Origin of the sequence: Paenibacillus sp. FSL H8-0034 (genome assembly GCF_038000305.1) — a bacterium.
Lineage (GTDB): Bacteria > Bacillota > Bacilli > Paenibacillales > NBRC-103111 > Paenibacillus_S.
Map to the genome: position 1 here is coordinate 5860889 of NZ_JBBOBS010000001.1, position 57671 is coordinate 5918559.

General features: G+C 45.1%; 58 protein-coding genes and 1 tRNA gene (1 of these 59 cut by a window edge). 20 read left to right on the plus strand and 39 right to left on the minus strand.

What is annotated here, in order from left to right:
• The first annotated feature begins 103 nt into the window (after window positions 1-103).
• Entirely contained in the window at window positions 104-1006 is a 903-nt protein-coding gene (locus tag NST47_RS26435) for a LysR family transcriptional regulator (protein WP_341157799.1), read from the plus strand.
• Window positions 1007-1018: 12 nt separating this feature from the next.
• Here NST47_RS26435 and NST47_RS26440 read toward each other — a convergent pair whose 3' ends face one another.
• From NST47_RS26440 to NST47_RS26465, 6 genes are all read right to left on the minus strand, one after another.
• Complete coding sequence (locus tag NST47_RS26440; RefSeq protein WP_341157800.1) at window positions 1019-1540, minus strand: AAA family ATPase; 522 nt, start codon at window positions 1538-1540, stop codon at window positions 1019-1021.
• Between the two features lie 133 nt (window positions 1541-1673).
• Window positions 1674-2351 carry an HAD family hydrolase gene (locus NST47_RS26445; protein ID WP_341157801.1) on the minus strand — a complete coding sequence of 226 codons (678 nt, stop codon included), beginning with the start codon at window positions 2349-2351 and terminating at the stop codon, window positions 1674-1676.
• Window positions 2352-2616: 265 nt separating this feature from the next.
• Window positions 2617-3018, minus strand: coding sequence for a nucleoside 2-deoxyribosyltransferase (locus tag NST47_RS26450; protein ID WP_341157802.1), 402 nt, complete (start codon window positions 3016-3018; stop codon window positions 2617-2619).
• 18 nt (window positions 3019-3036) lie between these two features.
• Entirely contained in the window at window positions 3037-3804 is a 768-nt protein-coding gene (locus tag NST47_RS26455) for an alpha/beta fold hydrolase (protein ID WP_341157803.1), read from the minus strand.
• A gap of 423 nt (window positions 3805-4227) precedes the next feature.
• Complete coding sequence (locus NST47_RS26460; protein ID WP_341157804.1) at window positions 4228-4350, minus strand: hypothetical protein; 123 nt, start codon at window positions 4348-4350, stop codon at window positions 4228-4230.
• 442 nt (window positions 4351-4792) lie between these two features.
• Window positions 4793-7450, minus strand: coding sequence for an adenosylcobalamin-dependent ribonucleoside-diphosphate reductase (locus NST47_RS26465; protein WP_341157805.1), 2658 nt, complete (start codon window positions 7448-7450; stop codon window positions 4793-4795).
• Between the two features lie 313 nt (window positions 7451-7763).
• Between NST47_RS26465 and dat the strand changes: the two genes are divergently transcribed.
• Window positions 7764-8597, plus strand: a complete 834-nt coding sequence (gene dat / locus NST47_RS26470; protein ID WP_341157806.1) for a D-amino-acid transaminase — start codon at window positions 7764-7766, stop codon at window positions 8595-8597.
• 94 nt (window positions 8598-8691) lie between these two features.
• On the opposite strand, the gene NST47_RS26475 is transcribed toward dat, so the two are convergent.
• The gene (locus tag NST47_RS26475; protein WP_076229247.1) at window positions 8692-9537 is read right to left on the minus strand and encodes a lipoate--protein ligase family protein; all 846 of its coding nucleotides are present in this window, start codon (window positions 9535-9537) and stop codon (window positions 8692-8694) included.
• Between the two features lie 155 nt (window positions 9538-9692).
• Between NST47_RS26475 and NST47_RS26480 the strand changes: the two genes are divergently transcribed.
• The 3 genes from NST47_RS26480 (at window position 9693) to NST47_RS26490 (ending at window position 13611) form a co-directional block, all read left to right on the plus strand.
• Entirely contained in the window at window positions 9693-11489 is a 1797-nt protein-coding gene (locus NST47_RS26480) for a DEAD/DEAH box helicase (protein ID WP_341157807.1), read from the plus strand.
• The gene (locus tag NST47_RS26485) at window positions 11486-12520 is read left to right on the plus strand and encodes a YqhG family protein (protein ID WP_341157808.1); all 1035 of its coding nucleotides are present in this window, start codon (window positions 11486-11488) and stop codon (window positions 12518-12520) included. Before NST47_RS26480 ends, NST47_RS26485 begins: the two co-directional genes overlap by 4 nt.
• A 158-nt stretch (window positions 12521-12678) precedes the next feature.
• Complete coding sequence (locus NST47_RS26490; RefSeq protein WP_341157809.1) at window positions 12679-13611, plus strand: hypothetical protein; 933 nt, start codon at window positions 12679-12681, stop codon at window positions 13609-13611.
• A 183-nt stretch (window positions 13612-13794) separates the two neighbouring features.
• Here the strand turns inward: NST47_RS26490 and NST47_RS26495 are convergent, their stop codons facing one another.
• The 5 genes from NST47_RS26495 to NST47_RS26515 all read right to left on the minus strand — a co-directional run bounded on the left by NST47_RS26495 (window position 13795) and on the right by NST47_RS26515 (window position 18144).
• Complete coding sequence (locus NST47_RS26495; RefSeq protein WP_341157810.1) at window positions 13795-13992, minus strand: YqzE family protein; 198 nt, start codon at window positions 13990-13992, stop codon at window positions 13795-13797.
• A gap of 234 nt (window positions 13993-14226) precedes the next feature.
• On the minus strand, window positions 14227-15948 hold the full coding sequence (gene argS / locus NST47_RS26500) for an arginine--tRNA ligase (RefSeq protein WP_341157811.1): 1722 nt from the start codon (window positions 15946-15948) through the stop codon (window positions 14227-14229).
• Window positions 15949-16133: 185 nt separating this feature from the next.
• Window positions 16134-17471 (minus strand): DRTGG domain-containing protein, encoded by a 1338-nt coding sequence (locus NST47_RS26505; protein WP_341157812.1) that lies wholly within the window; start codon window positions 17469-17471, stop codon window positions 16134-16136.
• A 127-nt stretch (window positions 17472-17598) separates the two neighbouring features.
• The gene (yhfH, locus tag NST47_RS26510) at window positions 17599-17790 is read right to left on the minus strand and encodes a protein YhfH (protein ID WP_341157813.1); all 192 of its coding nucleotides are present in this window, start codon (window positions 17788-17790) and stop codon (window positions 17599-17601) included.
• A gap of 269 nt (window positions 17791-18059) precedes the next feature.
• Window positions 18060-18144, minus strand: a tRNA-Leu gene (locus NST47_RS26515).
• Between the two features lie 328 nt (window positions 18145-18472).
• Here NST47_RS26515 and NST47_RS26520 point away from each other — a divergent pair.
• Window positions 18473-18694 (plus strand): hypothetical protein, encoded by a 222-nt coding sequence (locus tag NST47_RS26520; protein ID WP_076229239.1) that lies wholly within the window; start codon window positions 18473-18475, stop codon window positions 18692-18694.
• Between the two features lie 3 nt (window positions 18695-18697).
• Here NST47_RS26520 and NST47_RS26525 read toward each other — a convergent pair whose 3' ends face one another.
• Window positions 18698-18913: a hypothetical protein gene (locus NST47_RS26525; RefSeq protein ID WP_341157814.1), complete on the minus strand. Its 216-nt coding sequence runs from the start codon at window positions 18911-18913 to the stop codon at window positions 18698-18700.
• A 110-nt stretch (window positions 18914-19023) separates the two neighbouring features.
• Between NST47_RS26525 and NST47_RS26530 the strand changes: the two genes are divergently transcribed.
• Window positions 19024-19341: a hypothetical protein gene (locus NST47_RS26530; protein WP_076229237.1), complete on the plus strand. Its 318-nt coding sequence runs from the start codon at window positions 19024-19026 to the stop codon at window positions 19339-19341.
• Between the two features lie 79 nt (window positions 19342-19420).
• Here the strand turns inward: NST47_RS26530 and NST47_RS26535 are convergent, their stop codons facing one another.
• The gene (locus NST47_RS26535; RefSeq protein ID WP_076229236.1) at window positions 19421-19744 is read right to left on the minus strand and encodes a hypothetical protein; all 324 of its coding nucleotides are present in this window, start codon (window positions 19742-19744) and stop codon (window positions 19421-19423) included.
• Window positions 19745-19844: 100 nt separating this feature from the next.
• Window positions 19845-20417: a xanthine phosphoribosyltransferase gene (locus NST47_RS26540; RefSeq protein WP_341157815.1), complete on the minus strand. Its 573-nt coding sequence runs from the start codon at window positions 20415-20417 to the stop codon at window positions 19845-19847.
• Between the two features lie 257 nt (window positions 20418-20674).
• On the opposite strand from NST47_RS26540, the gene NST47_RS26545 reads away from it, so the two are divergent.
• On the plus strand, window positions 20675-21406 hold the full coding sequence (locus tag NST47_RS26545; protein WP_341157816.1) for a DUF4309 domain-containing protein: 732 nt from the start codon (window positions 20675-20677) through the stop codon (window positions 21404-21406).
• A gap of 52 nt (window positions 21407-21458) precedes the next feature.
• On the opposite strand, the gene NST47_RS26550 is transcribed toward NST47_RS26545, so the two are convergent.
• The gene (locus NST47_RS26550; RefSeq protein WP_341157817.1) at window positions 21459-22175 is read right to left on the minus strand and encodes a DedA family protein; all 717 of its coding nucleotides are present in this window, start codon (window positions 22173-22175) and stop codon (window positions 21459-21461) included.
• A gap of 77 nt (window positions 22176-22252) precedes the next feature.
• On the opposite strand from NST47_RS26550, the gene NST47_RS26555 reads away from it, so the two are divergent.
• The gene (locus NST47_RS26555; RefSeq protein ID WP_341157818.1) at window positions 22253-23299 is read left to right on the plus strand and encodes a YkvI family membrane protein; all 1047 of its coding nucleotides are present in this window, start codon (window positions 22253-22255) and stop codon (window positions 23297-23299) included.
• A gap of 743 nt (window positions 23300-24042) precedes the next feature.
• A complete protein-coding gene (locus tag NST47_RS26560; protein ID WP_341157819.1) occupies window positions 24043-24993 on the plus strand; it encodes a DMT family transporter in 951 nt (316 codons plus the stop codon).
• A gap of 107 nt (window positions 24994-25100) precedes the next feature.
• On the opposite strand, the gene NST47_RS26565 is transcribed toward NST47_RS26560, so the two are convergent.
• Complete coding sequence (locus NST47_RS26565) at window positions 25101-26231, minus strand: glycosyltransferase family 4 protein (protein WP_341157820.1); 1131 nt, start codon at window positions 26229-26231, stop codon at window positions 25101-25103.
• Between the two features lie 160 nt (window positions 26232-26391).
• Here NST47_RS26565 and NST47_RS26570 point away from each other — a divergent pair, with 160 nt between their 5' ends.
• Window positions 26392-27561: a GGDEF domain-containing protein gene (locus NST47_RS26570; protein WP_341157821.1), complete on the plus strand. Its 1170-nt coding sequence runs from the start codon at window positions 26392-26394 to the stop codon at window positions 27559-27561.
• Window positions 27562-27620: 59 nt separating this feature from the next.
• Here NST47_RS26570 and NST47_RS26575 read toward each other — a convergent pair whose 3' ends face one another.
• Together NST47_RS26575 and NST47_RS26580 are read right to left on the minus strand one after the other, a co-directional pair.
• On the minus strand, window positions 27621-28103 hold the full coding sequence (locus NST47_RS26575) for a hypothetical protein (RefSeq protein WP_341157822.1): 483 nt from the start codon (window positions 28101-28103) through the stop codon (window positions 27621-27623).
• A gap of 140 nt (window positions 28104-28243) precedes the next feature.
• Window positions 28244-28456, minus strand: a complete 213-nt coding sequence (locus NST47_RS26580) for a helix-turn-helix domain-containing protein (RefSeq protein ID WP_341157823.1) — start codon at window positions 28454-28456, stop codon at window positions 28244-28246.
• Window positions 28457-28632: 176 nt separating this feature from the next.
• Between NST47_RS26580 and NST47_RS26585 the strand changes: the two genes are divergently transcribed.
• A complete protein-coding gene (locus NST47_RS26585; RefSeq protein ID WP_076229226.1) occupies window positions 28633-29031 on the plus strand; it encodes a helix-turn-helix domain-containing protein in 399 nt (132 codons plus the stop codon).
• A gap of 108 nt (window positions 29032-29139) precedes the next feature.
• Here NST47_RS26585 and NST47_RS26590 read toward each other — a convergent pair whose 3' ends face one another.
• On the minus strand, window positions 29140-29925 hold the full coding sequence (locus NST47_RS26590; protein WP_341157824.1) for a hypothetical protein: 786 nt from the start codon (window positions 29923-29925) through the stop codon (window positions 29140-29142).
• A 252-nt stretch (window positions 29926-30177) separates the two neighbouring features.
• Between NST47_RS26590 and NST47_RS26595 the strand changes: the two genes are divergently transcribed.
• Complete coding sequence (locus tag NST47_RS26595) at window positions 30178-30270, plus strand: YjcZ family sporulation protein (RefSeq protein WP_341157825.1); 93 nt, start codon at window positions 30178-30180, stop codon at window positions 30268-30270.
• 57 nt (window positions 30271-30327) lie between these two features.
• Here the strand turns inward: NST47_RS26595 and NST47_RS26600 are convergent, their stop codons facing one another.
• The gene (locus NST47_RS26600) at window positions 30328-31071 is read right to left on the minus strand and encodes a pseudouridine synthase (RefSeq protein WP_341157826.1); all 744 of its coding nucleotides are present in this window, start codon (window positions 31069-31071) and stop codon (window positions 30328-30330) included.
• Window positions 31072-32643 carry an RsmF rRNA methyltransferase first C-terminal domain-containing protein gene (locus NST47_RS26605; protein WP_341157827.1) on the minus strand — a complete coding sequence of 524 codons (1572 nt, stop codon included), beginning with the start codon at window positions 32641-32643 and terminating at the stop codon, window positions 31072-31074.
• Window positions 32644-32835: 192 nt separating this feature from the next.
• Between NST47_RS26605 and NST47_RS26610 the strand changes: the two genes are divergently transcribed.
• Window positions 32836-33345 (plus strand): thioredoxin family protein, encoded by a 510-nt coding sequence (locus NST47_RS26610; RefSeq protein ID WP_341157828.1) that lies wholly within the window; start codon window positions 32836-32838, stop codon window positions 33343-33345.
• A gap of 38 nt (window positions 33346-33383) precedes the next feature.
• Here the strand turns inward: NST47_RS26610 and NST47_RS26615 are convergent, their stop codons facing one another.
• The 11 genes from NST47_RS26615 to NST47_RS26665 form a co-directional block, all read right to left on the minus strand.
• On the minus strand, window positions 33384-33821 hold the full coding sequence (locus NST47_RS26615) for a DUF309 domain-containing protein (RefSeq protein ID WP_341157829.1): 438 nt from the start codon (window positions 33819-33821) through the stop codon (window positions 33384-33386).
• A gap of 29 nt (window positions 33822-33850) precedes the next feature.
• Window positions 33851-34645 (minus strand): GTP pyrophosphokinase, encoded by a 795-nt coding sequence (locus NST47_RS26620; protein ID WP_076229221.1) that lies wholly within the window; start codon window positions 34643-34645, stop codon window positions 33851-33853.
• A gap of 15 nt (window positions 34646-34660) precedes the next feature.
• A complete protein-coding gene (locus NST47_RS26625; RefSeq protein WP_341157830.1) occupies window positions 34661-35764 on the minus strand; it encodes a quinone-dependent dihydroorotate dehydrogenase in 1104 nt (367 codons plus the stop codon).
• A gap of 325 nt (window positions 35765-36089) precedes the next feature.
• Entirely contained in the window at window positions 36090-37553 is a 1464-nt protein-coding gene (locus NST47_RS26630; RefSeq protein WP_341157831.1) for a L,D-transpeptidase, read from the minus strand.
• Window positions 37554-37691: 138 nt separating this feature from the next.
• A complete protein-coding gene (locus tag NST47_RS26635; protein WP_341157832.1) occupies window positions 37692-38423 on the minus strand; it encodes an HD-GYP domain-containing protein in 732 nt (243 codons plus the stop codon).
• Between the two features lie 109 nt (window positions 38424-38532).
• Complete coding sequence (locus NST47_RS26640) at window positions 38533-40152, minus strand: stalk domain-containing protein (protein WP_341157833.1); 1620 nt, start codon at window positions 40150-40152, stop codon at window positions 38533-38535.
• Between the two features lie 25 nt (window positions 40153-40177).
• The gene (locus tag NST47_RS26645) at window positions 40178-42337 is read right to left on the minus strand and encodes a FecR family protein (RefSeq protein ID WP_341157834.1); all 2160 of its coding nucleotides are present in this window, start codon (window positions 42335-42337) and stop codon (window positions 40178-40180) included.
• 128 nt (window positions 42338-42465) lie between these two features.
• Entirely contained in the window at window positions 42466-44298 is a 1833-nt protein-coding gene (locus NST47_RS26650; RefSeq protein WP_341157835.1) for a CHASE2 domain-containing protein, read from the minus strand.
• A 180-nt stretch (window positions 44299-44478) separates the two neighbouring features.
• Window positions 44479-44712 (minus strand): ferredoxin, encoded by a 234-nt coding sequence (locus tag NST47_RS26655; RefSeq protein ID WP_076229215.1) that lies wholly within the window; start codon window positions 44710-44712, stop codon window positions 44479-44481.
• 84 nt (window positions 44713-44796) lie between these two features.
• A complete protein-coding gene (gene mobB, locus NST47_RS26660) occupies window positions 44797-45291 on the minus strand; it encodes a molybdopterin-guanine dinucleotide biosynthesis protein B (protein ID WP_341157836.1) in 495 nt (164 codons plus the stop codon).
• 2 nt (window positions 45292-45293) lie between these two features.
• Window positions 45294-46589: a DNA polymerase IV gene (locus tag NST47_RS26665; RefSeq protein WP_341157837.1), complete on the minus strand. Its 1296-nt coding sequence runs from the start codon at window positions 46587-46589 to the stop codon at window positions 45294-45296.
• Window positions 46590-46875: 286 nt separating this feature from the next.
• Between NST47_RS26665 and cimA the strand changes: the two genes are divergently transcribed.
• Window positions 46876-48495 (plus strand): citramalate synthase, encoded by a 1620-nt coding sequence (cimA, locus tag NST47_RS26670; protein ID WP_341157838.1) that lies wholly within the window; start codon window positions 46876-46878, stop codon window positions 48493-48495.
• 48 nt (window positions 48496-48543) lie between these two features.
• Here the strand turns inward: cimA and NST47_RS26675 are convergent, their stop codons facing one another.
• Window positions 48544-49098 (minus strand): TlpA disulfide reductase family protein, encoded by a 555-nt coding sequence (locus tag NST47_RS26675; RefSeq protein ID WP_341157839.1) that lies wholly within the window; start codon window positions 49096-49098, stop codon window positions 48544-48546.
• A 121-nt stretch (window positions 49099-49219) separates the two neighbouring features.
• Between NST47_RS26675 and NST47_RS26680 the strand changes: the two genes are divergently transcribed.
• Window positions 49220-50485 (plus strand): MFS transporter, encoded by a 1266-nt coding sequence (locus tag NST47_RS26680; RefSeq protein ID WP_341157840.1) that lies wholly within the window; start codon window positions 49220-49222, stop codon window positions 50483-50485.
• Window positions 50486-50559: 74 nt separating this feature from the next.
• A complete protein-coding gene (locus tag NST47_RS26685; RefSeq protein WP_341157841.1) occupies window positions 50560-51039 on the plus strand; it encodes a M67 family metallopeptidase in 480 nt (159 codons plus the stop codon).
• Between the two features lie 63 nt (window positions 51040-51102).
• Here the strand turns inward: NST47_RS26685 and NST47_RS26690 are convergent, their stop codons facing one another.
• From NST47_RS26690 to NST47_RS26700, 3 genes are read right to left on the minus strand one after another with little or no spacing between them, the layout of a single operon-like run.
• On the minus strand, window positions 51103-51837 hold the full coding sequence (locus tag NST47_RS26690; RefSeq protein WP_341157842.1) for an exonuclease domain-containing protein: 735 nt from the start codon (window positions 51835-51837) through the stop codon (window positions 51103-51105).
• Between the two features lie 12 nt (window positions 51838-51849).
• Window positions 51850-52926 carry a DUF294 nucleotidyltransferase-like domain-containing protein gene (locus NST47_RS26695; RefSeq protein WP_341157843.1) on the minus strand — a complete coding sequence of 359 codons (1077 nt, stop codon included), beginning with the start codon at window positions 52924-52926 and terminating at the stop codon, window positions 51850-51852.
• Between the two features lie 54 nt (window positions 52927-52980).
• Entirely contained in the window at window positions 52981-54369 is a 1389-nt protein-coding gene (locus NST47_RS26700) for an ammonium transporter (protein WP_341157844.1), read from the minus strand.
• A 427-nt stretch (window positions 54370-54796) separates the two neighbouring features.
• On the opposite strand from NST47_RS26700, the gene NST47_RS26705 reads away from it, so the two are divergent.
• Window positions 54797-55228: a MerR family transcriptional regulator gene (locus NST47_RS26705; protein WP_076229302.1), complete on the plus strand. Its 432-nt coding sequence runs from the start codon at window positions 54797-54799 to the stop codon at window positions 55226-55228.
• Between the two features lie 21 nt (window positions 55229-55249).
• Complete coding sequence (locus NST47_RS26710) at window positions 55250-55933, plus strand: zinc metallopeptidase (RefSeq protein ID WP_076229206.1); 684 nt, start codon at window positions 55250-55252, stop codon at window positions 55931-55933.
• Window positions 55934-55989: 56 nt separating this feature from the next.
• Here NST47_RS26710 and NST47_RS26715 read toward each other — a convergent pair whose 3' ends face one another.
• Window positions 55990-56880: a LysR family transcriptional regulator gene (locus NST47_RS26715; RefSeq protein WP_341157845.1), complete on the minus strand. Its 891-nt coding sequence runs from the start codon at window positions 56878-56880 to the stop codon at window positions 55990-55992.
• Between the two features lie 105 nt (window positions 56881-56985).
• On the opposite strand from NST47_RS26715, the gene tpx reads away from it, so the two are divergent.
• On the plus strand, window positions 56986-57504 hold the full coding sequence (gene tpx, locus NST47_RS26720; protein ID WP_341157846.1) for a thiol peroxidase: 519 nt from the start codon (window positions 56986-56988) through the stop codon (window positions 57502-57504).
• A 133-nt stretch (window positions 57505-57637) separates the two neighbouring features.
• Here tpx and NST47_RS26725 read toward each other — a convergent pair whose 3' ends face one another.
• Window positions 57638-57671, minus strand: the 3' portion of a protein-coding gene (locus tag NST47_RS26725; protein ID WP_076229203.1) for a DUF1499 domain-containing protein. It continues 353 nt past the right edge of the window; the window shows 34 of its 387 coding nt (coding positions 354-387); its start codon lies off the right edge, out of view; it ends in the stop codon at window positions 57638-57640.

Sequence of the window (57671 nt, forward strand, 5' to 3'; positions counted from 1 at the left end):
CGTTAAGTATAAGTTAACGATTATTATTGACAGATAAAGAAGATGGAGTGACAATAATCATTGAACATGCATTCAGCGATGCTATTGAAAGCAGGTGTGAGCCATGGAGCTAAAACAACTACAGTATTTTATGGCGATTTGTGAAGAGCTTCACTTCACGAGAGCAGCAGAAAAAATGGGAGTCAGCGCACCCAACATCAGCCAGCAGATACGGAGATTGGAAGAAGAATTAGGGGTTCTGTTGTTTGATCGTGTGGGAAAAACAATTGTCCTTACAGATGCCGGAGCGATACTTCATCAACATGGAGCTGCCGTGTTCGGACATCTACAGCAAGCGAGCGACGCCATTGCTGACCTGAAGCAGATGCAAGGCGGATCGCTATCCATCGGCGTCTTGCCCGGTGATGCGGATCTCATGTTTAATGCCCTGCTATTGAATTTCCATCAGACTTATCCAACCATCTCGCTGTCCCTTCTGGAAACCATGAAAGTAACAGAACAAGTTCTGGACCGAAGCATTGATGTAGGCGTAACCATTGGACCTGTTATCGATGAACGTCTCACGTCAATCCCTCTGTTTCACGAGGAGTTCTCATTGGCGGTAAGTATGAAGGACCCCCTTGCTGCGGAGAACTTCATCCCCTTGAACAGGCTGCAAGCCTTGAAGATGGTGATGTTCCCACCCGACCATCAATGCCGCAAGCTGATCGACCGCTTTTGTATGGACAACGGATTTACCCTGCAGCCGCATATGGTGACGACAACATTATCCTCCCTCCTCCAGATGGTACAGAGCGGAGTTGGTAGCTGTGTTCTGCCGCGATTGCTGCTGGATAATCTTCACCATACAGATATCAAAGTTGTGCATCTGAGAAATCCTACGCCTTCTCAGGACATTTGTCTGATCTACCGCAGCGACAGATATGTCGGATACGCCATGCGCACGTTCATCAAAACTTTGAGAGCCTATATCGAGACCGCTATCAATCATGCGAAGTCTTCATAGATAGGGGAGAGTTCAAGCGTATTGAAGAACCCATTTTTTTATTTGAGCTGCTATATCAGTTACGTCGGCAACCGTAGTATCAACAATCGGCATTGAGGGGATATATTCCTTATCCGCATTTTCAAGCAACCATTTTGCAAATTTCTTGTAGTCTTGAATCATTTCATCTGGCCAATTTCTTTCACGTAATCGCTTTTCACGAGTCTCATCATCACAATGTAAATTCAGATAATATACATGTTTAAAATAAGGAAAATCAATACATTTTTCAATATCCCAAGTCATTGCTGTTCCACATATTATAGTCATCCGTCCACTTTCAGCTGTATTTCGCGCAACCCGAAGCCAAACATTTCGTATTTGTTGCTCGTCTGTAATGCCTAACTCACGGAGATTATCGATATCAAAGATATTAAAATTCGGTAATATTTTTCGCAATTCGTTAATAACGTAGGTTTTCCCCGATCCACTAGAACCTGTTACAATAAATAGGGGCACCTTTTGCTTTGATATTGAATTAACTTCACCAACCATTTAATGTTCCACCTTTTATGATAATATACATGCTTATTTTATTCTAAATACATTATCAAACTACAAAAAGAGCCTTTTTAATTATAACTAATTTTATAATTTACATTTATAGTAAATAAAGACCTAATCTTTTTTAGATTAGGTCTACAACATGCAAGGGTTCTGCAATTTGCTGAAATTCATCAGCTTTAGTTCCTCTATTTATAAACCAAGTCGCACGATAAGCCTTAATACCTGCGTTTGTTGCACCCACCAGTTCGTTTGCACCTCCATCACCAATAAATATAGATTCAGAAGGCTCTACTTTGAGTCGATCGCAAGCCAACGTGTAAATTTCTTTGTGTGGCTTAGAACATTTGACTTGGCAAGAAAGTACAAGCTCATCAATATAATTTACCAAAGCGCTATTAAAAAGACCATGAACTTCTTCAGGTGAGCAGTTACTAATTAATCCAATTTGGATATCTCTTCGCTTTAATTCTTCGAGCAGCTTAAGCACATTTGGTTCAATTTGACGATAGAGTAACAGCTTCGTGGATACTCGTTTTTTATTAAGTGAATGAAGGATTTCATCATCGACATCAATATTCAGCGTATCACAAATGTCTTTCAATACCATGAAATAATCTTCGAAGTATCCATTCATCCTTCCTGGTCTTCTGGCAACCCATTCCCGTTCAAATAATTCTTCACTAATCCCTAAAGACGGTCCAGGAGAAACGCTGTCTGGAGTACCAAACTCTATAGTCCTCCCATTTTCCCTTTCTGTTATGAGTGTCTCAAACAAATCAAAGAAAACAGCCTTTACCATCTAGACCCCACTCCCCATCAACTATGTGAATCTATTACTCTATGAAACTTTATCACATATAATAAATTAAATAAAAACAATTTTTCCAACAAAATGCTTTAAATTTGTCCGATGTACAATAAGTCAATATCAGGAGTATTTTCTTTCTTTACTCCTTGTTTGACCAATTCATCACAATGTATGTGTCCTATCTTTAGATCCTTTACCGACTTAAAAGTCGTCTAACTGTAATCCACTCCGAGGGAAAACCACCCAAACAAAATGTTCAGAACCTACTATTCTCATCTTTCTTAGAAATAGTCAATATCAGATCCTCCAACGAACCGATACACTGTTCGACTTCATCTAGATGATAAAATGTACTTGTCGTTCCAATATCGTTGATTTCATGTGTCGGGGAGTATAAGTATATTTTCTTTTTTGATCCTAGAGCTATTCCTAACTCCACATGGCTGCCTTTACCCGCAGGCATCATTACAATTACAACATCTGCATTCAAGACTCCTGCCATTTCCTCATTTCCAATCTCACGGAGTTTCGATATAGAATCCACCTTTGAGTGCGTAGTCCAATCGTAAGTCTGTGTAAACCCACGTGATTTCAAATCCTCTGCAACACCTCGAACATTATTGGCGTTTTTGAAACTGGATGCTATGTAAAATTTCATATGCTGTCCCCAATCAGTTTACTTGGAATTAACTAATATGGGATGCATCTTCAAAAATTGAAGAATCGCATCGTTTACCAATGTCGGATATTCTCTTATCATATGAGGTCTATGGCTTCCGCCCGAAACAACAAAATAGGTTGAACCTTTTACTAAGGAACTCAATAGTTTGATTCTTTCTTCACCAGCAAATTCGTCATATTCCCCTGAAATAAAAAATGCTGGACAAGATATATTGCTCAGTTGTTCTTTAGTAAGTTGGGGGTAAAGACGCCAATCCTTTGCACTTTGCCGCATAAACTCTTGCCAGTTACCTAGATGTGCTTCTTCATGTCGTTCAATCATTTGGTTTATCATATCATATCGCTCATATTTTATAAGACGTTCTGGTTCATAATCATCTGCTCCCTTCGAGTCCGCAAATCCGCTAGTCCCTATAGTCGTAAGTGTCGCTATTCTTTGGCGTTCTTTCACGGCACAGTACAGTGCAACATTTGAACCACAACTATAACCAATAAGATGTGCTTTGGGGATATCCAGAGCATCCATGAAGTGTAAAATATCATCTGCTAACTGAGGTGTACACCACTCAAGGCTTTCGCACCTAGTACGACCATGACCTCTGAAATCCGGAAAATAACAAGTGTAGTTCTTTTGAAAATCCAGCATTTGACTTGCAAAAGCTAAGATTCCCCTTGAAAAATGGCTATGCAAAAATATAATCGGGTCACCAACACCCATTTTTTCATAATACATCTCTAAATCTTTAAGCTGTAAGTATGGCATCCGGCTTAACCTCCCTTAAATGAACAAATTTTTAATTTATGGTAAGCTCATCCTTTCTACAATAAGATCGTATGTTCCTGTATTATAATACCATAATAATCCATCTAAATAATAAATTATTATAGAAAAGTGCCCATAACGTAGTAGTCAGACCATGCCCGCAAGCGCGTTCTGTTTGCTTATTAATCTAAACGTTATCCTGTATCCACGACCGTAACTTCTCCGCATAGAAAGGAGGATGTTCGTCTGGATCGGTCTGATAGCCTTTGGTCAGATAAAGCTGATAAGCTTTATCCCAATTCTTCATAGCTGGACACATCGATGCAAAAACGAGATCGTACGATTTATTTATTACAATTTCTTCAAAAGTTTTTCGGATTATCTCCACTTGTACTGAATAGTTTGCTGCGTTATTTTCTAGCATCATAGCCAAGTCAGGAGAGGTTCGATAGCTGTAATATGTGCTCCTTTCTCGGCAAAAGGAATGTTAGGATCATCATTCCATGCAGACTTCCAATCACCTTGATTAAATAAATTCTTTTTCATAAGACCCTACTTCTAAAATAATTTAATTGTTGATATTAAAGATATTTTATATCTTTATTAAAAGCACAAAAATCTGATGCAGAAGCATCCATACCCATTTTAACAAGCTTAATTAAGATTTTTGGATAAAAATGCAGTTGATAGCCTTTTCGGCAAGTATGTGTACACGAACAGGCTTGGTAGAATAAGAGCAGAATTTGTGGCTTTGAATACTTCAATGTGTCATTCACTTTCATCAATTAAAGATTTTAAGCATCTTTATTATATGCATTTTGCTTGAGGTGAATTAATTGAAAAATTATTTGAGTAATACAAAAAATACCTAGGCTGAGGATAAAAAGCCTAGGTACTTGTATATTTTCATTATTGGCCCATGTGCATAAAAACTTTCCAACGAATTTTGGAATTTCACCCATTCCTGTCACGTTACAAACCTATATATTCAATTACATCTCCCGTACCCGCAGTTGCTGCAATTTTTGCAGCCTTCACTATTAATGAGTGAGGCTGAGCCGCATGATGGACATAGATCCAGCGAGATTGCTGAGTTCCGATTGACTGCATATTGTGCAGTCGTCTCCATAATGACTTCCTGCGTTGCCGTTACATAAGCATCAGCTTCGTTCGGGGTACTTCCGTGCATCTCCAATGCCTGAGCCACTGCATCAGCAATAGATTCCACTCGATTAGGGCCAAAGCCGATTGCACCTGATCCACCTATACCCTTCAAATGCTTCGTTAACAGCTGGACTTTATTCCCATGGTCACCATAACGCAAGAATAGCGAGCAGACTCGTCCAAGAGCCTCCGACATCGCAAATACGTCGGACCCTGCCTTCCCAACGTTCAGGAATACTTCGCTCGGTGAGCCATTCATTTCGTTAATCGTAATGTAAGCCATACCGAATGGAGTGTTGTACTTATAGGTTGCGCCGCGCAGTACCTGCGGACGGCTTTTATACTGTTTATCCACAACCCCACTGCTTGTGGTTGGTGCGTATGCCGCATGGGACTTCTCAACCTCGATAGAACTTCCAGCCGCCACTTTGTCTTTCTCTTGCTGTTTTGATTGGTCTGGTTGCACTTTGTCCGGTTGCGCTTGTTCTACATTTGCTTGGTCTCCCTGCACAATCGCTTCCTTCTCACCTAAGGCCACCTTGCTCTCTTCCTTCTTATCCGTTGAAAGCACCTGCACGTCACGACTTCCATCGCGGTATATCGTTACACCCTTGCAGCCCAAATCAAAGGCAAGCTCATACAGGCGTTTCGTTTCCTCTAGTGTAAAGTCCGCCGGACAATTTGCTGTTTTGGAAATCGAGCTGTCCACCCATTTCTGTATCGCGGCCTGGACCCTGATATGGTCTTCAGCTGACAAATCCATGGAGGTTACAAAATAATCCGGAAGCTCCTCTTCGGTATGAGCATCCTTCCATTCCTGGGCTATCGGCACCAATTGCTTGTCAAACCCAAGCCGGCTTTGCCTGTAGTATTCGAATGCAAAATAAGGCTCAATTCCAGTCGAAGTACCAACCATTGTACCTGTACTTCCTGTTGGGGCCTGCGTAATTACAGTCACGTTGCGCATGCCTTTTTGTTGAATCGCCGTTCCCACCTCGGGATAAACGCTGGTCATCGTCTTCATGAACCCGCTTTGCAGAAAGGGCTCGGCCTCGAAGCGCTCGAAGCTGCCCTTTTCCGCAGCAATGTCGGCTGAAGCCAAATAGGCTTCCTTGGCCATAAAACCGTACAGCTGATCCAGAAACAGCAACGATTCCGGGCTTCCATAACGAATTTGCAGCTTGATCATCAATTCAGCTAATCCCATCGTACCCAGACCTACACGACGTTCTCCCTGCTGATTAATTCGATTTTCTTCAAAATGATAAGGGGTCTTATCGATGACATTGTCGAGGAATCGTGTGGAATGACGCACGACTTTACCCAGTTCAGCCCAATCGACATCCTGCTTCTGCTCATCATAAAACTTGGAAAGATTGATTGCTGACAGATTGCATACACCCCAGGCTGGCAGCCCTTGCTCACCGCATGGATTTGTACAAATGATCGGATTAAAATACCAGCTGTTCGACATCTGGTTGTAATATTCCATGAAAACAACACCTGGCTCTGCCGATTTCCAAGCAGATTCCATGATAGTGTGCCATATTTCACGCGCCTTGACCGTACGCTGCACATGAACCTGCTTACCGAGCTTTTTCCATTTATCCAGATCGCCATTCCAGACGGTATCGTAATCAGGGTCATTCGTGTCCGGGTAAACCAACTGCCAATCCAGATCCTCCTTAACGGCCTTCATAAAACCGTTGCTGACGCATACGGATAGATTGGCGTTCGTAATCTGTCCCATCGTCTGTTTTACCGTAATAAAATCGACTACATCTGGATGCCAATCATTCATCATCAGCATTAAAGCCCCTCTGCGACTGCCTCCCTGCTCGATGAGACCCGTAGCATAACTAAATAATCCTCCCCAGGAGACGGCTCCGCTCGATGATCCGTTGACACCTTTGACGATCGAACGCCGTGGACGCAATGACGACAAATTAATGCCGACACCCCCGCCTCGTGCCATGATTTCAGTCATCTCCGATAACGTAACCATAATGCCGCCCCGGCTGTCATGGGGAGAAGGTATGACATAGCAATTGAACAAGGTAAGCTCATCGCTGGCATCAGCGCCGGCAGCAATACGTCCACCGGGCACTAGCTTCCAATCGTCCAATAAGGCTCTGAATTTCTCGGTCCACTCTGTCTTTTTTTCGGGAGTTGCTTCTACAGAAGCCATTGCCGATGCGAGACGGTCCCACATTTGCTCCGGCGTTTTCTCGATAGTTAAGGTAAGCTTTTCTACAGTCGAATCGACCAGCTCTCCATTACGGAGCTTCACCTTTACCTGGTTGCCGTTCCTGCTAACCACCTCTCCAACTTCCTTAGCTGGAAATTTGGGATCATCCTTGGTCAGAACCAGCACGGTATCACCGACTTGAGTCAGGCTCGTATCCGCATTTTTCAAGGCATAGCGGTCAAGAAAGATTTTTTCACTTAAACCATGGAGTCTGGAGCTTTCGATTTTATTCAAAGTAATAACCTCCCGAGGAATTAGATGCAATTAAAACACAATATGTAGTATGTATGAATCATTATAGTTCACTATATGTAGTTTTTCTAATAGGGTGATGACGAAATACAGCAGTTAGGACAAGATGCGGCGGCTTTTGCTTAATTTTTCTCTTTCTATCGAGGTTTTTCATTCGTTGACTTCTGCCTATCTCCTTGATACCCTATTCATAAGGATAATTCCGGTTATTCCGTTGCGGGAAGCGTTATTTCTAATTTACCATATTACGCCCAGACAATCAAACACATGTTCCCATTTGCTAGGAGGCATTCAATTGTATTTATATCAAGATCAATTTGTACCAAAAACAGAAGTAGCCATCTCGCCCGATGATCGCGGATACTATTTTGGAGATGGAATCTATGAGGTATTCCGCGTCTATAACGGAGAGCTGTTTGAAGCCGAAGGGCATTACCGCAGACTGGAAAAAAGCGCAGCAGATGTCCGTATTTCCCTGCCATACAGCATCAAGGAGCTTCATGAAAAGCTGATCGAGCTCATTCAACTTAACCATCTGCAGGAAGGTACTGTCTACATACAAGTAACACGAGGCAGTGCCCTGCGCTCACATCCTTTTCCGAGTCAACCCGAGCCTGTCCTGATGGCGTTCACCACGGAGATGCAGCGCCCTATGCATAAGATGGATCAAGGGATAACCGCGGTAACTGCTGACGATATTCGCTGGCTTCGCTGTGATCTGAAGACATTGAATCTACTACCCAATGTAATGGCCAAGCAGGATGCTCTGGACCGTGGGGCTGAAGAAGTTATTTGGCATCGGAATGGAACCATTACGGAATGCAGCGCCTCCAACTTCATGCTCATTAAGAATGGAGAGCTGTGGACCCATCCGGCGAACAACCTGATTCTGCATGGAATTACCCGCGATGTCGTCCTGAAGCTGGCCCTACAGCTTCAACTGGTGGTACACGAAACTCCATTCCTATTAGATGAATTAAAGCTCGCAGAGGAAGCTTTTATAACCGGAACCACCGTTGAAATCACCCCTGTGATATCCATAGATAATGTCCATATTGCTCAAGGCTTGCCTGGACCGATCACGCGTCAACTGCAGCAAGCTTTCAGAAAGCACATCGGACTTGCTTAGGATTTTAATAACTTCTAATCTTGTATTTACCCTGAACCTTGTATATTTAAAACAGCTTTTGCTAGAAATAATACAAAAAAACCTCCGAAGCATATTATCTCCGGAGGTTCCATGTTTCATTAGCGTATTTGTCTGCCATTAGCTGCTCGGCCAATGCTATCTCGTAATCCGTTAACCCCTCTTCCACCAGCTCAACTCCCAAGCCTTCGGCCAAACCGATTCGAAAAGCATCCTCCACTTCAGGCAATGCTACAACAGCCCTTCCAAGATCGCGACACAGATCATTGATCGCTACCGCTTTATGTACAAATTGCTGCCGCAGCCGCTCCTGCAATCGCTCGCTTCTGAATAACAGCACCCGAAATAGCTGATCCACATCCATATCCAGCAAAATAGATCCATGCTGCAGCACTACCTGCTTTTGCCTCGTTTGCGCACTGCCTGCAATTTTACGTCCCTCGACAACCAGCTCGTACCAGGATGGAGAATCAAAACAAGCCGCTGACCCCATCGACTCATATTTGCGCTTATCGTCTTCACTTGCCAGCTGTACCATTTCGGCATCCAGCCCCAGCTTGCGAAAGCCAAGCACAAGCCCCTCACTCAGAACCCGGTAGGCCTCAGTCACACTTCGTGGAATTCCCGGATAATTCTCAGCCACAATTATACTATAGGTCAACTCCTGATCATGCAGCACCGCGCGCCCTCCCGTCGGACGTCGAACGAATCCCAAACCTTCCTGCTTTAATTGCTCGAAATTGATTTCCTCGGCTGCCCGTTGGAAATAACCAATCGACAGCGTAGCCGGATCCCAGCCATAGAATCGTACCGTTGGCGGCACCTTACCTTCACTATGAGCCGTCAATATTGCTTCATCCACTGCCATATTATAAGCAGGATGCTGCCTGCCTGATGAAAGAAACCGCCATTGCTTCGTCATATTCCTGCCTCCTCTTGAGCTTTATTTAGTGCTACCCACTATCATAATGCATCCGAACTAGTTATGAAAGTGCTTCTTTTCGTCCATACTACTACGTAATGCTAGCCTTCTACCAAGGTTCTTCCGAACGAGAAGCATGAAAGGAGACACTACCTGTGCAACCATCCGGCCCTAACGAATATATACGTCCCTTTAACGACCATGTCCAGCTGCATTTTGGACGTGACTGGTTTGAAGAACTGCACACGAAAGCGATGCGCAACGGGCCCTGGGATGATTGGACACTGTACCAGCTTGCCTATGAAGCTGAACAGGCCAGCCTGATTTCGAGCTTTGACGAGCTGCAATGCCTTGTGCATATTCAGAATGTGACTCCAATGAGCCATCAAATCGATACCGCCAAAAAAGTGCTGACCGAGATGCGCGGCCGTGCGATTCTTGCCGATGAGGTCGGATTGGGTAAAACCATCGAAGCTGGTCTCATTTTAAAAGAGTATATCATCAGAGGTCTCGTCAAAAAAGTGCTCATTCTGGTACCAGCCTCTCTTGTACTGCAATGGGTTCGTGAGCTGAACCAGAAATTTGCAATCCCTGCGGTTGCCCACAAAAAAGCCTACATGTGGGAGCAGGCCGACATTGTCGTCGCATCGATGGACACCGCCAAACGGGACCCGCATCGGGACATCGTACTCGGTCTCGAATACGACATGCTCATAATTGATGAAGCTCACAAGCTTAAGAACAAAAAGACGACCAATTACCAGTTCGTTACTGAGCTGCGCAAAAAATATTGCCTGCTGCTGACCGCAACTCCCGTGCAAAACGATCTGAAGGAGCTCTACAACCTCATCACCCTGCTGAAGCCAGGTCAATTAGGCGGACAAAGCAGCTTTCAGAGCAATTACGTAGTCGATAAACGCATTCCCAAAAACGAAGATCAGCTTCAGCATGAGCTGTCCAAGGTAATGATTCGCAATCGCCGCAGTGACGGCAATATTCATTTTACAAAGCGAGTTGTCCGGAACCTGACATTAAAGCTGTCACCGCAGGAGCAGGCGCTTTACGAGGGCGTGACTGCATTCGTAAAAGGACGGTTTGAGGATTCAGGTGGCGACTTCAGCAGTGCTTTATCACTGGTAACGCTTCAAAGAGAGGTGTGCAGCAGTCGTGATGCCGTATTCCTTACACTTGTGAACATGTTCAAAAAAACACCTGAGGATTCCCCCGCACGGCCCCGAATTTGGGAGCTGATCGAGCTGATCCGCAGCATCAAGGCAAATACGAAGGCAGAGGCCGTTATCGAGCTCATCAAGGAGATCAACGATAAGGTCATTATTTTCACCGAGTATCGCGCTTCACAGGAATATTTGATGCACTATTTAAAGGAGCACGGTTTCTCTGCAGTGCCTTACAGAGGCGGGATGAATCGCGGCAAAAAGGATTGGATGATGGATCTGTTTCGCAATCGGGCACAGGTGCTTGTCGCTACGGAGGCAGGCGGTGAAGGGATCAATCTGCAGTTTTGCCATAATATGATCAACTTCGATTTGCCATGGAATCCAATGCGGGTTGAGCAGCGAATAGGGCGTGTGCATCGGCTTGGTCAGACACATGATGTGCATATCTACAATTTGGCCACAGAAGGAACGATAGAACAATATATTTTGTCGCTGCTTCATGAAAAAATCAACATGTTCGAGCTCGTAATCGGTGAGCTGGATACGATATTGGAGCGCTTTGACAAAACGCAAACGCTGGAAACCCATCTGGCCAAAATGATATTAACCTCCCGCAGCGATGAGGAGATTCGTCGTAACATAGACGAACTGGGACACTCGATCTCGTCTATTCGTAATGAGACCCTTCAGCAGGTGCAGGATGCAGCTCCGCTTACCTTGATCCTGGATGCCTTAGGACAACCGATCATCCACGACACGGAGGTGCTTCCATGAAACCTGAGCAGATTGAACGGTTCGTTATGCGTTTCCTGCAAGCCGAGAAGTGCGATATTATCGAAAGGCATCCGGCTTATGTCACCGCCAAGCTTTCCCCATCGGCTGATAAGGAGCTTACCTTCCGCCCTTATTATTGGAGCTTTGTGGAGCGAACCGGAGTTGTACCGGAGACCATGACTTGCACCTTTATCTTTGATCCCGATGCCCACAAGGCAGTAACCCAGTCTGTACAACCAACTGCGAATCAACAACCGCAGGCCGTTGCCGGATATGTCACTTCTGGCGGGGTATCCCTACCCGCAACAGCTGCAGAACCATCAACTGGCAGTCCCGTATCGCCACAACCACAGTCACAGCCGGACAGCATCCTTGGGCGATATTTTGGATTTGTCCCCACACAGATCACCGCAAGGATTCCTAAGGATGAGGTCACCTTCGGGAGTCGTCGCTTGCTGCAGCTATTTGATGTTGTCCGCAGTAAAGGTAAATTTGTTCACCTGTATGAGCAGTTCATACCGGATCAACCCAAATCACGTACTACTTCGGCCTATGAGAACTGGCTGCAAGTTAATTTCAAGGTAGAGTTGGCCTGTGATATGAAGCGAAGCGAGATCCATTCACTGGGCATTCATTTGGGTACTGGCGAAATTCGCAGACAATTTCAAGAGCTGCTGCTAACCAGACAGCTAACACCTCGCTTACCTGCACACGTATTTCTGAATCCGGATACCATTACATTGGCACGCGCTGTCCTGTATCTGGAGCAGCACCTGGAACAGCTGCTGCGAGGATATGATCATCGATGGGCAGAAGAAGCAGGCAGCCGCTTGCAGGAGGAAATCGACCGGATTGACAGCTACTACAAGCCCTTAATCCAGAGCACCGAGCTTGAGCACAAGTCAGATATTGAACAGCAGTATACGAACCGGAGACAGGAAATCGAATGGCAGTATCGGCCGCGCATCATGATATCCGTCATCAACTGCGGTCTTTTTCATTTACAAACAGTGGGCATACACAGTAGATGACGTATTGTGCTACGTGACAGCAAAATAAGTAACAAACTTTGTTTATTTGAGATACAGGTTGTAACAAAATAATTAACACATATTCAGTACAATAGATGCATAGCGAAGCAACAGGAGATGTCGAATATCACGAGGACATCTAGAAAGCAGGTGAATTTATGGATAAAGCAAAACTATGGGTCATTTCTGTACTGCTATGGACAAGCCTTTCACTCCCATCTTCACTCTCGTCGGCCGCATTGCCGCTAGCTGCCCAGACTGTGCCTGTACCCGCTGCCATGCAGACCCCGCCTGATTCCAATAGTATTGTGCAGGCACCTTCCTTCATGGAAGCTGTCCAGCAATGGATGAAGCAGCTGTCAGCTGAACCAGGCTACAGCGCGTGGAAGCAGGCAACCTGGTCGGGCTACTCACTCGGACCCGGAACACACGGCTGGATTGTCCTCATACAATCTGATGGTCGTGATGCTGGCTATATGGTCATTCACGCTGCCGATCCGGCTAATCCCAACAAGTACCAGCTTACCGAATACGGCAGCGGCGGGAAGCCGCTGTTCAGCCTGCAAACTCTGTACCGTTCACTGGTACAGCTCGAACTTATACATAGCACTTATACGGTCCAGCCTTGGTACGTGAATCCTTTATATGCCCTATGGATTGTAGAATCTGGTGGTACTTATTATTACCTGGATGCCATCACCGGAGAATCCTTGCCCATTGGTCAGCTTGACCTGCTTCAGAAAAATACCGATCAAGCAAACGCTGCTGACACTTCCTTGCTTTCCGAGCATACGATAAAGCAGAGACAGGCAATTCCTTCCTTTGATCCCTATGAGAAGCTTCCTTGGATACAAGGTGTACCCGCAAGCTTTTCATCCTTTACTGAGCTTCAAGGTGAGCTTCAGCAGCAGCGAAAGCTAACTTACACGACAGAGCTTTACCAAACCAAAATACGCATGGTAGCCGCGGTTATCGGCTTCCATCAATGGTCCAATAATGAAGCGTTTCTACTGCTGGAACAGGATGGGCATCGTGCGATTCCCTACTCCTTCTTATCCCAATCTGGGAACCTTTTCCGATCCTCCCCTTAGGTTGTTCTCCTCCTCTATATAGAAAAGCTTCCTACCTGCTGTAATCGACTTTCCAGTCGATCAAGATGGCAAGAAGCTTTTCATTTTTTATAATATCAGAATGTTCAGCGGAGCTGAACATTCTGATATTGCAAGAAAAGCTACATTTAAAACACGGATGTATCTTCCTCGAATAGACTTCGATCAGAAGCTTTTCTTATTAAGCAGCCCTTTGAGCCACATGGCTATTGCATAAGGTACCATTCCAAACCAACGATACGGCCAAGGCTCACGGACCTTTCGGTGAATAGCTCTTGTTTGCTTGCGAATTTTTCTTGGGGTTTCCACATAATCCAGCAGCTTCTCTGTAACGTATGTGACCCATTCATCACCCTGTGCCAAACCTCAGTCACCCCCATATTTCAAGTGTAACCGTGATCGTCTGTTTGCAAACCTCTCAAGAAAGGGATCATCCTGATATAAGATTCCAACACTGCATGGATTTGCTGACACCCTAAAGCTGCCAGAGTAAAGAGCCTGCAAGGAGTGACAATGACGTTTACTTCATCATCTTATCCCTCTGCAGGCTCTCGCCAACACATGTATCCATCTACTTTTTCATTACAGCGGACTGAATTACATTTTTTCCGGTGCTTTCAACCCAATTAAAGTTAGCCCGTTGCGAATCGTAATTTGCGTACATCTGACCAAAGCCAATCTTGCTTGTCGAAGCGCTGCATCCTCAATCAGTATCGGGCTATCATGGTAGAATCGGTTAAAGCTTTGCGCCAAATCAACCAAATAACGACTGACCACTGAAGGCTCCAGCTTCTGCGCCGCTTGCTCCAGACGTTCCTTGAATACATACAGCTGTTTCAACAAAGCTTGCTCGGAGGCGTTAACCAGCACGTCGGCAGCATGATTCTCCAGCTTCATTGGAAGCTCCTCGCCAGCTGCTCGCTCGCCAGCTTTGCGCAGCACACTGCTCGCTCTGGCATGGGTATACTGGACATAGGGTCCTGTCTCACCCTCAAAATTCAATGCTTCCTCCCATGAGAAGACAATATCCTTGATCCGGTTATTACTTAAATCGCTAAAAATAATGGCACCCACGCCTACTTCCTGGGCAATCGCAGCTTTATTGTCCAGATCCGGGTTCTTTTGCTCAATGATTTCACTTGTTTTTTCAATAGCCTGCGTAAGCAGCTCTTCCAGTCGAATCACATTGCCCTTACGCGTAGAGAGCTTCGCACCTTCAAGACTAACCTTGCCGAAAGGCACATGCACAAGACGATTATGCCAATCGTAGCCCATCAGCTCGATAACCTTGAACCACTGCTGGAAGTGAAGACTTTGCCCGGCGTCAGTCACATAAATACATTTTTCAAAATCATAGGTGGCCTGGCGATAGACAGCCGCGGTCACATCACGAGTATGATACAAGGTACCGCCATCTTTTTTGATCATCAAGGCCGGTGGCATATTGTAGTCGTCCAAACGCACCAATTGCGCGCCTTCATCCTCTTCAAGCAGGTTCTTAGCCTTCAGCTCCTCAACAATAGCAGCCATTTTATCATTATAAAAGCTTTCGCCCGTGTACGCATCAAACTTCACGCCGAGCAGCTCATACATTTTTTCGAATTCCTTAAGACTGATCTCTACAAACCATTTCCACAGCTTAATTGCTTCCTCGTCACCCTGCTCTAATCGAACAAAGCACAGACGCGCTTCATTTTCCAGCTCTGGATTTTGCTCTGCTTCATCATGGAACTTGATGTACAAACGCTGAAGCTCTCCAATGCCTTCTGCTTCAACGGTAGCCTGTTCTCCCCATAGCTTGTACGCCACAATCAGCTTGCCGAACTGCGTACCCCAATCACCCAAATGATTAATTCCCACACAATGAAACCCAAGAAATTCGTGAATCTTGTAGATTGCATTGCCGATCATCGTCGAACGCAGATGTCCAATATGAAACGTCTTCGCAATATTAGGCGATGAAAAATCGATGACGATATTACGGCCCTGTCCGATATTTTGCGAACCGTAGCGATCCTGCTGCTCCAAAATCTCACCAATTACGCTGGATGCCAGGTGCCCAGGCTGTAAAAATACATTGAAGTACCCTGCAACCGCTTCTACCCGCTGAACAGCCGGATGCTGCTTCCAGCTTGCTGCCAGCTCCTCAGCGATCGCTTGCGGCGCTCTGCGCAGCAGCTTGCTGAACTTGAAGCATGGCATCGACAAATCCCCCATTTGCGGATTCGGTGGGTATTCGATCAGTTCCATGATCGTCGCTTCATCTACGCCCTCTAATTGTGGTCCTAATTGTGTTGCTAACAAATGCTTATAATCCATGAATGATATGCCCCTCTCTACAACAACTGCTTGTCCAATGATGAAACTGCCTTGTATGCAATAAAGCACCCCGGGACGGGGTGCTTGTTAGACTTCAGTCCCAAAATACCGTTAATTGTCTATGAACATTATAGCTATCCGCAAAAATCGAGTCAAGCAGCAAAGTAACAAGAACCCTTTAAGCCTTAATCAGCCAAACGAGCAGTGAACATCGATTTGGCCATACGGGATCCTTCACAGTAGATTTCAACCTCGATCTTGCAGTATCTTCGACTAAGCTCAATAATGTTAGGAACCAGGTCGATCACACTATCGATGGGTATGGGCAGCAGAAAAAAGTTCGATGAGCTGTCCAATATCAGGTTTCCCCTCTTCTCTTCTTTAACTATACGCATGGCAGCCTGACTCATCAAGGTTGTCATCAATCCTTCTGATACCATACCGACATGATTGGTCATTTGTGCGGATATCGTTCGGCGATAGAACAAATGTCCGTTCTTGTCACGCATTTTTTCCACACTGGACCAGAGCTGATCTTCAAAGGTTTCCCCGTTTTGCGGCTGCGTCTGTGCAAACTGAAGCGCCTTTAACACATCCTTGCGGCTGATGACACCAATCATTCGACGGTCTTTTCCGACTACTGGCAGCAGTTCTATCCCTTCCCACACCATCGTATGGCTGACATAAGCAACAGAGGCTTGAGACTCGATCGTCAGCGGATTTTTAGTCATGAATTGATCGACCGTTTGATCGGGCTCTGAGCCCCAGACGTCTCTCGTCGTAATCATCCCGATAGGTCTATATTGCTCGTCGACTACCGGGAAACGCGTATGTCCTGATTCTTCTATCAATTGCTGCACATGCGATACCTTATCTTTGGCATGGAGGACATACACTGGAGTATCTGGATCCGTTCTGAGTATGTCTTGAACCAGCATGATTTTCTTTTTAATCATTCTATCGTCAATGGCCCGATTAATCATCGTAGCCACTGTAAAGGTATCATAACTCGTAACGATGATAGGAAGCTCCAGCTCATCTGCCAGCTCTTTGGCTTCATCCAAGGGATGGAACCCCCCCGTAATCAGCACGCCTGCCCCCTGCCCCAATGCATACACATGAGCCTGCGTTCGGTTACCGACAATCAACAAATTATCCGGATCGATGTAGCGCTTCATCGCTTCAAGCTGCATCGCTCCAATGACGAACTTATGTAACGATTTATGCAATCCCTTGGTTCCACCAATGACTTCACCATCGACAATATTCACGACCTCGGCAAACGTCAGTTTATCGATCTTCAAATACTCTTTTTTCTCCACGCGAACCGTGCCAATCCGATCCTTCGTGCTGACGATACCTAAGCTTTCCGCTTCTTTAATAGCCCGATAGGCAGTTCCCTCGCTTACTTCAAGCGTTTGAGCGACCTTTCTAACCGAAATGCGCGTGCCAACACTTAATTCTTCTATATATTGAACAATTTGTTGATGTTTAGTGAGAAACTCCTGATTATCCTCGCTCATGCTTTTTCACCCCACGCTGCCGCTGTATCACTCTGTTTTTATATTATACGATAACAGCACAAAAAAACAGTTCCTTTCCCCATTCGGAAAAGAACTGCCCTAAATATTAATCATAACCGTCTCTACATTATTCCTTCACTGCTGGATAATTAAGTGTCAAATATACCGGTGATAATGGATAAAAGGTAGTTTCAGTGCACGCATAACAAACGGTGTAATAACAGTCAGCGAGCTCTTCCAGCTTCTCCCCGCATTTCGAGCAGCATTTATCAGGAAGCGATTCATAAAACGTGCTTGAATTAACCAACATCCATCCCATCTCCCTAATAATTAGTTATTGATCCTACAAGCCAATTCTGTATTAATACAGTTTATAATTTATTTTTTTATTGTATAACAAAAACTCCAACTGTACAATACTGTTTTACATATATTTTTTTGTTGTATAACAATATAAAAAGGCAGATCGAATTTACTCATTCGTCTGCCTTTTTATATACATATCGGATATGAATCAAGCGAAGGTAATGCACATTGAAACAACAAAAAAACCTTCAAAATGAATTGAAGGTTTTTCAGTACATATGATGCGGTCAAGAGGACTCGAACCTCCACGGGGGGTTAGCCCACACGGACCTGAACCGTGCGCGTCTGCCAATTCCGCCATGACCGCTTGTAGCGACAAGAGATAATATATCACGATCTTTTACTGATGTCAACGTTGTTTTTAATTTTTTTGTAAACAGGTTCATTTACACCAAATCCACACTAACCATCCAGCAACAATCCAGATAGGAAGCGTGAACAAAAGTCCGAATATGGTTCCTTTTAATGCTGAGCCATTGTCCGACATGCCCCCCACCTCCCTGTTTCCATATAGAGCGTCATACCGCTTTCCATACATTGTTGATGTATCCTATGCAGGCTTTTAAATTCGTATGACACATTCATCATGTTTGCATACAGGCTCCATATAATAGTCAAGAAGGGGGCGAATATATATGGTACTGCTTCAGCTGATGATCGGCATTACTGCTGCTTTATTTATATGGGGCTTTATTCGGATGTCGTTTCACAGCTTGTTATGGGTGATCGGTATTACTTTGGTAGTTAGCTTGCTAATACCAGGTGCCTTTGCCTTTATTAGCGGAATTTTGCTCATTTTTATCGGCATGCTTGCCGCGTTGGGTGTGCTGTTTATTATCGGGTCCTTTAAGAACTAAAGCTTATACCCATTCGTTATAGCGCTCCTCTGTGTAGGGCTGATAGTGATATTTGCGGTTCAGCTTCACAACATTACGATTCTGCTTACGGATGGCCACTGTTTCGTCATCCCAGGCGACCACGATCCCCCGAACATCATTTTTCGGATCAGCATCCCTGACCACGCGAAGCTTTGTGCCGTCTATACGGTATTGATCCAACTGCTCTTCACTAATCATGATTTGTATACCTCCCTTACATCCGTCACTAAGTATAGAATACACCAATCCGAGCACACAATAAACAGGACACGCTGCGCTACATGAACCCATCAAAGGAGAATGTTGACTTGGATAAAAAAAACTACTACGTAACCGTCGGCTCCAGCGAGATATTAGAACCACAAGAAACTATCGGTAATTTTGATTTTGAGATATTGGCCACCGAAGAGGAGATCGACCAACTGCAAGAGCTATTCGAAGAATCTGAGGACGCACAGGACGATACCTTTTTCAGGGCACACATCCCAATCCGGTTGTACCATAATGACAAAGAAAATGACGCGGCTGATTATTATCTCTCTCAAATCTACAGCAAGCTGTATGAGCTCGGTACAGATGAAACCAAAGCCCATATCAAGAACATGAACATTCTGCCTCTACAATAACCAGTATGCTGATACAACAAAAAACCTATTCCCACCAAGGAGAATAGGTTTCCCTACTATGGATCGTACCCAAATACGATTAGCTGACATGTTCTTTGGAATCATTGGTTTCAAACCAGTAATCCAATACCTTGCTTGACATTACGCGCTTGCTGATGTAATCAACTTGCTGTTCGGAAAAATTCTGCTGCCACTCTACCCCAAGCTCATTGCACAACTTCACGATGGTCAACAGCTCGGACCATGCCACATATCTTTTGTACCAAAAAAATTGAGGATGTTCAATCATATAGGGATACAGATCATCAAATTCTGTATGTTTACAATCGAGGGCACGTTCAAAGTGAATTTTCGCTTCGCTTAACTTGGTCATGAAAAAATCGTTTGGAATTTCATTCCCCATAGCAAATGCCTCCTCTCTTATGCATAATAGTATTATAAATGAAAATGCGTTCAGATGGAAGGCTTTCCAACTTTGAAAATTATTCATCCCCACACGAAAATTATTCGAAAATAATATTTCCATTCTCCATTGAAGAGATGCTTACCAACGATTCAACTCTGATTCCCGACTCCCTGATTGTTCGTCCGCCAGCCTGGAACGTTTTCTCAACAGCAATACCTACCCCTACCAAATGGGCTCCTGATCTGCGAATAATACGGATAAGCCCTCTCGCCGCGTCTCCATTCGCAATAAAATCATCGATCAACAGGATACGATCCTCTGCAGATAAAAACTCGCGAGCTACCATAATATCGGTAACAAAGCCTTTGGTAAAAGACGGAACACGCTCACTGTAAATTTCGGTCGTATCTGAGCTGACCGGTTTTTTACGACGGGCAAACACCATAGGTACATTCAAAATCTGTGCTGCCGCAAAAGCAATGGGAATTCCTGACGATTCAATCGTCAATATTTTCGTTACACCCTCTTCGGCAAATATAGTGGCAAATTCCTTACCCATCGCTGTTGTGAGCACAGGGTCCACCGCATGATTCAATATGGCATCCAGCTTGATCACTTCATTGGAAAGAACTTGGCCAACCTCTCTTATACGCTGCTTTAATAATTCCATCTCATATCCTCCATCCGAAAAATCCTTACTCGTTAACTTATCATAATGATATTCCGCGTTTCAAGTCCCACATCAATAAACTTTTGTAAGTTTCGAAACTTTCTGAGGGGGTAATACGTCAGATACAGTATATAGTGCCACAAAACAGCTGTTTTTTTCCAAATTGTCTGGAATTGGTCAAATTTACGCTTTGTTCTGGTCCCCTGTACAGAGTATGATTAGATTGGTTTTACATTTTAATGGAAGGCAGGATGCAGATGACAACGAAATCCAAATTACATACCTTGTCGCCAGCTACTATCGTCCTCATCTTACTATTATCAGGCTGCACCTATCCGACATCCGAGTCCGCTCATCAGCATCAACCCGGTACGCAGGATATGACACCTCAGCCCTTAACACTTGCAGAGCCTACACCTACTTCTCCATCGTCGCCTGCGGCTATTGACGAACCAGCACCTGCTGCGCCTCCTGCAGCGGCCAACGCCGCCAGTGACAAAGTATCCTTGGCAAGCGTGGAGCCTGCGGTCAAGTCGGAACCCTCGGTTAGCGAGGTCAAACCTGCACCTGCTAAGCCTAAGATCGACATTCGTGACCCCTACAATCAGGCAAAGCCGACGCTGCTCGGATTAACCTTGAATAGCTCGAAGGAAGGTGTCACGACTCGTTATGGCAAGCCCACTGAGCAATTCGTGATGGATGAAGATACGGATCCGATAACTGTGCTTGATTACAAGGACTTTCTAGTCGGATTTAACAAAAAGAATCAACTAACCTTCATCGACATTCGCAGCGCCGAAATCAATCCTGGATTGAATGGGCTGAAATTAGGGCAATCCACAAGCCAGGTCTTTGAAGCTTTAGGCAAGCCCGATACCAATACTAGCTTTGTCTTGACCTACAAGTCGACAGGTGCCGTTCTCAAGCTTGATATTGATCCCAAAACCGATAAAGTGAACTCGATCAAGTTGTTCACCCTTCAGGAGTAACACAAAGAAAAAGCCTTAATCGGATTTCTCCGGTCTAGGCTTTTTCTTTATGTTACTTGGTGAGAGATTTGGTTTTCCGGACACGCCAATAAATAATTAGCCCCACAATGACTACAACAGCAATGACAATACCGGTAATCCCCAAATAATGATGAACAACCCCCATAATTTTCGGAGCGTTCACTCCAATAAAATGCCCCAAGGTCAAAAATGTCATACACCATATGAGCGCTCCGCATCCGGCAAACAACAGATAACGCCATAATTTCACACCACTTACACCTGCCCAATAGCAGGTAAAGTGCCTTATACCCGGTATATAGTAACCGAACACAACCGTCCACAGACCGTATTTTTTAAACCAGCTTTCGACAAGATCCAGCCTCTCAGGCGTCAACTTCACCCATTTTCCGTATTTATATAAAAAGGGCTTGCCAACTGTATTTCCCAAGTAGTAGCTGACTATCATTCCAACCATCGTACCCGCAAAGCTGGCCAAAAGTGATTTTCCAAAAGAAAGCGGCCCGTCAATCGTAGTCAAAGAACCCACAGTCGTCATAAGAATTTCATCAGGAATAGGTATACCCACAATCCCAACAGCCAGTAAACCAAATAGAGCGATATACCCATAACTTTCAATTAGTAGTAAGATTTCATCCAGCACCAGGACACGCTCCAGCATAAGATATGGTATAACGAATAAATTGGCATTCATAATCAAGTGGACATCATCTATTTTAACAGAAGTGCGCCAATTACCCAAATTCATGTCATGATATCATCCGGTCATTCATACCTTGTACTGTTCTGCATAGAACAAGCTGTATGAAGGGTGGACATCATTGCATGAGAAAGCTTGGACGCATCATACAAGTTGGTTTTACTTACGCCGGTACAGTTGTGGGTGCCGGATTTGCAACGGGGCAGGAAATATTGCAGTTTTTCACCAGATACGGTTGGCCTGCTACCCTAAGTATCTGCCTGTCTACTTTATTGTTTGTTGCGCTCGGGATCAAGCTGATGCTGCTTGCACATGACCTTAAAGCCCGTTCCTATGAGGATATGAATACCTTCTTATTCGGGCGTTCTATCGGCAGGTGGACCAATCTGTTTACACTTTTTACGATGCTGGGCGTCTCCTCTGTCATGCTTGCGGGTGCCGGCTCGGTGTTTGAAGAACAATTCCATTTGCCTTATCAGTGGGGGTTGTTCATTACGTTGTGTTTATCCTATTTGATTTTGACTAAAGGTATGCAAGCCATTATGGCCGTCAACTCTGTCGTCGTACCGCTTATGCTCTGTTTTATCGGAATGGTGGTTTGGCACACTTGGAGCTTGCCCGGCTCTGGTAACTGGCTGGAGCTTACCTCTGACTTCAGCCTCGGTCAAACCGGCCTTTCTCCCCTGCTGTACGCTGCTTTTAATCTATCGATGGCACAGGGAGTGCTCGTCCCTCTCGGCGGCCAAATTAAGGATCGTCATACGCTATATTGGGGGGGAGTAACGGGAGGACTGATCATCGGACTGATGCTCTTGGCTGGTCACTTCGCCTTATCAGCTCAAATGCCTGGCATTGCTCAATTCGATATACCGATGGGACAGCTCATTTCCAGTATAGGGTGGGTATGGCAGCTGCTTTTTGCATGTGTCATCTACGGTGAAATCTTCACTACCTATATTGCTGATTTGTTTGGTATAACCAAACAAATGGAGCAGCATTTCCAAATTTCACGCGTATGGATCGTGCTGTCTCTATTATTATTTACCTATATAATCAGTCAGTTTGGGTTTAAATCGCTCCTCGCCACCTTGTATCCGCTCTTCGGGCTGTTCAGCCTTGTCTGGATGTTCATGCTGATCTGGCCCAGAAAACGTGGATTCCACACGAACTAATGAGAGGACAAGGGATAACCTCAGCACCATAAACAGCATCCCAAAAAGCATGAATACAAAGCCGCATACCAGATATCCATAATGGTACAAAGGGTAGCTCTGGGCATCACGAATCACAGCCAGCACATCAGCTAAAAGAAACAAGCTTCCAATCGTAAAAACGCCAATTAAAGCGTAATCAAAATAAGTCCACCTCAGTAAATGCCGAAAGCTGCCATCCAGAAGTTTGCCATTTGCCGTCTCTTGCTTGCGTCTTTCCTGAAGTTGATTCATGGTGAGCCAAGCCATCAGCACCGCAGATCCGGTAACCAATAGCCCAATCAACCCGGCTATTATGGCCAATGTCTGGTTCATTCCCTAAACACCTCTCTATCTTCATTCACTGTGACTGCATAGATAATACATGTATAAGCCATAAGGTGCAAGTAAAAGTTAAAATTGGAAATATCCATAATAGCGCCAGCATGATCCCCATTGGGTATGTGCCGGCGTGACCCCACACAAATGCTCTATTAAAGCGGTGCACCCACGGTATTTCCGCTGCTGGCTCAACCGCATGCCTTGTATACGAAGTAATAACTCCTCGTTTCCAGCCAATATGGTAGGTGATTTCCCTTTCTCTCTGCTGCTTCGGCTCCATCATTGCGCCCCCGTTCGAATTCCTATATACTATAGTATTTAGTTACACCTAAAAAAGCAATCAGTTTATGAGAAAGTTTTCATTTTATGAGGAGCGTTGTGTCATGTGGTTTGTGTTTGCAGCCGCTTCAGCGGTCTGCTTTGGTTTAAGAGGCATTTTGTATCAATGGACATCGCAGCGGCCCATTGACCGTAATTTACTGCTGCTGGGCGTTTATTTGTCCGGATCGATCATCGCATTCACCGCTAACCTGATCGTCGGGCAGCCTGGGTCATTAGGAGCTTGGGTGGGCGTCCTGATGGGCTTGTTCTCCTTTATATCCAATGCCTCCATGTACCGCGGCTTTGCCGTGGGCAAAGCATCGCTGGTCGCTATGTTTACCGGACTCCCACCCGTTGTAGTCGTGATAGCAGCCTACCTGATCTGGGGGGAAAAGCTGAGTCTTTGGCAATCGCTCTCCTTTGTTGTTATCGTTTTTGGTCTGTTATTAATCCGCTATTCCAATGATATTTCGTGGAAAAATCTCAAAGGCGCTGGCTGGGGAGCTCTAGCCATGCTTGGCTTCGGGTTAACCGATTTATCCTCCAAGCAAGCTACCCTGCTTGGCGCAGAAATTCTGCCCACCCTGACCGCCATGTATGTAACAGGTACGATCCTGTTCGGTGTTGCATGGTTGCTTAACAAGCGAAAGCTGTCGGTTATCCAGAGAGAAACGGCGGCGGCTGTTGAAACGAATCCTTCAGGCAAGGACCAGACAGCTGCCTTGCGCGCCAGACAAGCAGTAGAGGACATGAAGGTTCCGGTCTTGTGGAGCACAGCCAAAACCTTATTGTGGGGCCTTGTCATTGGCCTGACCAATATATCCGGCATGATGCTGGTCATGCCTGCCTTTAAGCTGGGGGTAACCGGACTTGTATCTGCAGTAATTGCGATGAATGTCATTCTCGTATTGTTATACGCTCGATTCGGACTTAAGGAACGTTTTAGTCCATTGGAGACATGCGGCCTGTCTCTCGCTTTTATCGGCATTATCGTGCTGCGTCTTGCTGGCTAAAGGCGCAAGGGACAGTGAATTCATTTATCCAGAGCTAACGTTATCGGCACGACAAATAAACTGCATCCTGGAGATGGCAGTTTATTTGTTGTGCCGATAATAGGCGACTATTCTTCTTTTCGGTAGCTTCTGTATACCGTCTTCAGCTGTTGAACCACACGAGACATGGAATACGTATTTTTGGCTTTATCCCATGCGATACGGCTTAGATTGTAGCGGTAGGTTGGATCACCTGTCACCTTTTCCAGAGCATTCGCTAGTGCAGCCACATCGTCGACAGGTACAAGCAGACCATTTTGCCCGTGATTGATTTGCTCAGGAATACCGCCAACATCGGTCCCGATTAAGGCAAGCCCGCACAGCGCAGCCTCGGCAAAAACCGAACCGAAGGACTCCGCACGGGAGGGCAGGACGAACACGTCAAAAAATGGCATAAAGTCCTCGGGATGCAGCATATAGCCATAAAAAATAATTTCCTCGTAAATATTCAATTCAATGGCCATCTGTTCAAGCTCAGGTCGAATCGGGCCATCACCAATAAGATGCAGAACAAAAGCTTGCCCGCTCTTTTTCAGTTCTGCACAGGCAAGCAGCAATATATCAATGCCTTTGGCCGGAACTAAACGGCATACTGTAATCAGCTGGGGGATTTTGTTTTCATGAGGAACCGGACGAAACCGTTTTTCGTCAAATCCGTTAGGTATGACACCTATGCGCTCAGGTTCCTGTACAAATTCACCCAGATACTGCTTGAAGGAATTCGACACGGTGAGCAGTTGATCCACCCTATCTTCCAGCTCACAGTAGATCGAGGTCAGGAACGCATGCTCAACTCCATTTGGCTCTATTTTGCCATTAAGGATAAGCTCCTTCTCATAACTGGAATGCACCGTCATAATGACCGGAGTGTCCGGATACAGCTGCTTCATCACGAGCCCTACAATAGGATGGTGAGCATGAATCACATCATAGGTTTTGGTAATCCGAAGCTTCGTCCACCATACATAATCCTTATAGGTTTGAATATATTTATCGACAATCGGATTGCCCGCATACATTTCCCAATCGAAGGTTGCAAATTTTACCGGCTCAGTTCCCTTGCCTCGCACCCGCTTCGGAAGTGAAAAGAGCTCCATCTCCCAACCACGCTTGTTAAACCGGTCCAGAATGAAAGGAATCATGGAAGATACGCCACCCGGCTGCTCTGGCGGAAAAAATAACGCTTGTAATATATTCATGAGTGCCCTCCGTAGTATCACATCTTTATTTTAAATTTTATGACATATGCCTGCATCAATGATATCGTATCAGGTATGTATGACCACTACAAGCGTATTCGTGAAAAGAAGAATGTTGACCAAAACGAATGTATGTTTCTATAATAAAGGATATCTCTCCATGAATGCGAGGCTTATATCACGAATGAATACGCTAAATTTATCAGATTTGTGGATTGGGACTTTGGGAACCATCATTTCTTACACGATTATTGTCGTTATCCTGCTGTTGACCTTGCTTGTTTCCTTTCGGTTGCTGGTCAATCGCAGAAAAATCGGCTATTTTTCCATGATGCTGTCTTTAGTTATTCTGATCGCCCAGTATGCGCAGCTGATTCAGTTTCAATTATATCCGACTCCGAATGAGACAGCGGTATTCATTGCGCTTATTTTGAAAGCATCGGCTTTTTTAATGGTCAATATCGGCATTTTTCAGCTTTACAATCCTACAAAGACCAAGGAAAGAATCATCATTGGAGTCATCTGCGGCATCATGGCGCTTGTTGCAGCTACTTACTGGTATATTCCCGGCAGCTTTGAAGGCAGTCCAGAACAGATAAAACAGCTTCAGCCGCTCGGTCTGGAACTATTCATGTTCGTGATCATTTTTGTCAGCTTTATGCTCGTTAATCCACGAATTGGGCAAAATGGCAAGTTCCAGCTTATGCTGACGCTTTACTTTTGCTCACATATGATTTATATGACGAACAAGTATTTGTTTAACGGGAACCAGGGGGTTCTCATCAAGCTTGAGCAGTTGTTTCCTATGGCCTTTCATATTGTGCTGTTCCTGTTTATTTTCGAACGCATTATTGAAATGATGCAGGCGATTTATAATTCTTCGATCCGTGATGGATTGACGGGACTTTATAATCGCAAATTTTATTACAATCGTGTCAACCAGCATCTGGAGCAGCATATTAAGGTATCCGTCATTTTCAGTGATATCGATAACTTCAAAAAGCTGAACGATACCAAGGGGCACCATATGGGCGATCAGGTGCTCAAGCAGGTGGCTCAGATCGCCAAGGAGGTTGCTGAACCCGATGGAATTTGCGGCCGTTATGGCGGTGAAGAAATTGTGGTGATGGTCATAGGCGACAAAGCAGAGACGTCTGAAATAGCTGAAAAAATCCGTGCGCGCGTGGAAGCTGAGACGATCGTAACCGTGAGTGTGGGCTTTAGCTGTTACAGTAAGGGCATCGGTGCTGACGAGCTCATCAAGCAAGCGGATGAGGCGATGTATAAGGCCAAAACGACCGGTAAAAACAAAGTGATCGCTTACGCCTGACAACAAACAAATAGGCGAGGATGCATGCTCATGCACCTTCGCCCTTTTGTTATTTACAATTATCCGGATTTACTGGACACCTTGCCGTTACGGAACGTTACTTTAATAGAGGTTCCTTCATTAGTCTTATACTCATAGGTTTGTATTTTGTTAACGCCGCCATCGTCCTGCGATTCGCTAATCAATTTCCCCATTTGACCCATGACTTTAGCTGCCTCATCATATGTCATTCCAAATTCAATTTTTTCTAGTTGACTTAATGTTGCAGTTGGCTGCTCCTTTGCCCCATCTGGTCTTGGAACCTCAGGTGCCGCTGGCGTGGCAGCTGGTGGAGTGGTAGCCGGAGGTGTTGTTGTACCTGCAGCAGGTGGAGTCGTTGTGCTTGGCGCTGGTGTCGTCGTTGTAGGAGCCGGTGACGGTGCAGGCACTGGTGTCGTAGGTGTCGTAACCTCTCCTGGTTGTGCTGCTTGTGGCGTCGTGTCTTTGGTGCATCCGGAAAGGATGATGGTCAAAGCAGCGACTAGGATAATAAGTTGGCGCAAAGAATATCTCCTCCCTTTCTTCTAAGTTGTCAGGAATAGGATTCCCTGAGGCTATTTGTTTCAAACCTCGTACCTATTATAACGCAATTTAATTAGGGATGCGAATTCCACCAGCCGCTTCACCATGCCAACTCACTGATTTACTGTTCAATGACAAACAATGCATCCAGCGGCTGCTCCAGCAGCTCACTAAGCTTCTTGGCCGTACCGGGACCAACTGACTTCACAGAACGCTCCAAAAGACTTATATAAGAAGGGCTCAGACCCGACTGCTTGGCCAGCTCCCGTTGGGACAAGCCTTTGAATACCCGGGCTCTCACAAAAGCGTCCGTATTGGTTCGAATTCTTTTCATCTGTAAGCAGTTACTCCCCTCTTTTCCTTCTATTCCCCATTTTATCATTAAATTTTACTTTTGGAAATATTTTATTTACTTTTGAATACATTTGTGTGAGCGTTGAAATTACAGAAGTTTACTGATATTATATCAATGTTAACCATTGTTTACTTATGAAAATGCAGGTGTCCCTTATGAATTTTTATGAGCAGCTGCGCGATATGCGCAAATTGAAAGGTTTTACTATTCGCGAATTGGCGGATCGCTCTGGGGTTTCTTCGGCCTACATTTCCCAAATGGAAAATGGCAATCGTGGAGTACCTTCTCCGGATGTATTGATGAAGCTATCAGAGGGCTTGAATACCCCCTACTCCAATTTGATGGAAATCGCCGGTTATCTGGAGCAGCCCCAAGATAGTGAGCGCAGTAAGGATTATGTAAAACCTCGTGTGAACCTGAGACGATTTTTGCGTGATAATGAATTGAGCTTTGATGGTGTTGAACTCACCGAGCAGGATAAGGAATGGATAGAACGGATGTTGACCGTCTTGTTTTGGAAAGACAAGAAGAAAGATGAGAAAACTGAAGTCTAAGCAATCGTTCCCCTTTAATTATCTAATGAAGCAAACCAGCCCGAAGGCGCGGATTAAGGCTCTTACAGTCCTTAATCCGAACCCTCGGGCTGGTTGTAATTGTGCAAACTAGTGAACCCAATCTGCTTCATAATTGATTTCTTCAAATGGTTGATTTTGGTACAGCATAATGAGATTGAAGGATTCGAAATCTTTTTCCTTGTCCATTTCCTGCATCATCAGCTTCGCAATCGACTCGCGATCCACGGAATCTCCCGGCTCACGAAAATCAATAAATCCTTGCAGCTGACGATAGCTGGCATCAATCGTAGCTCTTCCGATTGGCAAACCCCCGTGTGACTGCTGGTAAATTTCGAAGATATACGTGTCGCCATTGCCTTTGGTACGAACCACCGTATAATCTCGTTCCTCCTCATCGACTAACGCTGCTGAAGCCGAAGGTGCCGAATATCGTTCAACAACAGCTTCTTCATCATGAATTGAACCTTCTAAGCCCATCACATATTCATTTTGCTCTTCGGCATTCTCATCCTCAAAGCGTTCGTATTCCATCCAATCATAATCGTAGTCGTAATCCTCTTCAACATCAACCCAGTCTGATTTCTCCAGATTAGCATAAATAAGCGGATCCAGCTCGCTATAAGAAACTGTTACCTCACAAGTTCGGGCACCCAAGGCATAGGTTAAGGACTCCAGGTGCTCTTGTACAAAGGTCAACACCTGCTGTCTGGCATGTTCGGGAAATACCGCTTGCTCCAATTGGACGGCCCCGGTAATCCGGTCTGCCTCACGATAAACGAGCGTCATCATTCCGATACATTGATGTTTCCATATAATGTCGCTTACTTCTCCACTCGCTGTTTTCAAATCGGTTCTAAGCCAAACATCGGTCATCCAAGCTCGCCTCCAATGGACTTGATATGTGTGGTTGCCAGATGTCAGAAACCATCAATGATTAGCGTGTCCCATCCCGCCCAAAATATGAATCATCAGGATAAAAGTCCAGGCCAAGCATGATCATTGTCATATGATAATGTAGACCGTTGACAGGGAAGGCAATTAACTCCAACGTATGTGCCCCCCAAGTGAAGCGTACTAATTTTGCCCATTGTTGACCGGTCAATATGGAGTATGGGAGGAATCAGCATGTCTGCAGTCGGAGGTTTGTACACGAGTACTGGTGCTATTCTTGTATTATACATCTTGTTGGTCATCATTCTCCGCGCCGGTTGGCTGTAAGCCCGCTCAAAAAAAGACCGATATGCTGTGCAATCACAGTCATTCGGTCTTTTGCATTTATACGTGGGTAAGCTGTAATTGGGCAAGCTCGTTTTCCGTCAGTTCGCGATAAGCGCCAGGCGCCAGGTACTCATCCAGCAGCAGCGTTCCCATGGAAATTCTTTTGAGAAACACGACCCGTTTGCCAACAGCTTCAAACATTCGTTTCACTTGATGAAATTTACCTTCCTGAATCGTCAGCTCGATTTTGGCAACGGCACCTTTATCAGGATCACCGGCTTCCAAAATATTCAACTGGGCCGGCATGGTGAGGTATCCGTCATCCAGGGTCACTCCGCTTCGGAAAATCTCCTGGTCCTTCACCGTTACCAAACCATCCACCTCGGCAAAATACATTTTGGCCACATGCTTGCGGGGTGATAGTAAATTATGTGCCAGCTTACCATCATTGGTCAGCAGCAGCAAGCCCTCTGTATCCTTGTCCAGTCGCCCAACAGGAAATAACTCATAATGGGCATACGATTCATCCAGCAAATCCAGTACGGTTCGCTCGCGGCTATCCTCTGTCGCTGATATGACGCCCTGCGGCTTGTTCAGCATCAGATACATAAACTCACGGTAACGTACGATTTGACCGTCCACCGTAATCCGATCCTGCTCCGGATGAACCTGCATCCCTCCATCCTTGATCGGACGGTCATTGACTTGAATAAGACCATTCTTGATCATTCGCTTAATTTCACTTCGTGTGCCGTGGCCAGCATGAGCCAACAGCTTTTCCAGACGCATGGTTTGCTTCAACTATGTCCACCTCCACCCCGGGGGATATTCATTTTTTAAAATACCATCCTGCCATTTGCCCCAGCCAACAGGAAAACCATCGATAAGAACGAGGCAATAACCTTTGAATGCAATGTCATGATTACGCCTCTGAATGGAAGATTCGGTCATCTCCAGCGTCTCTCCCTTCAAATATCTGGCGGCGGCGGCAGAGGTGGCTTCCAGTTCAATCGTGCGAACAGCATCCTCTTTACTGAGCCCCATAGCCAGCGCATGTGAAGGTTCAAATCGCTGTTTTTTCAAAGTACCGATGTACCATCCAGGACGAATGATGCGAATGCCACTTAGGTCTGGCAATCCGATCGGTGATGCATAAACATGCTCCCCATGCAGCGTTACTTGTGAAATCCCAACTTCCGGAGCATGCTCAGTCATGAAACGATACAACAGCTGCAAATCAACCTCAGCAGGCTGCTGCTTGCCTACTGATTGTAAGCCTGGAGAATGCTTACCCTTTAACGACTTGGCAGACTTGTTCGGTTTCATGGTCGGACGAGCTGCCGCGGACTGGAGATTCGCTTCTGGTTGAGCAGCGGCGCTGGCAATCCCATTATGCAGCAGTACAGCCACAAAATGCCCTTCGCCCTCCAGCTGGTGCGGCCATAGTCTTACCGTCCCTTTTACAGCCTCTCTCGCACGATCTGAGAAGCTATTAAGCTGTCCGGATAGTTCTGTGTCATATCCATGAGATAATCCATCCACAGCCGCCACAGGCACTACCATGAATTCGGGGTGCTTGTCCAGAAATTCAGCGATCATCGCCTCATTTTCATCCAATGAAAACGTACAGGTAGAATAGACCATACGACCTCCCGATCGCAGCATACATGCCGCCTGGTCCAACAGCTCTCTCTGCATAACGGCATAACGTTTTACCCAATCAGGCTCCCAGGTCTTGGCCATATCAGCTTCCTTACGGAACATCCCCTCACCAGAACAAGGTGCATCAATTAATATTTTATCAAAAAACTGCGCAAAGCTATGCTTAAGCTTTTCCGGCTGCTCGTTCAATACGACGGCGTTCCGTACTCCGGACAGCTCGATATTTTTGACCAGCGCCTTCACACGATCCGAATGAATATCGTTCGTCACCAGCATGCCTTGACCCGCAAGCTTAGCTGCGATTTGTGTAGACTTCCCTCCAGGCGCTGCGCATAAATCAAGTACCCGTTCACCAGGCTGAACGTCCAGAAGCTCTACTGGCGCCATTGCACTGGGTTCCTGAATATAATATAAACCGGTGTGATAGTGCGGATGCTTGCCAGGTCTGCTGTCCTCTTCATAATAAAAACCACTGGATGCCCACGAAATCGATCTTAGCTGTAATGAAGTCAGCTTTAAGAACAGCTCCGCAGTACACTTCAAGGTATTAATCCTGAGGCCGTACACTCTGGGTTTGTCATAGGAAGCAATGAATGCCGGGTACTGCTCTCCCAGCAGCGAGCTCATTCTAGCCACAAATTCCACAGGTAAATACCTGCCCTGTATTCCATCACTTTCTGTCAATAGGTGTCCAACTTTCCTTAGTATCATAGATGAATGCAGCCGAGCTCGTGAACTGTACCTATTATATTTCTTATAGCCGGATGCTGCAACATGTCATAATTCATTCATTTTTGAAGGAAACAGCAGCAGGAAACGACGATACTTTTATCGAAATCCTTGGATAGCCAAATGATTTATCATATAATGATAGAATTCACAAGTAGAGAGGATTATACCTGAATGAAAAAGATTGCGATTTACTTATCCATCATTGTTGTACTTTTCGCAGGGCTATATGTCGTGAACCAACAATCGGACAAAGCCAAGAATAGCAAATTTGCCAACAATGTATACGGCATGGCACCCGACAAAATGAATCCTGAAACCGTCAAGCAGCTTGATGATCCCAATTATCAGAATATCATTTTGCCGGCAGAGCTAGATAAAAAGCTGAACGCCAAGGAAGATTTTTTTGTGTATTACTTTGCCTCTACCTGCCCGCACTGCAAAAGAACAACTCCAGTTCTGGCCCCGCTGAGCAAGGAATTGGGAATCGATGTCAAACAGTTTAATCTTGAAGAATTCAAAGATGGCTGGAGCAAATACAATATTCAGTCCACACCTACTCTGATCTATTATAAAGCAGGTAAAGAAGTGGAACGGATGGTTGGCGGCATCGCTGAAGCCGGTCAGCAGGGGTACAATTCAGACTCCTTCAAACAATTTTTGCAAAAATATAATGCCAAATAGAGCAGATGAGCGAAAGCTCCTGCTCTATTTTTTTAGATTCAATGCTCTTCTTCCTCAACACCCGGTATTGGCGGATTGGCTATAAGAACCTCTACCGCTTCATCCAAATTCGGATCGATGACCCTAATATTCAAGTCATAGAATGCAAACGGCTGTTCAGCCATTCGTTCCAGCTGCTGCAGGTAACGCTGGCTATCTGCGACCAATAAAGCCAGGTCGATCCCCATTACCTCTGCTTGGCGACCCGCCAGCTTCTCCAGTGCCGCTGTGAATAGCTTGATTGCTCCACTCACATTTCCATTCCGATGATGATACAAACCAACAGCTACCTGAAGCATTCCTTGATATAAAGGAGCCCTGCCTTCCTCAAGCCAGAGCTCCTCCATCACCTCATGACACTCAAAATACTCGCGTTCCACATTAAAATAATAGATGAATTTCACGTACAATCGGTCATATTCCGGCCTCGCAGTCAATGGAAGCACCTCCATTTCTTATGAAGCCGCTATCCTTTTTTGGCACGAGTGATAGCATCATCAATCTCCATGGACAGCTCCCTCAAATATCTGATATCCTCTGTCTCCCAATGCTCGTTAAACCGAAATTGAAACTGTACGGCTTCACGAACCCGATGGTAAAAATACAGCTCCTGTATACCGTTGAGTATTCGCGATACAATATTCGAATTATCCTCAAACAGCTGCTGTGCTTCCATTATCTCATCACGGATGCTGCTCATCTCCTGATCCAGCAAATAGGCTGCTTCGGCCGCTTTACTGAGTCGTTTGATAACCTCCGGCGGCAAACTCTCCCGGTATTTATAGTTCAGAGAATGCTCGATTGTGGCCCAGAAATTCATAGCCAATGTACGGATCTGAACCTCAGCCAGCACCCTTTTCATCCCAAGCGCCGTTTGTACGGGATATTCCAATATCATATGGTAGCTGCGATAGCCGCTTGGTTTCTTGTTCAGTACATAATCCTTTTCATACAATAACGTCATATCCTGCCGGACGCGAATCAAATTAGCCAGACGCTCGATGTCCTCCACAAACTGGCACATGATGCGAATGCCGGCAATGTCTTCTATTCCGGTTTCCAGCTGCTCCATAGGAACATTCAATCGCTTGGCCTTATCTAGAATGCTCGATATTTTTTTGACTCTTCCAGTCACAAATTCGATTGGTGAATATTCATCACGGCTTTTCAATTCACCGCGCAACGTTTTGAATTTGACCTTTAATTCTTCAACAGCCTGGTCATAAGGCATGAGAAACTTTTTCCAATCGCGTCCATCCATCCATACCCCTCCATTTTACCGATGCCGATGTGCGGAACCGACTGCTTCCGTAATGTTAGCAAATCCGTCCTTATGCAGCAATTGTTGCAAACCCTCATTCAATCGCCTTACCAGTGAGGGGCCCTCATAAATCAAAGCCGTATAGATTTCTACCAGACTGGCTCCCGCACATATTTTGTCATACGCATGCTGGGCTGTAAACACACCACCAGAGCCAATAATCGGCATTTTGCCTTCCGTAAGCTCGTATAAAGTATGAATAAGCTGTGTGGAACGTTCGGTTAACGGCTTACCGCTGAGTCCACCAGCTTCTCCCTTATGACGATGGGTCAGACCTTCTCTGGAAATCGTCGTGTTTGAGGCAATGATCCCGGATACCCCGCTTGCTACAATCGTTTGCACCATATAAGTAATTTCATCAGTCCCAAGATCCGGTGCTATTTTGACCAAAACCGGCTTCGCGGCTCCTCCATGTTTTTGATGCTGGAGCTTCATCTCGTCTTGAACGGCAGCCAGCAATCGAGATAAATCATCACCATGCTGAAGGCTGCGCAAATCCGGTGTATTGGGCGAACTGATATTCACTACAAAAAAATCTCCGTACGTATACAATCTGGTAATACAAGCACGATAGTCGTCTTCTGCGTGTTCGTTTGGTGTCAGCTTATTTTTGCCGATATTCACCGCAACCGGGATCGTACGTTTGGCAGTCTGCTCCAAATGCTTGGCCATCACATCAATGCCTACATTATTAAACCCCATGCGGTTAATTAATGCAGTGTCCTCGGGAAGTCTGAACAACCGCGGCAGCTCATTCCCAGCCTGAGGCTTGGGTGTAACGGTGCCAACTTCCATAAATCCAAAACCAAGCTTAGAAAACCCGGCGACTGCTTTCGCATTCTTGTCGAGCCCTGCGGCCAGTCCTATCGGATTGGCAAAATGAATTCCCCATAAGGTTGATTCCAATGCCGCCGTTTGCTTGACCCCATACAATCCTTCAAGCAAGCTATTAACTCCTGGAATCGTCGAAGCCGTATGAAGCCCATCTATAGTAAGATGATGTGCCTTCTCCGCATCCATTCGAAAAAGCAGCGGTTTTAACATATTTCTGTATAACATTCCTATTGTCTCTCCCTTGAACAAACGATAACTTATTCTCTTTGAACAGTTTATCGTTTTATGCAAGAAAAATAAAGAGCAGAGGCTATACAAAATCTTGTTTGTTCGCTGCTACAGTATGATAAAATATTCATAAATCCATCAAAAAGGCAGGGCGACTCCTATGCAGCGAAAAAAACCAACTTATTTACGACAACGTAAACCTCAGGATACCGTCAACAAAAAACGAATCATAATAGTATGCTCCGTTTTTGCTGCCCTGATCATTGCCATGGCTCTATTACTTCTATTGCCTTAGGAAAGCGTTTTATTTATCTACATCAAGCTAATCAAGCCATTTGTACACTTTCCCCGGATTGGTTTCATTGCTGGTCAGGGGAAGTGTAAAGACAGGCTCCCCACGCTTTATCTCTGAGGGCAGCAAGCCCTTGCCAATCGTAACCGGTGTCCCGATCGGTGCCATATCGAACAATTCCTCGATATCTTCCTTCAGCATACGTACGCAGCCCAAAGATTCATCCTTGCCTATGCTGTTAGGTTTATTCGTGCCGTGAATAGCGTATAAAGGATTGGAAAGCCCCATGCCTCTGCTGCCAAAATCACCGTTCGATTTTCCATTCGGATTTCTTACTTTCTCCGCTATTTCAAAAGTTCCCTCAGGGGTACGATCTGCGCCCAAGCCAACAGGATAGCTCCTGACGATAATCGTTCCACTAACCAAAGCCAGTCTATGGTTCGTCTTATCCACAATAATCCGCAGTGGATCTTTAAGAGGCTTCTGAAGTCCAGACGCTGATGCCTCCTGACCATTCCCGGAAGAGCCAGAACCTTGACTTGGGGGTACCGTTGTTGGTGTTCCTGATGCTGATGGACTCCCCTGCGGAATAACCGTATCCGTTAATTGGGCTTTATCCTGCTCATACAGCTGCTCCATGAAGGGAGTAACCCCGGGAAGTATATTTTGCGGATGCGGCTGGTTCAAAGCCTGCAGGTTCTCAGGAAGCTTTCCATTTATACGACGGTATGCATCTATAGCTGATCGAAGCACGACTTCCTGCTCGCGCTGCCCCATCCAGGACTGATAGATGGATTTGGGCTTTGAATCTTCTGTCGGCACGCATTGACAGCTTTCTGCGTCGTGATATTGGATTTGCTGCTGGGCCGCATCCTGCTTGCCTTCGACGGAAAGCAGAATGTCGGGAGGCTGCAGCCAGGATATCCATTTGCCGTCTTCTGTCAGTTTACCCGATGCCAATATAGCGTAGCTGTTTATCCGCTCCTTAATCAGCATCTCCTGTAAAGCCGCCCCTACACGCTCCTTCGTTTTCGCACCCGCTATGTAATACACCTTGGTTTGCTGCACCTGTTCCAGACTTACATCCTTCGGTAATGCCGGAAGAGCAGTCTGCGTCTCGGGCTCAGGTGCAGGGGCAAACGCAGGAAGGTATGCGATCCCGAATACAATCAGGGCCAGCAAAACTGCCAGCCGCGCACGACTCAGCCAGCGTTTCCGTTTGCCCCGTCGATCCAGCTGCTCCAGCGCCTCCTGGGATTCAAGAGATACTGTAATCGTTTGGTTTTCAAAGGCTTCATAAATCTCACCGGCTTGTCCATAACAGTACAAGGCTTTTCCACGTTTGCCCAGACTATCATATTCCCTTCCCAACAAGTACCAGGCCATTTTATTAGTAGGATGCTCACGCACATATTTTTTCAGTCGCATCTGATCGTCCAAGGTATTGTTATTGAAAAATTGCCTCAGCTGTTCCTCATGATCCTTTGGTTTCACGGTATCCCTTCTTTCAACCTACTTACTGTAACCTACTTACTGCAACCTTCTCACTGTAATATCGGCACCATCCTTCATTTTGTAAAGGGTTGAAAAAAACACCTCCACTCCATAATTGAAGTGAGGTGCTTGTGATTGTTATTCGAATATATAAGGGGGATCAATCTCCCCACCCTTTAAGTAATTCCGCGCTTGCATCACATTTTTAAAAGCTTCAACGACCCCAGGGTCAAAATGCGAGCCCTTACAGCGTACAATTTCTTCCACACCTTCCTGGCAGCTAATTCCTTTGGAGTAAGGACGATCGGTAGTCATTGCATCAAAAGCATCGGCAACTGCGACAATACGCGCATAAAAGGGAATACTTTCACCCCTCAGTCCTTCCGGATAGCCGCTTCCATCCATTTTTTCATGATGGTATTTCGCAACCTCCGTTGCTTGTATCATCCGCTCCACAGGCTCTACCTTCGACAGAATACGTGCACCTATCAGGGTATGAGAAATCATAATTTGAAACTCTTCCTCATTCAGGCTTTCTGCTTTCAATAACACCCGATCGGGCACGCCAATCTTGCCAATATCATGCATCAAAGCAGAACGATAAAAATGCTTGCATTCTTCCTCGGATATTCCAAGCTCCCTTGCTATCCACAAAGAATAGAGGGCTACACGCGACGAATGTCCGGACGTGTAGGGATCTCTGGAATCCAACGCAAAAACCAATGAATGTATCACACTTATCGGAAACGGGTGGTCCATCGATGTCAAACCGCTTTTTAATTCTAATGCCGACTCCAGCAACAGGGTAAGATCTCGATTACGTTGTTTCAACTGTTCCAGTTTGTCTTTGAGCTGCTGAATATCGGACACGGATATGCCTCCAACTTAATCGCTTTTTCTCATCATAATCGAAAAGACCTACTATGTGAAGTGAAGAATGCATCTTCTCTGCACACAATAGGTCTTTGGAATGAAATCTTTAACGGGTAATTGTTGATTTAGTTCTTAAAATCGCTGTTCGGGCTGCATCATTCCACTGAACATCCAAACCAATTTCCTCTGCAAAAAAACGAACTGGAACATACGTGTGATCTTCTTTAATGTAAGGTGCGACATCCGTTTCCTTTACAGCCGAATCCTTGCCCTGCACGATACGTTTAACGCCTGTCTTATCAATGTACAATTCAATGGTAACACCATCCTTGGCCAATTGTACACTTCGTTTCTCATCGTTAAAGGTAACTGTATAACCAAGTGCTTCCGTTATGGCACGAACCGGTACCATCGTTCTTCCGTTGTCAATTTCCGGTTGTACATCGAACTGAATCCACTGCGGTCCATACACTACTTTTACGTTAGCATCCTTGGGCAAATTAGCTGGGAGCTGGTAGGCGCTTATTTTACGTATTTTATTATTGTAAGCATCTGCGACGATGATATTACCCTCGGATGTGATCGCAACATCAACAGGGTTTTTGAATGCAGCACTGCGTTCAACACCGTCAGCTTCGCCACCGCGTAAACTGGCAGCCCCAGCTAATGTTGTGACTTGGCCTTTATCCAAATAACGGATGGAGTGATTCAACGAATCTGCAATGACCAAGCCGCCATCTGCCGTAACAGCAAGTCCTCTTGGAGAATTGAATAAAGCTTGATTGGCCGGACCATCCGCATAATCACCAGGTGCGTAAAGAGCCGTTTTGGAATACACAGTGCCTTTATCATCAATCGTACTGCTGCCTGCAACTGTTGCTACCGTGTTCTGTTTGAGGTCAATATAACGAATTCTTTGGTTCCCAGTGTCACTTACAAATAAGTTCCCCTTGCTGTCCAGGGCCAGTCCTGTTGGCTCGTTGAACTTCGCCGTTTGCAGGGCTCCATCCAAATAATCGCCTGCTTGAACGACCTGACCAGGTGTCACTTCAATTAAACGTCCTGATAGAGCATTCAATGACTTGACCTCGCCGCTTGGGCTAATACTCCGAATTAGATGATTAAGCGTATCCGCTACATACAGGGTTCCATCTGCAGCAGCTACGACATCTGACGGAGTATTGAAGGTAGCCGTGCTACCCGATCCATCCTTCATTCCAATCTCACCGTTACCGGCAATTGTAGTCACGTTGCCTTCGCTGTCTATTTTCCGTATTGCATGATTTCCTGCATCTGCTATAAGGAGGTTTCCTTTGCTGTCCAAGGCAAGTCCCATCGGTTCCTGGAAAAAGGAAGCATCTGTCTTTCCATCATAACGTCCGCCGACCGGAAAGCCCTTTTCGTCTTTGAGAAGATTCAGTCCGGCAAATGTAGTAACCTGTCCGTCTTTCAGCTTCCGAATGACATGATTACGAGTATCAGAGATAAGAACCGAACCATCCGACAAAGCAATCACGCCGGACGGGTTGCGAAACGAGGTTGAAGCCGAGGCTCCATTCTCATTTCCGAAATCACCGATACCAGCCAAGGATGTAACATCGGTTAATATTTGATCGTTGCTTCCTTTTAAGCTATCCACCGAAAATGAAGCGCCCCATACAGTCGATGTGCCCATCAATAAGGATGATATAAAGGCTGTGGCAACGATTTTGCTAACTTTTTTCATAGTTTTCCCCTTCCCGGATCATTCCTTACCTTGTAATAACACTTATCGATTTGGGTGCGTTCGGCAAGCTTGATCCCAATTCATACACCGTAGCTCCTGTTTTATTAACAATTTTCACATAAACCAGATCTACCACAGCCGGATTTGAAGCAGAGTTGCTTACGGTCAACGGAATTGTTACTAGTAGCTTCTGGCCGCTTACAGAAAGATTATTGATGGTTCCGGTCGTTGCTGTCGTTTCAAATTGTGAAGCGGCATAAATAAGTTCGTTTTGTGTGGAACCTGCATGCTGTGTTAACGTTTCTGCCATATTCGATCCATCGAAAACGGTGCCTGGCACGTCAGCTATAGCCGATGTACCCGTATAGCTCAAGGAATTGTTATAAACCAGATGCGCTTCCACCGCATAAAATTGGCTGGCATCCACAAAGTCATTTAAATTCAGGTTTAGATTGATGATATTGCCGCTTGGTCCACCTACCTGAGAAATCGTAATATTAGCAGGACTAGCAGGACTGCTGCTAACTGTAATTTGTGGAATCGATACTGCCATGCTAACTTTACCTGCACGCTCAGTTTGAGCCGTTAAGTTGTATATCCCATTTGCTAAAGAAATATTGAAAACGACATCCGTTTCCCCTTGTCCGGGCGCACTTGCAAGCAGGGTAGTACCATTCATGATTTGAATCGTCGAGGTCGAGGCAGCCCTCAATTTCAGCTCGATATTGCCATTAGCACTCGTTATCGCTTGCGTAGGACTGATCAGTGAAGGGACCTGAGGAACCGGGTTGCTGTTGTTATTGTTGGTGCTTCCACCCGTGCTTCCACCGGTACTTCCGCCAGTGCCCCCTCCTGTATTTCCATTTGTTCCGCTTCCTGTTTGTGGAGGTGTGGTAGACGTATTATTTGATTTGTTCTGTTCGTACACAGCTCTCTCAGCAGCAGACAACTGCTTGAGGTATTCTGCCTCCGCGAGCTTCGCAGCCTCATCTGCTGCTTTTTTATTAGCTTCTTGCAAACGCTGTTTTTCTTTGGCTAGCGCGTCCAGAATTGCTTTATATTTATCAAGCTTCTCCTGTTCAAGCCTTTTCTGTTCAGCTAGCTTACGTTCTTTTTCTGCTTTCAGCTTATCTAATTCGGCCTGCTTTTGTTTTTCTTTTTCCGGATCCAAGCCTGCTGTGCGGTCAAGAGGTTCAACTTTATTCAAATCAATCTTTTTGTCATTATCAATAATCTTGGCATTAGCCTCAGCCACGATTTGATTCATTTTATCCGGATCGATTTTCTTTTGATCTAACGCTGTTTTGATAATGTTGCCAATAATGTTATCCAAGTTTTTGCTGATCTTGTTCAAAGTCTCAATGTCGTTGATCGTCAATGTGGAATTGCCTGTGTCCGCTTTGTTTTTTTCAGCAATTTCAGCTTTTTTCTTTTCAATAAACTCCGCGTTTTCTTTATCGATTTCCGCTTTGTTCTTGATGATAGCTTCCAATAATTCAGGAGAGGATCTTTCTACCAATTGAAAAATATCAATAATCTCCGTCTTCATAGCCACATCTGTTATTTCGTCACGACCTGTTAAGTTGATTTGCTGTGTAGGCAATAGCAATGTCTCATTGATATTCTGCGGATTGCTGGTATCCGGTTGTTGGTACGTAGTTGTTGTCGTCAGAACGGCACCTGCTCCAACCACGACAAAAGTCTCACCCGTTACAGGATTAACGCCTGTGTAAAATTGCGTCCCTTTGACCCCCATCGTTGCCGTAGGTGTCTCAACTTCGAACTCATCCTCCGCACCAACCAATGATTTAACCTTTACCCACATGGAACCCGCCCAAGAGGATACCTTGGACTGCTTGCCGCTGCCTTCGTTAGCCAAGTCAGTAACACTCACCTCGGCATTATCTCCAATAGTAATTTCATCATCATGGTCAGCTATTCTTACAACAGCTGAAGAGCCTGCTCCCGTAGAAATAACATCCCCTTGATTCAAAGTCATGTCACCATAGGCCGTGTAAGACTTGGAGCCTCCCGATTTTTTAACGGTTACATCACCTTTAACATTAACAATTATAGCGGTCCGTGTGCTCTTGGCCTGGATGGGCTCAGGTAATACGACAGACAGGAGGGAAAATATCATACTAAATGCTACAAATAAAGACAAAAATGATTTGCTGCTACCCATCCTTATCCTGTTCCAATATCCCACAATGAATCTCCTCTCATCTTCTATCTGACTATGTTTGAATAATCTGACTCTCTCTACCAATTGTAATTTGAGAGACTTCAAATGGCAATGCAAAATTTGACACATTATGAGACCTTGTCCCGCTTTTTCCCCTCTCCAGGAGCCCCTGTTATACTCACTACTTCAAACAGTTTGAGTGGGGCACTTTTCCCCTTCATCAGCTTCTCCCCAGCGAATTCATATTCGAAATAATCCTTCGTTAAATCGTAGGTAGATTCAGAAACCCAAACCTTGTTTGGACGCGCATTGGATTCAATTCTCGCGGCTGTATTTACATTGTCTCCGATGGCCGTGTAGTCCACACGAAGATAAGAACCAATATTGCCAACAACAACATCACCGGTATTGATCCCGATCCGAATGCTCAAGGTAACACCATACTTGGCTTCAACATCTCTGCGGATCTGCTCCATCCCCTCCTGTATTTCAAAGCCGGTTTTGACTGCGTAGTAAGCATGATCGGGCACATCCAACGGTGCATTGTACAGGATCATTGCAGCATCACCGATAAACTTGTCAATCGTCCCGCGGTTCTGCAGGGTAACCTCGGTAATCAGGTTAAACATCATATTCAGAAAGTCGACGACCTCTTCCGGCTTCAGCTTCTCTGATAGTGGTGTAAATCCGCTGACATCCAGAAACAATAAGGACAATTCCCTTTTGATACCGCCAAGCTGAATTTCCGAGTCGCTTTTAGCAATTTCTTTAACCAGATCAGGTGAAATATATCGTCCAAATTGCTTGGTGATGTAATTTTTTTGCTTCGTCTCAAAATAGGTTTTCATCGCGATATTGCCAATATAGGAAATTAATCCGCTTAAAACAGCTCCAATGGTGTCCAGGTATTGATCGTTATATGTAAATGTTATGTATTGCAGTGCCAAAAGACCCAAGGATACAACAAACACCAATACGATGCTTGTAATCGGTTTAAGTCTCCATGTGAGGAAACCGAACAGCACAATCATCAGAGCAGACATCGCCAACGTAATCACACCGCTGACAGGAACAATGACCTTTTGATTCAAAACCTGATTCAGGATGTTCGCATGCGCATAAACCAGATGCATGTGGCGTTCAATAGGTGTGATCCCTTCATCGGAGCCAGGTGCCGTATACCCAACCAGAATAATACGATCCTTGAACACCTGTGGAGGAATTTCTCCTTTCAACACCTTGGCGAATGGAATGGTCTCAAAATCAAATTCTTTCCCTTCCCATTTGATCAGCATTTCCGACTTGGGGCGATTTTGAAGCACGGGGAGGTTCAAATACTTCGATACATCAACTCCAGCCACCTGTGCCAATGCCAGACCAAGCGTCGGGAAAATGCCATCAGGTGTATTGATTTGCATCCAGTTAGTGCGAATAACTCCGTCTGTGTCAAAGGCCGCATTGATGTGTGCCTTGTTGACTGATTTTTGAATCATCGGAATCGGTTGATCCGTTTTGCGGGCCATAATGAGCTCGCCTTCCTTAACCTTGCTTGATCGGTCAAAGTCACCCTCCAAATCGGCGTGGGAAGGAAAAATAATATTTTTGTGCTTGGTCAGCTCATCTGCAAGCAGCTTATCGCTTTCCGGGAAGTTGCTCTCGGTATAGAGCTCAATATCAAAGCCGATCGCTTTGGCACCAGCCGCTTCAAGCCGACTGATCAGTTGAGCATACACCTTACGATCCCACGGATATGGGCCGACTTCTTTAATAGAGGTGGTGTCGATCCCGATTACCAGAATATCTTCATGTGGAGCCCCGGACATCGATTGCTTCATATTAATGTCGAAAACTTGGTCGGATAGTACCTTCCACAGTCCGAATACGAGAAAAACCAGACAAATAAATACAACAAGTGCATTACCTATAATTATGACGGCAGATTTGCTGACACCTTTTTTCATTTTTTGCCCCCTTACCCAAAGTTTCGCTCTAATATTACCATACTTTTTTCCCTAAACACATAAATTTCGCATAACTTCACAAAAAAAAGACCTTTCTCCCAGGGCTTAGCTCCCAGTGGAAAAAGGCTTTGGTAAAAACTAATATAAGATGTTCAAAAATCTCTCTTGAACACGTTCTACTTAGTTGAATGGCGTATCTGCAACTTTGATTGAATCTGTAGGACAGCCATCTTGAGCATCCTGCAAATCATCGTACAAATCATCCGGAATTTCGGTTACACCTTTGTTGCCATCATTGTCGAAAATGACTTCCGCCAATCCTTCATCATCGTAATCATAAATGTCTGGTGCTGTAGCACCACAAGCGCCACAGGCGATACAGGTGTCTTTTTCTACCCAGGTATATTTTGCCATTGCTAGTTTCCCTCCTAAATTGTAAGCTCATCCTAGAATATAATATAAAACAAGCAAAAGTTCAATTAAAAAAGTAAATTAAGCTCACATACGACCTTGAATCCAACCTGCTATGGAAGCCAAATCATCAGGATCAAAAAAAGGCACTCCTTCAATACTATATGCTTTCAGAGCCTCAGGAGCTACAACAGCAATAGGCATCTGATTCAATTCAGTGAGAATATGTGCCTGCTCCTTATTGCGAAACAATGCCACTTGATCATGATTCCCTTTTTTGAACCCTTCTATTAGGATCAGGTCAAATTCTTCTGCTTGCAGCCTTGTCAGCATGACCTCAAGCGAAATGGATTCTCTTTGAATCCTGACGTAAGAATCCGGGGAAATAATGGCCACTGCTGCTGCACCAGCCTCCACAAATTGGGCGGAGTCGGCTCCGGACGCCTCTGTATAATGTCCATGAGCATCATGCTTCACTACTGCACATCGAATGTTCATGTGACTATAGTAGCTGACGAGTCTGGAAATCAGCCTTGTTTTGCCGCTGTTGGAAAAACCTGCGAAGCCAATCACAGCTGCCATGCCTACTCCTCCTCGAAACGTCGCTGTTTTAAGTGATCCATCTGCAAGGAAGTCCCTCTCAGCTTGTGGTTGCGAATTAAAGTGGATGGATCGTCGCCCAGCATACCCGCAGTTAAAACTGCATTTTCTCCGAACTTGTCACGCAGGGCATCCAGGGTTTGGACCAGCTTATCCTTCATTGGCTGCTTCTGGTAGTTGAACAAATCCAATTGTACAGCAGCTTCTTTTTTGTCCAACAAGTTTTGAAGGGTAATGCCCAGTAAACGAATCGGTTTACCTTGATGCCAATGCTCATCAAACAGCTTGCACGCTGTCCTGTATATATCTTCACGGATTTCGGTAGGGGTTGACAGCGTGGCCGCCCTTGTTATCGTTCTCATATCGGGATCACGAATCGTGATTGAAATCGTTTGAGACAGCAGCTGCTGCCTGCGCAATCGACGTCCCACCTGATCCGCCAAATTAAGAAATACTCTAAAAATCGCCGTTCGGTCCGTAAAATTAGTCGGTAATGTCGTTGTATGTCCTATGGATTTGCTCTGCTCTCGCTCCGAGTGAACCTCTGAAGCATCCTCTCCATTGGCAGCGTTCTTCAATATGGCTCCCATAATACCAAAGTGCTCAGACAGCAAGTGATCATCCGCCTTGGCGAGCTGACCCAATGTTTGAATATTCAACAGCCTCAGCTTGTCCGCAGTTTTACTGCCAATTCCGTAAAGCTGATTGCAGGGCTTGTCCCACAATACTTTGGAAACATCCCTTTTGCGCAAAATCGTGATTCCATTGGGCTTCTTCATATCCGAGGCCATCTTGGCCAGCAGCTTGTTGGGTGCTATTCCAATTGAACAAGGCAGCAATAATTCCCTACGAATTCGGGACTGGAGCTGCTCTGCAATCTCAATAGGCGTTCCAAATTGCTTGGAGCCGGTAATATCGATATAGCATTCATCAATGGACATCGCCTCAATCAGTGGGGAATAGTCATAGGCGATTTTCATAAACCTTTGTGAAAAATCACGATACAGATCAAAGTCAGGACGAATAAGAATCAAATCTGGACATTGCTTAAGCGCTTGCCCCACCTGCATGCCAGTCTTAACACCTTTGGCCCGAGCCGTATAGGAGCAGGTTACGACAATACCTTTGCGAAGCTCTACACTCCCGGCAACCGCTGTAGGCTTATTGCGATAAAGCTCAGGGTCTACAGCCTCGTGCACTGAGCAATAGAAAGCGTTCATATCGATATGCAAAATAACTCTCCCGTTTACCGGGTAAGCTTCATGATTTGTCTTAATCATATGGGGTACACATGGTTCGACAAATAAATTCTAAATGGGACGAGCCAGGCATATATTTAAATGTGATAGCTCTGGTTGCTTGAGTAGACAACAGTCATGCACCCCCATGAGTTAGCCTTACTTATTAAAATTAAAAAGCGTTTCACTCACAAGCATACCTTTCTACGGGTTTGAGGTCAACTGCCCAAACCGTCTATTTTGTGAAAACAATACCTTATCGATATTTGTTGTGGTATAATACTACATTATATTTCGTGAAAGCGTTCCAGGATCAGGAGGACTAGTTATGACTAAATTCGTTAAAATTTTTGATACTACTTTAAGAGATGGCACCCAAGGTGAAGGGATTAGCTTATCGGTCGAGGACAAGATGAAAATCGCCCGTAAACTGGACTCGCTTGGTGTTCACTATATAGAGGGTGGATGGCCAGGCAGCAACAACAAGGACATTGAGTTTTTTATGCGCGTGCATGAGCTTGAATTAAAAAATGCCAAAATCACCGCGTTCGGAAGCACACGCCGTAAAGGCATCCTTCCCGAAGATGATGTGAACCTGAATAGAATTTTAGAGGTCGGTGTTCCTGTCGCGACGATTTTCGGGAAATCATGGGATTTCCATGTTCATCATGCCATCCAAACGACACTTGAAGAAAATCTTGCGATGATTTACGATTCCGTTCACTACTTAAAAAGCAAAGGCCTTGAAGTCATCTATGACGCCGAGCATTTCTTTGACGGCTATAAAAATAATGCCGAATACGCGCTGCAAACGATCAAGCAGGCTGAGAAAGCCGGAGCTGATTGGATTGTATTGTGTGATACCAATGGCGGTTCACTGCCCCATGAGGTCACGGAAATTGTCACAGAGGTTAGAAAGACTATTTCAATCCCGATCGGGATTCATGCCCATAATGACTGTGAGGTTGGCGTAGCGAACAGCCTGGCTGCTGTAATGGCAGGAGCAACGCAAGTACAAGGTACAATCAATGGCTTTGGTGAGCGCTGCGGCAACGCTAATTTGTGCTCGATCATTCCTAATCTGCAATTAAAGCTGAACTATTCCTGTATCAGCGCTTCACAGCTTGAAAGCCTGACAAGCGTAGCCAAATATGTCAGTGAGATTGCTAACATGCATTTACCTGTCAATCAAGCTTATATCGGCTCTGCAGCTTTTGCCCATAAAGGCGGCATTCACGTCTCAGCGATTATGCGGAACGCGAGCACCTATGAACATATCACACCTGAGCTCGTCGGAAACAAACAGCGTGTTCTTGTATCCGAATTGGCAGGTCAGAGCAATCTGGTGTTCAAGGCACAAGAGCTTGGCATTGACTTTAACAGCAGCAATCAGGAATCCCGTCAGCTTATTGAGCAAATCAAAGAGATGGAGCATCAAGGCTACCAATTCGAAGGTGCCGATGCTTCTCTGGAGCTTTTGATTCGTGATGCCTACGGAAATTCCGAGGAAGTATTTGTACTCGAATCGTTCAAGATTATGGTTGTGAAGACGATTAATCAGCCAGTTGTTACTGAGGCTATCGTGAAGCTGAAGGTCAATGGCGAGTCCGTCTATAATGCGGCAGAGGGCAATGGTCCTGTGAACGCTCTGGATAATGCGCTGCGCAAATGTTTGTTGCAATATTATCCTGCTCTGGAGAATATTCATCTTAGCGACTACAAGGTTCGCGTTCTGGATGAAAAAGATAATACGGCGGGTAAAGTCCGCGTTCTGATAGAATCTTCTGACTTTGACAACACCTGGAGCACAATTGGTGTTTCCGCCAATATTATCGAAGCCAGCTGGCAGGCATTAACCGACAGTATTCGTTACGCTTTAATCGGCAAACCAAGAACTCAAGTGCAGCCTGAAGAGCAAAAAGAACGTTTGGGACTCGTTAATCATTAAGCTGCAGCCATTCATATGTATTCAAAAACCGCCATTGTGATGTATCCATCACAATGGCGGTTTTTGGTCTTTATTGAGCAGCAGCCTGATTTTGGCTTCCAACGATTTTGCTGGCAGTACATGAATGACATCGACCAGTACACCCTCTTTATTGATCAGAAAGCTCGTAGGAACAACCTGCAGCCGATAGCGTTCTGCTGTAAGTCCCTTCGAGTCCAATAACACCGGAAAAGTCAGTCCGTATTGCTTCACAAAACCTTGCACATCCTGTAAACGATCTCCCTTCGTTACATTAACCGCATAGATGTCCAATTCATCCTTATAGGCTTCATACATACGATTTAGATCTGGTGCCTCTTCATGACAAGGACCGCACCACGAAGCCCAGAAATTGATTATAAGCGGCTTATCCCTTGCCCCTCCCACATGATAACTCTTACCGTCCAAGCCTTGTAAATCAAACTCAGGAGCCGGCTGATTACGTGCTGCGGCCGGACCGATACTTGCTGCTGCCAAAGATTTGTGGGCATTCAGCTTGTCCAAACTCACCATTTCTCCCATCAGCATCAAAGCAATCATCACCGCTATTGTTGTTAGCTTCACTACCCTACTCCCTTTCCGAAATCAGGTTATATCGTTATTATGGCCCAGAACCACGAAAAGAATGACTTTCTCGGTAATAGGGTACTTTAGTGGTATCAAACCTTATAAGGGAGATTGACGGATGGAACAAACAAAAAAAAGAAAGCTTGGCATATCCTTCGACAACAGCAAGACGCCTGACTCCCCAAGCTCCAAGGGACACGGCCGGGAGTTTATTGCCATTGCAAGTGTTCCTATCGTATTGGTACTTGGCAATTCCATGCTCGTTCCTATTTTACCTGATTTACAGGAAAAGCTTGGGGTGAGTCAATTTCAAAGCAGTCTTGTGATTTCCTTATTTTCGGTAACGGCTGGACTCATCATCCCGATATCGGGGTATTTATCCGATCGGTTCTCCAGGAAGGCAATTATGATCCCCTCTTTAATTATATACGGCGCTGCCGGTGTCTTGGCAGGTTTGGGAGCCGTCTGGAACTCATACAGCATTCTCATTATAGCAAGAGCGATTCAGGGGCTAGGGGCAGCAGGGACAGCTCCCATTGCCATGGCCTTAGCCGGAGATTTATTCAAAGGGGCCACGGAAAGCAAGGTGCTTGGCTTAACCGAAGCTTCCAATGGATTCGGTAAAGTGGTTAGCCCTATTCTCGGCTCGCTGTTAGCACTAATCGTCTGGTATGCAGCTTTTTTTGCTTTTCCGGTATTTTGCTTGCTGTCCTTGTTGGCTGTTATTTTTTTTCTGAAAGAACCAGCCAAAGAAAAGCAGCCACCAAAGCTCAAACCTTATTTGAAAAGCATCGGTGCCATTTTGCACGAAAAGGGACGCTGGCTCATCACTTCATTTTTTGCAGGATCACTTGCCTTGTTCGTCTTATTTGGTGTGCTTTTTTATTTATCAGACTTGCTTGAGAAACCACCCTATCTGATCGATGGCGTCAAAAAAGGCTTCGTGTTAGCTATTCCTTTGTTGGGTCTGGTCATTACGTCCTACACCACAGGAACGTTGATCAAAAAAAATGGAACCCTTATGCGCTGGCTGATGAATATCGGTCTTTCCTTAATGACGCTTTCACTTGGTGCCTGCATTCTGCTGCACGATAAAAACTTACCGCTCCTGATTGGCTTGCTTACCCTCAGCAGTGTCGGTACAGGCCTTTTACTGCCTTGTTTGAACACCATGATTACCGGCTCTGTCGAGCGGGAGCAGCGCGGTATGATCACATCGATCTATAGCAGCTTGCGCTTTCTTGGAGTCGCTATGGGTCCGCCCTTGTTCAGCTGGATGATGGATATTTCACACCGAATTATATTTATATCTGTGACCTCACTATGTCTGATAGCTCTAGCCTTTGTGTTTTTTCTTGTTAAGCCGGAAGGGACCATCAGCTAACAGTATTCTTTCTAACCTTATCGCATTCCGTTATACTGAGAGTCATACGTCACTGCATAAGGATGTTGACTCTCATGTATACATCAATCCTCTTAACAAGCTCTGTCCGGGAGACAGTCATCAGTCATTGCATAGCAAATAAGCCGATGGAAGCATGCGGCTTTCTGTTGGGATGTATCGATGTCACCCAGATCCGTATTACCGCTTTTGTACCTGTTGCTAATGCTTCCAGGCATCCTGAGAGACAATTTTCCATGCACGCTTCGGATATGATCCCCATTATATTAAACAACACCTGCACGATTGTGGGGATTCTTCATTCCCATCCAAACGCCGCGGCCACTCCCTCTTCAGAGGATCTGTCCACAACCTGGTATAATATCCCGTCTCATTGGATCGTATCGCTGCAGCAGCCCAAGATCGAAATCGCCGCTTACCAGTACACGCACAATTATCAAAGCCCAAATAGCTGTAATGAAACACAAACTACCAAATTCCCCCAAAAGCAGGCTCAATATCATCCTATCCCGATCTTTTTAATAGAAGATGAATAACGAATTTCGTTCCAAGCAATAAAACACCCTCCATCCGGTCTATACAAGACCTGTGAAAGATGTTTAATGGTTGCCAAGATGCGTATATAAATCACCCAGTGAATGAATGTCTCTGGATCTGATCTCATTCATGTAGCTGCTCCATAACTTAGCGGTCATTAAAGCATCCTCTAAAGCATGGTGTCGCAGCGAAATATCAATACCATAAAATTGCAGCAGCGTATCCAAATCATATTTACCCAGCTTCGGATTCAACCACTTACCGATCATCATCGTATCAATCATCCGGTGTGAAAGACTTACCTTTGAGGTTTTCCATAATGCCGAGTTTAAGAAATGCTTATCATGACCGGTTCCATGAGCTACCAGCACCTTCTGCTGTACAAATTCCAGAAAAGCTCTCAACCCTTGGTACAAATCCGGCGCTTGATCAGCCATCTCATTCGTAATTCCTGTCAGCTCGACCACCTGTTCGGGAATTAACCGCTTCGGATTGACAAGACTATAAAAGCTCTGATCCTCCATTATGGCATCACCGTTGACAGCCACTGCACCTACAGAGATAATCTCATCACCATTGTAAGGCGAAAATCCAGTCGTTTCCAGATCAAACACGACCAATTCCACCGTATCCAGAGGGATATCATAAAGTGAATTTTTCCTCTGCTCCTTCATCATCGACCGCATGAAAGCCATCTGTTGAGCACTCTGGACATCAAACATTGAAGTAAGGGCTGGTGTAATCCCACCCATTTTATATAAATGCCACATCCTGCCTGCAGGTCTCATATCCTTCATAATGAGGTTCACCTAACCTTTATCCAGCTCTTTGGATATCATCTTTTTTACATATTTTTGCAAATCATTGCCAATTCGCAAGCACAGCTTTAATTCATTAATCCGTTGTTTGGTAAGTCCGTCCGCGGTCAGCTTACCTCTGGACGTGTATTGGTTTTCCTCTAATTGAAAAGGAGTTAAAGAACGCAGCTTCAAAGCAATCGATAATGCCTCAAGCCAATCATAGGCTATTTCCTCTTCTACATGACCATACTGCTGCAGCTTTAAAATTCTTTGCTCAGTTGAAGATTCATTCACATCAGCCTGTATAGCTAATAGACGAACTCCATTAACAATAGGGATATAAGCACCGTACTTGATATCCACGCCTCCTGCATCCTCACCATATCTCTCTTTAATCAATTGTCCGAACAAACCAAGTGAAATCTTATGATGAAGTGTGTTGTGCAGCATGTGTTCCAGCATAATAGGATGCTTGTCGATATAAGCAAACAACTCATCCATGAGATCATTAACCAAACCTTCGTCTCCATAAATAAATCGCATGTCCGCCAAAATAAGCAAGTAACGAACATTTTCCCAATGTGGGTCCTGCAGCCATTCATGAAGCATCGAGCGATAACCGCTGTACGTATTTCTCCATCGATCATTCGTACAGATCACATCACCCGAGCAAGGAGGATAACCCAACTCAATCAGCATGCTGCTAATACGCTGTGTCAATATTTTAAAATATAAATCTGCCCGCTTTGAGGCTGCTTCGTCTGCAGGCTCTGCATAGATCAAGCCATTATCCTGATCACTCCACAACGTCTGCTCACGTCGGCCTCCACTGCCAAAAAGCACAAAGGCATAAGGCTCTGGAGAAGCACCCTGCTCAGCATGAACAACGGCTTGTGCAAGCTCGATCGTTTGATGGATCAACCAGTCATGGACCTGATTCAATTCACGGTTCCAATCCAGTGAATGAGAAAGAAGGAGACGTTGCTCGAATTCCTCATGCAGCTGATCCCGTAAACGTCGAAGCTGCTCCATATCGCCAGCTTTCTCGATTTCCATACGAATCATATCCAATGAGAGAGGTTTCATGCGCGTCTCCTTCAATCTACAGTTATTTAATTAAATGATTCACAAATTCAAGCTTTATGCAGACGTTGTACCGGCTTGAACTGCTTTTTTCATTTGCTCCGGATAGCCGTAAGTCCCATGCTCGGAAAGATCCAGACCAATAATTTCTTCTTCTTCAGTAACTCGCAAGCCGATAGTTGCTTTCAAAATACCAAGAATGATGAAGGAAAGTACGAGTACGAACAAGAATGCACCGAATACGCCGAGAGCTTGAATACCTAATTGGTGGAATCCACCGCCGTACAATAAACCAGCTCCACCTACACCAACTGATTCCGCCAACTGTGGTGTAGCAAAAATTCCTGTTGACAATGTTCCCCAAATCCCTGCGATACCATGAACCGAGAAAGCATAGATCGGATCATCAACACCCATCTTTTCAAACCATTGAGCCGTAAAGAATGTAATAATACCGGAAATCGCACCGATGATAATAGCATCACGAGGAGTTACGAAAGCGCAAGCTGCTGTAATCGCCACAAGCGCGGCAAGTACACCGTTCAACATGCTAGGAATGTCCGCTTTACCAAAGTACATCCATGATACCACCAGCGCCGCTACTGCACCAGCTGCTGCTGCAAGGTTCGTCGTCAAGGCTACATAACCGAAGAAACCATCGCCAGTTGCACTTAGCGTAGAGCCAGCGTTAAATCCAAACCAGCCGATCCAGAGAATAATAACACCAAGGACCGATAATACTTGGTTATGTCCGGGAATCAGATTAGGAGTTTTATCTTTATTATACTTGCCAATCCGCGGTTTAAGCAGGATCGTGGCTACCAATGCTGCTGTAGCGCCTTGTAAGTGAACAACGGTCGAGCCTGCAAAGTCCTGCATACCCAACGCGCCAAGCCAGCCGCCGCCCCATACCCAGTGAGCAACCACAGGATAAATCAGCACAGTGAACAATATACCGAAAATGAAGTAAACAGGAAGCTTACCACGTTCTGCAAAACCACCCCAAGCAATGGCAAGTGAAACTCCAGCAAAAGCTAATTGGAACAAGAACAAGATACTGATTGGAATCGGTGATTCTGCAAACACACTGATTGAAGCTGCTGTTTGCTCGGCCGTTCCATCCAGGAAGAACCCGCCAGTGCCTACAAAGGCGTTACCATCTCCGAAAGCTAAACCGAACCCTACCGCCCAGAACGCGATCGCACATAGACCGAAGGTTAAAATTGTTTTACCGGCAACATGACCAGCATTTTTCATACGTGTCGAGCCTGCTTCCAGCAATGCAAAACCTGCTTGCATGAAGATAACCAGTATGGCACCTAACATGACCCAAACGGAGTCAATCGCAGCCGCCAGCTGAGCAGGTGTTTTATCATCTGCAGCAAAAGCGAGGGTAGGTACTAGCAGCGACATGGCGCCAGTGGAGAATATTAACTTCTTTAACATGGTCGACACTTCCTTTTTAATGTTAGTTTATATAACATGTTCTGCAACTCTTATTGCCATTATAACCAGCTTTGTTGGATTTGACAATAGGATTTTATTGAATAAATAGTTAAAAACGAAAAATAACCTGACATGAATTAAGCATAATTCGGTTTTTCTAGTAATATGATAGCAATTTCCAAGAAAAATCAGCTTTATATATGACACAGACCCATTAATTTATTGGATATTTTGTATTTGTTCAGCTCACTTGATGTTAGGTATGTTCATTCTTTTTCCAAAATAGCATAACGTTTGACTGTATGGTTTGCTTTCAGGTATCATAAATACTAAAGAACGACATGATTACATACTTTAATGTAAGTCCTACTTATTATAGAGGGGCTTGCCGTTATTGAATTTCATTAGGGGTGATGTGAATGGGGATATGAAATTGTATAGAATCGGTGAGCTGGCACGCTTATCTGAAGTCAGCCCCAGAACAATCGACTATTACACCAAAATCGGCTTGATCGATCCGGAGACGAGATCCGATACCAATTATCGCTTGTATAGCGATGAAACGTTAATGCGTCTTAAACGTATTGAAATTATGAAAAAGGACAAATATACTTTGGAAGAAATCAAGGCAAGCTTATTATCCTGGACCAAGGTGAGTCACAATGAGCTTGTAACGGATAAGCTAACTTCTATCCAGGTTCATCTTCAACAGCTGCAGCGGGAAGTTCAAGAGATTCGTCCTATTATAGATAAGATGAAGCCTGCGCAGATGAAAAAAATGAACAAGGTACTCACTCCTCACACGGTGGCCTGCATCGAAGCCTTGCTCTTGCTTCTGGGTAAAAGTCCCCTATCTTAAAGATACTGGAGGTCTAGCAGCATGTTTTTTCACCCTTTGGATTATTTGATCATCGTTGCTTTCATCCTTTCCTTATGGGCCCAATTTCGTGTAAAAGGAACCTTCAATAAATGGTCTCAGGTTCATGCATCTGCAGGGCTCACAGGAGCCGAGGCAGCCCGCCGCATGCTCGATGCCAACGGTTTGTACGATATACCTGTCGAGCCCGTTCAAGGCAGCCTCACCGATCACTACGATCCAAGCCATCGTGTCGTGCGTTTATCAGAGCCGGTGTATTACGAAACGTCCATTTCAGCCATATCGGTCGCTTGTCACGAGGTCGGTCACGCCATTCAGCACAAACTGAGCTATCCCATGCTTTCATTCCGGCACTTTATGTTTCCCGCGGTTAACTTCGCATCCGGCATTGCTCCATTTCTCATCATGGCAGGATTGTTTTTTCAGCAATTTAATTTTCTGCTCGGTATTGGCATCATCTTCTTTTCAGCAGCAGTTGCCTTTCAGCTTGTAACGCTTCCGGTGGAGTTCAATGCAAGCAATCGTGCCAAAGAGCTCATGATTTCCCAAGGCTTTATTCGAAATGACGAGAAAAAAGGTGTTTCCAAAGTACTTAACGCCGCTGCACTTACCTATGTGGCCGCTGCACTGATTTCTCTACTTCAGCTTCTCAAGTACATCATGATTTTCAACAACCGCAGGGATTAAAAAAAAGCTGGTCCTCCAACGCTCAAACGAGCAGGAAGGCCAGCTTTTTCAGTTTTCTAGTTCTCTTGAAAATGATCAAATAAAAAATGCTGAAACATTTCAGCAACAAGCGGCAGCTTGTCCCCGGTTCTTTGAATTAATCCTACACTACGAGTCACCGAAGGTTCAATAACCCTCACCTTGGCTGGCTGGAGCTGGCTAATTTCAGTTAAGGCCATCTCCGGCAGCAGACTTACCCCTACTCCCGCAGCCACTAATCCACGGATCGTATCCGTCTCTTCGCCCTCAAAACCAATCCGCGGGACAAAACCCGCCTTTGCACATGCTTCCAATACAATATTTCGAAGTGAATATTCATCACTAAACATAACAAACGATTCTTCTCTGAGCTGCTCAAGCCTGATCGTCTCATTGTCTGCCAGTTTATGTCCTTGCGGCAATATAGCATACAACTCCTCCTGCAAAAGCAGTCTGCCGCTAACATAAAGATGCTTTTCAGGAAAAGGAGAAATAAAAGATAAATCAATCTCTCCCTTCATCACATCGCGAATGAGACTGTTATACGTTCCCTGTCGCAGCCTGAATTTCACATTGGGATGCGATTGACGAAAGCTCGCAACTACAGTCGGTATCAAGTAGATCCCCAGGCTATGCGGGAAACCAATACGAATCTCCCCCGCCTCAGGGTCCAGAAATTCCCTGACCTCACTGACCGCACGCTCCATATCAGCCAAGACCACTTCGATGCGTTCAAGAAACAGCTTACCTACTGAAGTGAGCTGCAGATTGCGTCCTTTACGTACAAACAGAGGTACCCCCAATTCTTCCTCAAGCTGATGAATTTGTCGGCTAATCGCTGATTGTGCAACGTGTAGCTCTTCTGCAGCATTGGTTACATGCTGTTTTCTTGCCACTTTCACAAAATATTGAAGCTGCCTTAACTCCACACGATTGATCTCCCTTCGATTGGACAAATTCCTTTTAAAAAGTTTATAATAAAACTTGGTGAAATACCAATCATTCTCATAAGATAATAAGGAGGCCCAATTAACATGGCACAAGAGCGTACAGGTGTAGCAACCCTGAAAGGCAATGCGATAACTTTAGTTGGCAATGAAGTTAAGACAGGCGACAAAGCTCCAGATTTCACTGTTAACAAAAATTTGTTGGAGCAAGCAACACTGGCTGACTATGCAGGCAAAGTCAAGCTGATCAGCGTGGTCCCTTCTCTTGACACAGGCGTTTGTGACGCTCAAACTCGCCGATTCAACGAAGAAGCAGCTAAATTGGGCGATAATGTTGTCGTACTGACAATCAGCGTTGACCTTCCTTTTGCACAAGCCCGCTGGTGCGGAGCAGCCGGTATCGATAAAGTTATTACACTTTCCGATTACAAAAACCATTCCTTCGGATTAGCATATGGCGTATTGATCAAGGAGATTCAATTATTGATGAGATCTATCTTTGTTCTTGATGCGAATGATACCGTACAATATGTTGAATACCTAGGTGAAATGACAGAACATCCTAATTATGAAAATGCCATCGAAGCTGTTAAAAAGCTCGTATAATTCAATTTAGTGGAAAGTCTAACTTTCCATGACATAAAAACAGCGGGAGAAGCCAAGCTTCCCCCGCTGTTTTTATGTAAACCTACATTAGATGACCTTACAAACCTTGCAATCAGCTTGCCTGCTTTTTTAATTAATCCTCTTTGTAAGCGGCAAGCCTTTTGTCT

Excerpts from the sequence above, each read along its gene's own strand:
- NST47_RS26435 (WP_341157799.1), top strand. The coding sequence starts at position 104 with ATGGAGCTAAAACAACTACAGTATTTTATGGCGATTTGTGAAGAGCTT.
- NST47_RS26440 (WP_341157800.1), bottom strand. The coding sequence starts at position 1,540 with ATGGTTGGTGAAGTTAATTCAATATCAAAGCAAAAGGTGCCCCTATTT.
- NST47_RS26445 (WP_341157801.1), bottom strand. The coding sequence starts at position 2,351 with ATGGTAAAGGCTGTTTTCTTTGATTTGTTTGAGACACTCATAACAGAA.
- NST47_RS26450 (WP_341157802.1), bottom strand. The coding sequence starts at position 3,018 with ATGAAATTTTACATAGCATCCAGTTTCAAAAACGCCAATAATGTTCGA.
- NST47_RS26455 (WP_341157803.1), bottom strand. The coding sequence starts at position 3,804 with ATGCCATACTTACAGCTTAAAGATTTAGAGATGTATTATGAAAAAATG.
- NST47_RS26460 (WP_341157804.1), bottom strand. The coding sequence starts at position 4,350 with ATGAAAAAGAATTTATTTAATCAAGGTGATTGGAAGTCTGCATGGAAT.
- NST47_RS26475 (WP_076229247.1), bottom strand. The coding sequence starts at position 9,537 with ATGACGAAGCAATGGCGGTTTCTTTCATCAGGCAGGCAGCATCCTGCT.
- NST47_RS26485 (WP_341157808.1), top strand. The coding sequence starts at position 11,486 with ATGAAACCTGAGCAGATTGAACGGTTCGTTATGCGTTTCCTGCAAGCC.
- NST47_RS26490 (WP_341157809.1), top strand. The coding sequence starts at position 12,679 with ATGGATAAAGCAAAACTATGGGTCATTTCTGTACTGCTATGGACAAGC.
- argS (WP_341157811.1), bottom strand. The coding sequence starts at position 15,948 with ATGGATTATAAGCATTTGTTAGCAACACAATTAGGACCACAATTAGAG.
- NST47_RS26505 (WP_341157812.1), bottom strand. The coding sequence starts at position 17,471 with ATGAGCGAGGATAATCAGGAGTTTCTCACTAAACATCAACAAATTGTT.
- yhfH (WP_341157813.1), bottom strand. The coding sequence starts at position 17,790 with ATGGGATGGATGTTGGTTAATTCAAGCACGTTTTATGAATCGCTTCCT.
- NST47_RS26520 (WP_076229239.1), top strand. The coding sequence starts at position 18,473 with ATGGTACTGCTTCAGCTGATGATCGGCATTACTGCTGCTTTATTTATA.
- NST47_RS26525 (WP_341157814.1), bottom strand. The coding sequence starts at position 18,913 with ATGATTAGTGAAGAGCAGTTGGATCAATACCGTATAGACGGCACAAAG.
- NST47_RS26535 (WP_076229236.1), bottom strand. The coding sequence starts at position 19,744 with ATGGGGAATGAAATTCCAAACGATTTTTTCATGACCAAGTTAAGCGAA.
- NST47_RS26540 (WP_341157815.1), bottom strand. The coding sequence starts at position 20,417 with ATGGAATTATTAAAGCAGCGTATAAGAGAGGTTGGCCAAGTTCTTTCC.
- NST47_RS26545 (WP_341157816.1), top strand. The coding sequence starts at position 20,675 with ATGACAACGAAATCCAAATTACATACCTTGTCGCCAGCTACTATCGTC.
- NST47_RS26550 (WP_341157817.1), bottom strand. The coding sequence starts at position 22,175 with ATGAATTTGGGTAATTGGCGCACTTCTGTTAAAATAGATGATGTCCAC.
- NST47_RS26555 (WP_341157818.1), top strand. The coding sequence starts at position 22,253 with ATGAGAAAGCTTGGACGCATCATACAAGTTGGTTTTACTTACGCCGGT.
- NST47_RS26560 (WP_341157819.1), top strand. The coding sequence starts at position 24,043 with ATGTGGTTTGTGTTTGCAGCCGCTTCAGCGGTCTGCTTTGGTTTAAGA.
- NST47_RS26565 (WP_341157820.1), bottom strand. The coding sequence starts at position 26,231 with ATGAATATATTACAAGCGTTATTTTTTCCGCCAGAGCAGCCGGGTGGC.
- NST47_RS26570 (WP_341157821.1), top strand. The coding sequence starts at position 26,392 with ATGAATGCGAGGCTTATATCACGAATGAATACGCTAAATTTATCAGAT.
- NST47_RS26580 (WP_341157823.1), bottom strand. The coding sequence starts at position 28,456 with ATGAAAAGAATTCGAACCAATACGGACGCTTTTGTGAGAGCCCGGGTA.
- NST47_RS26585 (WP_076229226.1), top strand. The coding sequence starts at position 28,633 with ATGAATTTTTATGAGCAGCTGCGCGATATGCGCAAATTGAAAGGTTTT.
- NST47_RS26590 (WP_341157824.1), bottom strand. The coding sequence starts at position 29,925 with ATGACCGATGTTTGGCTTAGAACCGATTTGAAAACAGCGAGTGGAGAA.
- NST47_RS26595 (WP_341157825.1), top strand. The coding sequence starts at position 30,178 with ATGTCTGCAGTCGGAGGTTTGTACACGAGTACTGGTGCTATTCTTGTA.
- NST47_RS26605 (WP_341157827.1), bottom strand. The coding sequence starts at position 32,643 with ATGATACTAAGGAAAGTTGGACACCTATTGACAGAAAGTGATGGAATA.
- NST47_RS26610 (WP_341157828.1), top strand. The coding sequence starts at position 32,836 with ATGAAAAAGATTGCGATTTACTTATCCATCATTGTTGTACTTTTCGCA.
- NST47_RS26620 (WP_076229221.1), bottom strand. The coding sequence starts at position 34,645 with ATGGATGGACGCGATTGGAAAAAGTTTCTCATGCCTTATGACCAGGCT.
- NST47_RS26625 (WP_341157830.1), bottom strand. The coding sequence starts at position 35,764 with ATGTTATACAGAAATATGTTAAAACCGCTGCTTTTTCGAATGGATGCG.
- NST47_RS26640 (WP_341157833.1), bottom strand. The coding sequence starts at position 40,152 with ATGAAAAAAGTTAGCAAAATCGTTGCCACAGCCTTTATATCATCCTTA.
- NST47_RS26645 (WP_341157834.1), bottom strand. The coding sequence starts at position 42,337 with ATGGGTAGCAGCAAATCATTTTTGTCTTTATTTGTAGCATTTAGTATG.
- NST47_RS26650 (WP_341157835.1), bottom strand. The coding sequence starts at position 44,298 with ATGAAAAAAGGTGTCAGCAAATCTGCCGTCATAATTATAGGTAATGCA.
- NST47_RS26655 (WP_076229215.1), bottom strand. The coding sequence starts at position 44,712 with ATGGCAAAATATACCTGGGTAGAAAAAGACACCTGTATCGCCTGTGGC.
- mobB (WP_341157836.1), bottom strand. The coding sequence starts at position 45,291 with ATGGCAGCTGTGATTGGCTTCGCAGGTTTTTCCAACAGCGGCAAAACA.
- NST47_RS26665 (WP_341157837.1), bottom strand. The coding sequence starts at position 46,589 with ATGATTAAGACAAATCATGAAGCTTACCCGGTAAACGGGAGAGTTATT.
- cimA (WP_341157838.1), top strand. The coding sequence starts at position 46,876 with ATGACTAAATTCGTTAAAATTTTTGATACTACTTTAAGAGATGGCACC.
- NST47_RS26680 (WP_341157840.1), top strand. The coding sequence starts at position 49,220 with ATGGAACAAACAAAAAAAAGAAAGCTTGGCATATCCTTCGACAACAGC.
- NST47_RS26685 (WP_341157841.1), top strand. The coding sequence starts at position 50,560 with ATGTATACATCAATCCTCTTAACAAGCTCTGTCCGGGAGACAGTCATC.
- NST47_RS26690 (WP_341157842.1), bottom strand. The coding sequence starts at position 51,837 with ATGAAGGATATGAGACCTGCAGGCAGGATGTGGCATTTATATAAAATG.
- NST47_RS26695 (WP_341157843.1), bottom strand. The coding sequence starts at position 52,926 with ATGAAACCTCTCTCATTGGATATGATTCGTATGGAAATCGAGAAAGCT.
- NST47_RS26700 (WP_341157844.1), bottom strand. The coding sequence starts at position 54,369 with ATGTTAAAGAAGTTAATATTCTCCACTGGCGCCATGTCGCTGCTAGTA.
- NST47_RS26705 (WP_076229302.1), top strand. The coding sequence starts at position 54,797 with ATGAAATTGTATAGAATCGGTGAGCTGGCACGCTTATCTGAAGTCAGC.
- NST47_RS26710 (WP_076229206.1), top strand. The coding sequence starts at position 55,250 with ATGTTTTTTCACCCTTTGGATTATTTGATCATCGTTGCTTTCATCCTT.
- tpx (WP_341157846.1), top strand. The coding sequence starts at position 56,986 with ATGGCACAAGAGCGTACAGGTGTAGCAACCCTGAAAGGCAATGCGATA.